Below are 55115 nucleotides of genomic sequence, written 5' to 3'. Positions count from 1 at the left end.
GCTGGCCTTCGGCCCGGCGGCCTGGACCGGCTTCGTCGCCGCGGCCCGCTCCGGCGCGCTCCGTTCCGACCCGGCCCCATGACCCCGCACCCCGCCACACCCACCCACCCCCACCCACCCCCTCCCCGCACGTTGATCATGGAGTTGGCGGGCGGTTGGATCTTCGAATCACCCGCCAACCCCATGATCAACGGGGAGCTTGGTCGCCACGACCACCGTTGTGCCGTGGGTGTGGAAGTCCCCAGCTCGCCGTGCGTTGGTCGGTCGGATCCACGCGTGCGCCGGTCCGGCGCCCCGTGGGGTGCCGGACCGGCGCGTTGCACCGTCAGCGGGCGCTGCGGCGGGCCTTGATCGCGCTGTCGACCAGGTCCCAGAGGGTCACGGCGGCGACGCCGACCGCGACGCCCCGGGCGACGACGTTCAGGTTGTCGCCGTCGCGCACCCACTCGATGCGCTGCACGAACTCGGGGTTGAACAGCCGGTCGGTGAGCAGCAGCCCGATCACCGGCACCGCGAACGCCAGGTCGAGCAGGGCGTTGACGCCGACCAGCCGCCAGGTCCAGCGGCGGGCCCGGTACTTCGCCACCTCCAGGCCGATGCTGGCCACCAGGACGGCGATCAGGAACGGCAGCCAGGACGTCCACAGTGCCTCATCGAGGATCGGCAGCCGGTCGCCGTCCGGGGTGAGGATCTGCGTCTGGACGTGCTGCCAGGCCAGGAAGCCGATGGTGAGCAGCAGCATGACCACCGAGGCGCAGGTCTCGGAGAGGGGTACGTCCCGGTCGGCGGGGGCGTCGGGAAGGTCGTCCACGGTCCAGCCGGGCAGGTCGAGCGGGGCGCCCACCCGTTCCAGCACTGCGAAGACCACGGTCACCCAGAACGCGATCTGCACGGCGGTCTGGAAGGCCGCGACGACTCCGGTGCCGACGGCGCCGCCGATGTTGTCGTCGACGGTTGCCTCCACCAGCGCCACGATCACGCCGACGAGGCCGGGGATGATGCTGAGCAGGGTGACCAGCAGCCGCTGCCACACCAGGAAGTAGGTCGGGCCGATGAGCTGGAGCCGGCGGTCGGCGTAGCGGGCGGCCAGCCGGGCGGGGTCGCCCAGTTCGGTGAGCACCTCCCGCTCCACCACGCCGGTGTCCCGCCCGTCGGCCGACCGGCCCTCGACCATGTCGTCGATGGAGGCGCGCAGCTCGGCGGCGATCTCGTCGCGACGGGCCACCGGCACCGAGCGCAGGGTCGCGGCGACGTAGCGGTCGGTCAGGGAGGTCATCGGTCCACTCCTTCGATGAGGCCGGTCACGGAGGTCTGTACGGCGGCGAGGTCGTCGAGCAGCCGGTCGAGCACCGTCTCACCCTCGGCGCTGACCCGGTAGAACTTGCGTGGCCGGCTCTCCTCGGTGTTCCACTCGCTGGTCAGCAGCCCCTGTTCCTCCAGCCGGCGCAGCAGCGGATAGAGCGTGTTGGCGTCGACCGGGAAGCCGTGCGCGGTGAGGCGTTGCAGCAGCGCGTAGCCGTAGTCGGGGCGGCGCAGCGCGACGAGGCTCGCCACCACGACCGTGCCGCGACGCAGCTCTTGCAGGTGTGTCCGCAGGATCTCCTCGCTGACCATGCGTCACACGATAGTGTGTGCCACACAGCATTGTCCAGAGCCATAACAATGTGACGCGGGGCGCCCGGAAGGACCGGACGCCCCGCGACGTCGACTCAGCAGCCGCAGCGCTCCCGGTAGGCGCGCTCCACGTAGGACGCCAGGCCGACCTCGAGGTAGCCGACGCCCTGCCGGATCGGGTGCCCGGTGAACAGCTCCACCCGCGAGCCCACCCGCACCAGGTACGCCCGGTCGGCACCGGCGTCGTTGTTGATCATCGAACCGCGTGGCCCGTAGATCCGCTCCAGGTCGGCGAAGAACATGCCGACCTGGGCGCCCGCCGGGGTGCGGGGCGGCGCGGTGGCGGTGCCCACCCCCACCAGCCGCCCGTCCCGGAAGGTCAGGATGAGCTTGCCCGCCCACTGCCCGGTCACCCCGGTGCGCACCAGGTCCGGGCCGTCGGACGCGACCCAGTCGATGAGCCCGGCCGCCTGGAGCCGGTCCAGCCGCGCGCCGATCCGGAACGGACCGGCCCCGCGCACGCTGATCAGCTCGGTCCCGGTGTCGGCGGTCTGCCCGGCGGCCGGCCGGGCGGGGGAGTGGGCGGCGGCCGGGGCGGACCCGGCCAGGGCCAGGACGGCCGCCACGACGACGTACGCGAGACGATGCATGGGAGATCTCCTTTTCGATCGGGTTGTCTGCCCTGTTGGTCTCCGCGCCGCCGGGAAAGGTTCGTCGGATCGCCGACATCCCGCCGGTCGCCGACCTTGCTCCCGCGTCGTGTGCGCCGTCTACTGTCCCCACGGCCCGGCCACGGGGGGTGACACGGTGACCACACCGACGCGGATCGGCGACCACCGGGTCGAGCGACTGCTCGGGGTGGGGTCCTTCGCCACGGTGTGGCTGGCCCGCGACCCGGTGCTGGACAGCCGGGTCGCGATCAAGGTGCTGGCCGAGAACTGGCACCACGACCTGCGGGTGCGGGAACGCTTCCTGGACGAGGCACGCCTGCTGCGCCGGATCGACCACGAACGGCTGGTCCGGGTGCACCGGGTGGGCGAACTGGCCGACGGCCGCCCGTACGCCGTGCTGGACTGGGCCGACGGCGGCAGCCTGCGCGACCGGCTGGCGGCCGGACCGCCGCCGGCGCCGGCCGCCGCCCTGGACCTGCTGGCCGAGATCGCCGCCGGGGTCGCGGTGCTGCACCGGCACCGGGTGGTGCACCGCGACCTGTCGCCGGGCAACATCCTCTTCCGGTCCGGGCCGGACGGCGAGCGGGTGCTGATCGCCGACCTGGGCCTGGCCAAGGCGCTCGCCGCCGCGTCCGGCCTCACCGCCCGCGCGGGCACCCCCGGCTACATGGCCCCCGAGCAGGACGATCCGCTCGCGGTGGTCGACCTGAGCGCCGACGTGTACGCCCTGGGCCGGCTCGGCCGACGACTCCTCGGCGCCCCGACGGTCACCGCCGGCGTACCCCCGGCGGTGGACGCGGTGCTGCGCCGGGCCACCGCCCGGCGTGCCGCCGACCGGTACCCGGACGCCACCGCCTTCCGCGCCGCCCTGGGCCGGGCCGCCGCCGTACCCTTCCCACCGGACCCCGCCCTCGGCGGGCGGTGGCGGCGCGGCATCGCGCGGGGCGTGCTCGTGCTCGCCGCGGCCGGGGCGCTGGCGGCGGACGCGGCGGCCGTGGTCACCAGCGCGACCAGCGGGCCGCTGCGGGTGGCGCTGCCGGCCGGCTGGCGGGCCGCCGGCAGCGGCTGGGCCGGCCGGTACGACGCGTCCGGCCGGCTCGAACCTGCCCTGGTGATCGCCCCCGACCCGCGCCGGTGGGCGGTGGAGGAGACCATGCCGGGCGCGTTCGTGGGTCTCACCACCGGCGCCGCCGGCCGAACCGATCCCGCCGCCTTCGTCGCCGCGCGCCGGCACGCCGACTGCGTGGCGGCGACGCCGAGGCGGGTGAGCCGGGCCGGCCTGGACTGGGTGGTGGCCCGGTTCGACTGCCCGCGGGGCCGGCCGGTGGTCGTGGAGGCCGCCGCGTCCGCCCCCGCCGGCCTGCTCTACGTGCAGGTGGTGCCCCCGGTCGACGCCGGTCCCGGCTTCGTGGACGCGCTGCTGGATGGGGTGCGGGCCGACCGGGCCCGGCGGGTCAGCGCACCACCACGACGACCGGGTACGTGACGCCGTTCTGCGGGATCCGGACCTCCACGGTGCCCGGCCGGACGAACCGGATGTCGACCACGCCCGCCTCGTAGTTGCTGACCACCAGGTCCTCCCGGTCCACCGTCACCTCGCCCGGCCCGATGCCCTGGATCCGCAGCACCCCGCCGGTGGCGAGGCAGAGCGACCGGAACAGCGCCAGTTCGGTCTCGGCCAGGACCAGGTCGTAGCGGACCGCGCCCAGGCAGGCTGCCGGCGGGGTGCCGGTGGGACGGCCGGTGGTGGGTGCGGTGCTCGGCCGGCCCGGCCGGGTCGGCGGCGGTGCGATGGGCCGGGTCGGCGCGGCGGCGGTGGTCGCGGCGGTGGTCGCGGCGACGGACGGCGGTGGCGACGGAGCCGGCGTGGGGTTCGGCGGCGACGTCGCCGGGCCGGCCGGCGAAGACGGTGCGGGCTGCCGCACCGGCAGGGGCGCGACCGGCTCCTCCCCGCAGCCGGCGAGCGGGGCGGCGGCGAGCGCGACGGCCAGCGCCAGCCCCACCACCCGGGGTGGTCGTCGCCCCCGGCGCCCGGTCCGGGACGGGCGGTCAGCGGTCGGCACCGGTCAACCGCGCCCGGACCTGCCGGCGGCCCTCGTGCAGCCGCGACTTGACCGTGCCCTCGGGTAGGTCGAGCAACTCGGCGATCTCCCGGTAGCCCAGCCCCAGCACGTCGCGCAGCGCCACCACCTCGGCCAGGTCGGCGCGGACCGCGTCGAGGGCGTCGAGCAGGTCCAGCCGGGTGCCGGCGACCACGCTGGTGCGGCGCGGGTCGGGCGGGTCCGGCAGCGGCACCCCGTCGGCCTCCACCCGCCAGCGCCGGCGCAGCACCCGGTAGGTCGATCGGGCGCGGTTGGCGGTCAGCCGGTACAGCCAGGTGCGGAACGACGAACGACCCTCGAACCCGGCGATGCCCCGGGCCACCGCCAGCAGCGCGTCCTGGCACGCCTCCTCGGCGTCCTCGCGGTGCGGCAGCACCCGGCCGCACATCCGCAGGACCTCCGGCCGCACCGCGGCCAGCAGCGCGTCGAGCGCGCCCCGGTCACCGCGCGCGGCGGAACGGGCCAGCTCGTCGATACCGTCCGGAAGGGGCATCAGGCCGTCCCCCGAGGTCGCCGGTGTGCCGTGGCTCCAGGCTACGGCCGCACCCACCCGGGCGCGGCGCGCGTGTCCGGCAGCCGACCGACGGGCCGGCCGATGGAGATCCACAACACCTGAGCCGAGCCTCCCGCGCGGCGGCTTCCCCCGGCCCCTCCGGCCGGCGATAGGGTGGGGCCCGACCATCGACGACCGACCCGGGGGGGCGCTCCGCATGGGCGATTCGTTCGCGCATCTGCACGTGCACACGGAGTACTCGATGCTCGACGGCGCGGCCCGGCTCAAGGACCTCTTCGCCGAGGTCAAGCGGCAGGGCATGCCGGCGGTGGCGATGACCGACCACGGCAACATGCATGGCGCGAACGACTTCTACAAGCAGGCGATGGCCGCCGGGGTCACCCCGATCCTGGGCATCGAGGCGTACGTGGCGCCGGAGTCCCGCTTCCACAAGTCCCGGGTGCGCTGGGGCCGGCCGGAGCAGAAGAGCGACGACGTCTCCGGCAGCGGCGGCTACACCCACAAGACGATCTGGGCGCGCAACAAGACCGGCCTGCACAACCTCTTCACGCTCACCTCCCGGGCCTACACCGACGGCTACTTCGTCAAGTGGCCCCGGATGGACACCGAACTGCTCGCGGAATACTCCGACGGCCTGATGGCCACCACCGGCTGCCCGTCCGGCGAGGTGCAGACCCGGTTGCGGCTCGGCCAGGACGCGCAGGCCATGGAGGCCGCCGGGAAATACCAGGAGATCTTCGGCAAGGAGAACTACTTCCTGGAGCTGATGGACCACGGCCTGGACATCGAGAAGCGGGTCCGCGACGGGCTGCTGGAGATCGGCCGCAAGCTGGGCATCCCGCCGGTGGTGACCAACGACTCGCACTACACCCACGAGGCCCAGTCCGAGGCGCACGACGTGCTGCTCTGCGTGCAGACCGGCAGCAACGTCGCCGACCCGAACCGGTTCAAGTTCGGCGGCAGCGGCTACTACATCAAGTCCGCCGACGAGATGCGCGCGGTCGACGGCTCCGACGTGTGGCTGGAGGGCTGCCGCAACACCCTGCTGGTCGCCGAGCGGGTCGACCCGACCGGGATGTTCCAGTTCCACAACCTGATGCCGCGCTTCCCGGTGCCCGACGGGGAGACCGAGGAGTCCTGGTTCCGCAAGGAGACGTTCGTCGGCCTGGCCCGGCGGTTCCCCGAGGGCATCCCCGAGGGCCACGTGGTGCAGGCCGAGTACGAGCTGGGCGTCATCATCCAGATGGGCTTCCCGTCCTACTTCCTCGTGGTCGCCGACTTCATCCAGTGGGCCAAGAACCAGGGCATCGCGGTGGGCCCGGGCCGTGGCTCGGCCGCCGGCTCGCTCGTCGCGTACGCCCTGGGCATCACCGACCTGGACCCGATCCCGCACGGGCTGATCTTCGAGCGGTTCCTCAACCCCGAGCGGGTCTCCATGCCGGACGTCGACATCGACTTCGACGAGCGCCGGCGGGGTGAGGTGATCAAGTACGTCACCGACAAGTGGGGCGAGGACAAGGTCGCGCAGATCGCGACCTTCGGCACGATCAAGGCGAAGGCGGCGATCAAGGACTCGGCCCGGGTGCTCGGCTACCCGTACGCCGTCGGCGACCGGATCACCAAGGCGATGCCCCCGGCGGTGATGGGCAAGGACATCCCGCTGACCGGCATCTTCGACCCGAAGCACCCCCGCTACGCCGAGGCCGGCGAGATCCGCGGGCTCTACGAATCCGACCCGGACGTGCGCAAGGTGATCGACACCGCCAAGGGCATCGAGGGCCTGATCCGGCAGACCGGCGTGCACGCCGCCGGTGTCATCATGTCCGCCGAGCCGATCATCGAGCACATCCCGCTGATGCGCCGGGACGCCGACGGCGCCATCATCACGCAGTTCGACTACCCGACCTGCGAGTCGCTCGGGCTGCTCAAGATGGACTTCCTCGGCCTGCGCAACCTGACCATCATCGACGACGCGCTGAAGAACATCGAGCTCAACCACGGCACCAAGGTCGACCTGCTGAAACTGCCGCTGGACGACAAGCCGACCTACGAACTGCTGGCCCGGGGCGACACGCTCGGTGTGTTCCAGCTCGACGGCGGGCCGATGCGGTCGCTGCTGCGGCTGATGAAGCCGGACAACTTCGAGGACATCTCGGCGGTGCTGGCGCTCTACCGGCCCGGCCCGATGGGTGCCAACTCGCACACCAACTACGCGCTGCGCAAGAACGGCCTCCAGGAGATCACGCCGATCCACCCGGAGCTGGAGAAGCCCCTGGAGGAGATCCTCGGCCCGACGTACGGCCTGATCGTCTACCAGGAGCAGGTGCAGCGCGCCGCGCAGAAGCTCGCCGGCTACAGCCTCGGCCAGGCCGACCTGCTGCGCCGGGCGATGGGCAAGAAGAAGAAGGAGGTCCTCGACAAGGAGTTCATCCCGTTCCGCGACGGCATGCGCGGCAACGGCTACTCCGACGAGGCCATCCAGACGCTCTGGGACATCCTGGTCCCGTTCGCCGACTACGCGTTCAACAAGGCGCACACCGCCGGGTACGGGCTGGTGTCGTACTGGACCGGTTACCTCAAGGCCAACTACCCGGCCGAGTACATGGCCGGGCTGCTCACCTCGGTCGGTGACGACAAGGACAAGATGGCGCTCTACCTGTCGGAGTGCCGGCGGATGGGCATCCAGGTGCTGCCGCCGGACGTGAACACCTCCGCCGGGCCGTTCACCCCGGTCGGCAAGGAGATCCGGTTCGGCCTCGGCGCGATCCGTAACGTCGGGGCGAACGTGGTGGCCGCGATCATGCGATGCCGCGAGGAGAAGGGCGAGTACGCCGACTTCTACGACTTCCTGTCCAAGGTGGACGCGGTGGTCTGCAACAAGAAGACCATCGAATCGCTGATCAAGGCCGGGGCGTTCGACTCGCTGAAGCACCCCCGTAAGGCGCTGCTCGCGGTGCACGCCGACGCGATCGACGCGTACGCCGACGTGAAGCGCAAGGAGGCCGTCGGTCAGTACGACCTCTTCGGCGCCGGCTTCGGCGAGGCGGAGACCGGGGGCAGCACCACGGTCATGCCGGTCATCACCGACGGCGAATGGGACAAGCGCGACAAGCTCGCCTTCGAACGCGAGATGCTCGGCCTGTACGTCTCCGACCACCCGCTGTTCGGCCTGGAGCACGTGCTCGGCGCGGCGGCCGACTGCACCATCGCGGCGCTGTCCGAGGAGGGCACCGTGCCCGACGGCGCGGTGGTCACCCTCGCCGGCATCCTCTCCGGTGTGCAACGCCGGGTCACCAAGCAGGGCCGGGCCTGGGCGTCGGCCACCCTGGAGGACCTGGCCGGCGGGGTGGAGACGCTGTTCTTCCCCAACACCTACGAGGTGATCGGGCAGTACATCGCCGAGGACGCGATCGTGGTGGTCAAGGGGCGGGTGGACCGGCGCGACGACACCCCGCGGATCATGGCGATGGACATGTCGATGCCGGACGTCACCAGCAACCCGGGCAGCAAGCCGATCACCCTGACCATCCCGGTGCACCGGTGCACGCCGCCGCTGGTGGAGCGGCTCAAGGAGACCCTGGTGCTGCACCCCGGCGACACCGAGGTGCACGTCAAGCTGCTCAACGGCGGCAAGGTCACCACGCTGCGTCTCGGCCCGTTCCGGGTCGCGGCCACCACCGCCCTGATGGGCGACCTGAAGAGCGTCCTCGGCCCGGCCAACGTGAGCTGACCCGTACCCGGGCCACGCCCGGTGTCGGCGGGCCGTCCTGAACGGCGATGCCGCCCCGGGCAGTCGGCCCGGCACCGGATGGTGTCGCTCGCGCCCTGTCGACCTGAGCAGTCAATGCCGTCAGCACGCCGCGACCGCCGGTGCCCCGGCGTGGTCTCCGGGCGCTACGGACCCGCCCGCACCGCTCGGTCCAAGGCAGCTGAGCGCACCTGTTGTGCGCCTCAGCGCCCGGACCTCCGTAGTGCCGGACCGACCTGGACCGGAGCCGCTCACCGAACGCGAACGCGACGTCGCCCAACTGGTCGGTCGCCACCGGCCGATCCAACGCCCCGTCTCGATCCTCCCGTCCCGAGATCCCCGCCGACCGCCAGGTAGCTACAGCGCCCGCTGGGTATCACGCCCGATGCAGCGCGGTACGCGGCAGATGAGCGCGCGGGTCACCCGTTGCAGGCACCATAGGTCCATGGATGTGGAACAGGTCGTCGGCTCCTTCGTGGTGGAGATCGGATTCCGCCAGGCATGGCCGTTCCTGGGACTCTGCGACAACCGACCAACACCCGCTCAGGAAGCACGGCTCTACATCGACGCTTCTTGGACTCTCGAGGTGGCCACTTCCGCCAAGGGCACAGCCGGCGACGACATCGCGTGGCTGACCGCAGCCATAGCTCTCAACGGCAGAACCATCGACACTGCGCGGGTGTACGACGACGGTTCACTGAGCCTGAGGACAGACACCGGGATCACCCTGGTCGTCTCAGGCGAACTGGAGCCAGACACCACCGGTGAGGCATGGCGACTCACCAGCTGGCACTCCCGGTGATCGAGTACCGCACTCTCCGCGGCAGAAGCGGATGCCGCGCAAGGCCCTGAAGTGCTCTCGCACACGTACGGCAGGATGGGGCTTCATGGGGATCACCGACCCGTGCGTGACCATCTCGGAACCAACCTTCGTGGCACGATTCTTTCTCGATCCTCATGACGACACCGTGCGGTGCGTCGCCAATGTCGATGTCGTCGTCGATCTTCCCGACGGCTCCAGGTGGGCGTTGACCATCTTCACCGTCGAGGAGGTCCGCCGCCTGCTTGCGAGATGGATGGAGACTGGGGACGTCGCGAACGGCAGCTACTTCTGGGTCATTGACCAGCTGATCGTTCCAGAACCGGGCGTACGAGCCATGACCACAGCGATCCGAGAACTCGTCCGCAGCGGGGAAATCACAAGCGTCGGCCTCCGATGCGAGGACTCGGACTGAAGTCGCCAGGGCGTGCCCGCCAGAGATTGACTCAGGATGGGTGTCATCGCACGGATGACGGCAGATGCGTGCGCTCGTCTGATTTTGCTTAGGGTTCGGGGATGGAGCCGACGGAGAATCAGGGCCCTTACCAGCCAAGGACGCCGCCGATGGCCGAGGACGATCCGGTTGTGCAGTGGCTGCTGCAGGGCGATCCGGCGATCCGCTGGCAGGTGCTACGCGACCTCGTCAACGCCTCGGAGACCGAGGTGGCGACCGAACGAGCGCGGGTGGAGCACGAGGGCTGGGGTGCTCGGCTGCTAGCGCTGCGGGCTCCAGATGGCCTGTGGGCGAACGGGGCCTGCTTTCCGGGTACCGCGGCGTTCGCAGCGGCCACTGCGCGGGCTCTGGCTGCCGGTGACCCACCGCCGCCTGTCCCGTCGCCCGACGCGGATCCCGTCGAGGCACCGACCGGCGGGTCGGGTGCCGAGCCGGGCCAGCCGTGGACCGCGACGTACCCAGTCCTGCTCGATCTGTGTCAGTTGGGCACACCTCCGGACAGTCCGGTGATGCAAGAGACCGCGCACCTGGTGGCCCGCAACTGCCGCTGGGAGTACGACGGGCTGCCGTTCTTCGCCGGCGAAGTGGACTGCTGCATCAACGCCGGAACGATCCTGATCGGTACCTACCTGGGCGTCGACGTCGATCCGGTGGTCAAGCGGCTTGTGGCCGACCAGATGCCGGATGGTGGCTGGAACTGCTGGGCCCAGACGCGCGCAGCGCCGGCATCTTTCGCAAGCACCCTGGACGTGATTGACGCTCTGCTGAGGTGGGAGCGCCATACTGGTGGATCTAAGGAGGTCCGCCGGGCTCGCTGGAACGGAGAGGAGTACCTGCTCCGACGCAACCTCTTGCGGTCGTTACGCACGGGCGAGGTGGTCAACCCGCAGTGGACGTTGTTCTCCTTCCCCCCCACGCTGGCATTACGACCTGCTCAAGGCCACCGACTACTTCGCCCGGCGCGGGGGTACTCCGGATCCGCGGCTGGCCGAGGCGATTGAACACGTCCGCGCCAAGCGCAGACCCGACGGGCGTTGGCTGCTCGAGAACACCCACCCCGGCGCGGTGCACTTCCGGTTCGAGGAACCCGACGGCACGCCTAGCCGGTGGAACACCTTGAGGACGCTGCGGGTGCTGCGCGGGTACGACGCGTTCACTCGCTGCGGTACCGCGAGCCAGGCGTCTTGACCACAGGCGGCGACATCCCGGCGACGGTGGCGGTTGAGTCGTTCCGTGGGAGTAACCACCAGCGGAGGAATGCGACTGCTACCAGGCAAGCGCGCACGACCGAGGGTTCCCCCCTCGACCCGCCCAACTCCCGAGCACCGCACCAGAGCCCTACGCGCAACTGCGCCGGACCTTCGCACGCGACGCACGCTCACCGGCACTCCCGCGGACGCTGACCGGGCGGGTGATCAGCGGCATGAGCGAGCATTCGGCCAGGGCTGGCCAGGCTTCCGCCGGGCAATCTAGGCTCCGGGCGCACGGATGCAACCACGAGGGATCCGCATCGGGCGATACGCAATTTACAGGCAGGGATGGGAGACGGGGCGGCGATGAGCGGTGAACAACGAATCGAACACGCCCGGCTGCTCTACGAACGAGCGGTTTTCGGCGGTGACGCCGACGCGCTGGGGATCGCCCAGCGGGAACTGGACGGGGTCGAGGCAGATCTCGCCCTGGCCCGTGGCCGGATCCTTCATGCACGGTTCCTTGAGGACGGTAACGAAGATCCACACGAGCTAGCGCTATTCGAGCGTGCGGCGCAGCTGTATCAACTGCTCGGCGACGTGCGCGGCGAGGCCGAGGCGCTGTTCTGGGTCGGCACCTTCCACCAGGTGGTCAGGCGTGACAATGACGGCGCGGTTCCGCCTCTCACGCGGTCGTACGAGCTGGCGGCGCAAGCCGGTGACAAGCTGACGCTGTCGTATGCGGTTCGGCACCTCGGCTTTGCGGATATGGCCGCCGGAGCAGGTAGTAGGGCGCGTGAGAAGTTGGAGGAATCTGTACGGCTTCGCCGGGAGATCGGGTTCTCAGCCGGCGTCGCCGCGGGTCTGCTTGCGCTGGCCTACCTGACCGCCGAAGAGGGGCAACGCGACGATGTGATGGCCCTGGTCGAGGAGGCGGGCGCGGTTGCGGAGGCCTGCGATGCACAGGGTGTTCTCCGGTGGGTGGAGGAGGCACGGATGCAGCTGTAGGCGTCCGCCGATCGTCTTGTGTCCCGGACAACGCACGCTCATCGGCAGATCCGCTCGTTGTCGTCGCTACGTTCCAGAGGCCGTGTAGGCGGCGAGGATGTAGTTGGGTGCCGGTCGAGGTTCTTGCGGGCTCGGTCGTAGCGCATGGTGGTGGTGCGCGGATCGGCGTGACGGGCGGCGATCTGCACGCCGCGCAGGCTCACGCCAGCGTCGAGCATGGCTGTGACGAAGGTGTGGCGCAGCACGTGCGGGTGCACCCTCGGCATCCGTATCCCTGCAGTGGCCGCCACCAGGTGCTTGAGTCGGCGGGCTGCCGCGTGTTGATCCATCCGCACCCCGAGGGTGTGGTGAACCGCCGGGCGGCTTGTGTCGTCCGGCTGCGCTCCAGGGGTGACGGAACTCTCGTCAGCAGACGACCTCTGGAGAGTGCGGGTGGCCGTGCCGGTACGGCCCCGCCCGGCTCAGGATGCTGGCGCGGTTGCGGGTTCTTCGCCTGGGGTGGTCGGCGGTTCTGCAATGCCGATGACGTTCCCGCCCATGGGCCGGATGCCGACCGACCACCCCAGCGCTGTGAGGACGTCCGTGAGGGTCTGAGCATCGCGGAACACCTTCACGATGCGGTACTGGCTGCCGTCATCGAGCCGACGCAGCACCGCCGGGGTCGGCTGATTCGCGAGGACTTCTTCGCTGTCGGCTACGGCGGGGCCGTCGTCGATGAAGACTGCTTTGCCGCCTGGTGCGAGCGCGGTGGCGACGGTGTTCCAGAAGTCAGGCAAGCGTGTCGGCGGGACATGGGAGAGCCAGAATGCGAAGAACATACATCACCGTGCGTCACCAACGGCGATGAACGCCAGCACGCCCGGAGCGGCAGATCCGTGCGTCAGCGCCAGGACACCGATCGATATGGCAAGATCCGGATATGAATGGCTTCGCTCGACCACTCGACGGCATGAATGCACTGGTTGTCGGAGGTGGGGGCGAAGGAATCGGGCGCGCGATCTCGCGTGCGTTCGCCGGGGCTGGCGCAGCTGTCGCCGTCGCCGACATCGATCCGGGCCGAGCGCGAGCTGCCGTCGAGGAGTTGACCGGATCGGGCGCCCGTGCTGTTCCCCTTGCTGGTGACGTACGGTCCCGGCCGGCGGTGGACGCATTTGTCGCCTCCACCGTCGCCGAGTTCGGCCGGCTCGACACACTCGTGACCGTCGTGGGCGGGCAGGTCGCGTTCGTGCCGGCGGTACGGCTGCACGAGATGAGCGACGACGACTGGGATCTGGCGTATGAGATGAACCTCGGCTATGTGGCGCGCGCGGCCCGCGCGGCGATCCGTGCCTTCCTGGCCCAGGGACAGGGCGGATCCATCGTGAGCATTGGTTCGGTCACCGGCGCCATGGCCGCGCCCATGCAGGCCGGCTACGGCGCGGCCAAAGCCGGCCTCGCGAGCCTCGCCAAGACCGTCGCTGCCGAGTACGCCGGCGACGGGATCCGCATGAACGTCGTGGCGTGCGGCGCCATCGCAACGGCGGTAGCAAATGCTGCGCAGCACGCCGACGAGGTGCCCGAGATTCCGATGCGCCGGCTCGGTGTCCCCAACGACGCCGCGGCGGCGGCTGTCTATCTGGCCTCGCCGCTTTCGTCCTACGTGACCGGGCAGAGCCTCGTCGTCGATGGGGGTGTCACGGTGCGAGGCCCGTTCTCCGCCTAACGCGGTCTCGCGCTTGGAACCGACAGCAGCCTGAACGCGGTCATGGCACCGAGCTTCCGGTATCCGGCATCCGTACATCGGCACGACCGGACATTCTCCGCTGGCGGTCGCCTACCCAGCGTGACGCCCGGTCGGCGACTGGATGAGGATGTCGAGTCGATGGGTGGCAGCGGGAAGATCAGCGATGTGCGCGACTGATCAGCGCCTGTTTGAGCGCGTTGAGTAGCCCGCGGCTGAAGGGGCGTGTTGTCTGAGGCACGTTTCGTACTCGCACCCGTTTTCCGCAGAGATGTTCGCACTGAAGATCGTCCGATCACCTTCCGGTGTTGGCATGGCATGGACACGCCGATGCTCCTAGCCGGAAGGTCCGCCAATGACTCCGCCGATCGTCCCCACGCCTGACAGCTAACCGAGGGCGAAGCGTCGTCGACAGTTCATCGGCCGGGCATCGTCCGCGGCAGGGATCAGCGGCTTTGCCGCGATGACGATGATGACGACGATGACGAACGAGCAGGGCGCCACGGCTCTGTTGGTGATCGCATCGGTCATCCTCACGCTCCACATTGTCATCACAGCCGTATTGACCGCTGTGGCGAGCCGGATCGCGTTACATGCCGTCAAGGACGGTCAAGATCCGATCCGGCTTATTCAGCTACTCATCTCCTTTCTACGAGCCATCAAGTGACGCATCCCCTGAAGTGGCCACATCGAGGTGCGACCTCCGTCATCGGCAAGGTCGCTGGGGGAACCAGCGTGTCCACGGACGCGCTCTTATCGGCCAGATCCGGATGCCGACGCCACCCGTGCGCCCCCGACCGCTGAGCCATTGACGACGTCAGCTCGAAAGCGTGCGATCCCGCCGCGCCCCGCCGTGCCCCGGTTCGGGCGCTACGGGCTCCGCAAGCGCGGCTGGCGCAGCGTGATCGGGCCGGCGGCGTGCCGGGCCGCAGCCAGGGGTGCGGGATTGGCCGTGCCCGGCGTCGGCGGGCACGGCTAGCGTCGGCGACATGGAACTGGACGAGGCGCGGAACCTGTGGCAGCCCCAGCCGGGCTGGCTGAACACGGCCACCTACGGGCTGCCGCCCGAGCCGGCCTGGGAGGCGTTGCAGACGGCGCTTGCCGACTGGCGGTTCGGGCGTGGGTCGTTCGAGGCGTGGGACGCGGCGACCGGGCGGTCCCGAAGCGCCTTCGCCCGGCTGATCGGGGTGCCGGTCGCCGACGTGACGGTCGGTGCCACCGCCTCCCAGCTACTCGCGCCGGTGGCGGCCGGGCTGCCGGACCACGCCACGGTGGTGGCGCCCGAGGTGGAGTTCACCTCGAACCTGTTCCCGTGGCTGGCCCAGGAACCGCGCGGGGTCCGGGTAAGGACCGTGCCGCTGGAGAAACTCGCGGACTCGATAGACGCCGACACGGATCTGGTGGCCTTCAGCCTGGTGCAGTCCTCCGACGGCACCGTCGCCGCGTACGACGAGGTCGTCGCGGCGGCCCGGGCCCACGGCGCCCTCGTCGCGGTGGACGCCACCCAGGCCTGCGGTTGGCTGCCCTTCGACGGCACCCGGGCGGACGTGGTGGTGGTCGGGGCGTACAAGTGGTTGATGGCGCCGCGCGGCGCGTCGTTCGCCTACCTGGCCCCGGCGCTGCGCGACCGGCTCCGCCCGGACGCCGCCAACTGGTACGCGGGCCGGGACCCGCACTCCTCCTACTACGGCCCGCCGCTGCGGCTGGCCGACGACGCCCGCCGGTTCGACATCTCCCCGGCCTGGTTCAGCTTCGTCGGCGCGGCGCCCGCGCTGGAACTGCTCGCCGACGTCGGGGTGCCGGCCGTCCACGACCACGACGTGGCGCTGGCCAACCGGTTCCTCACCGGGCTGGGCCGGCCGACGGGCAACAGCGCGATCGTCACCGTGGAGGTGCCCGACGCACAGCAGCGGCTGGAACGCGCCGGAGTGCGGGCGGCCGTCCGTGCCGGCCGGGTCCGGGCGTCGTTCCACCTCTACTCCACCGAGGCGGACGTCGATCTGGCGTTGAACGCGTTGACCTGAGACCTCCGCCCCGGCACGGCCACATGAATCCTCGCCAGGATATGGCTTCCATCGACATAGCTCGCTCTCCGGCGCGGCCGTAGGTTTCCTCCACGCGACGACCCTGTGACCGCCGTCACCGGCCGGTCCGTCGCGCGAGACCTGCGGAGGATGTGGCCATGGCCGGGCAACCGCTCCTGTCGGCTCGCGGGCTGACCCGCGACTTCCGGGGCTTCCGGGCGGTCGACGGCGTTGACCTGGATGTCGCGCCGGACAGTGTGCACGCGCTGGTCGGCCCCAACGGGGCCGGCAAGACGACGTTGTTCAACCTGCTCACCGGCTTCCTGCCGCCGAGCGCCGGGCGGATCGAGTTGGACGGCCGGGATGTCACCGGGCTGCCGCCGGAGCGGGTCGCCCGGCTGGGCGTGGCCCGCTCCTTCCAGATCACCAGCCTCTTTCCGCAGCTGAGCGCCCGGGAACACGTGGAGCTGGCGCTGGCCAGCCCGAGCGGGCTGGGCTGGCGGTTCTGGCGCTCGGCGAAGCTGATGCGCCGCTACACCGACCGGGCGGGCGAACTGCTCGACATGGTGGGGCTCGGCGAGTTGGCCGAGGCGCCCTCCGAGGCGCTCCCGTACGGCCGGAAGCGGGCCCTGGAGTTGGCCATCGCCCTCGCCCTGGACCCGAAGGTGCTGCTGCTCGACGAGCCCACCGCCGGCATGGGCCTGGAGGACGTGGACCGGACCGTCGAGCTGGTCGCCCGGGTCCGGCAGGGCCGGACCGTGGTGATGGTGGAGCACAACATGAGCGTGGTCGGCCGCCTCGCCGACACCGTCACCGTGCTCCAGGCCGGCCGGGTCCTCGTCGAGGGCCCGTACGAGCAGGTCCGCGCCGACGAGCGCGTGATCACCGCCTACCTGGGAGCGACCGATGCTGCGCATTGAGAACCTGTCCGCCTGGTACGGCGAGGCGCAGGTGCTGCGGGAGGTCAGCCTCGACGTGGCCGCCGGCGAGGTGGTGACCCTGGTCGGCCGCAACGGCGCCGGCAAGTCCACCCTGCTGCGCTGCGTGATGGGCCTGCACGCCGGGCAGCGCGGCACCGTCGAGTTGGACGGGCGAAACGTCGGCAAGCTGCCCGCGCACCGGCGGGCCCGCCTCGGGCTCGGCTGGGTACCCGACGACCGGGGCAGCTACGCCACCCTCAGCGTGACCGAGAACCTCACCCTCCCGCCGGCCGTCGGGCCGGACCCGTGGCCGCTGGCGCGGGTGTACGAGGCGTTCCCCGCCCTCTACGACCGGCGCGACTCGGCCGCCACCATGCTCTCCGGCGGCGAGCAGCAGATGCTCGCGCTGGCCCGGGTGCTGCGGATGGGCGCCCGGCTGCTGCTCTGCGACGAACCGACCGAGGGACTCTCGCCGCTGCTCGTGCAGCAGGTCGGTGAACTCCTGCGCGAGGCCAAGCGGCACGGCGTGACCGTGCTGCTGGTCGAGCAGAACCTGCACTTCGCCACCGGCGTCGCCGACCGGCACTACCTGCTGGCCGAGGGACGCGTCGCGGAGGCGATGGACAACTCCGAGGTGCGGTCACGGGAGCGCGAGCTGCTGTCGTACCTCGGCATCTGATTCTTCACGACCGACACCCGCGCGGCGCGCGCGGACGGAAGGACTGAGCATGCGTAGGACGGTGGGTGTGACCGCCGCGTCGGCGGCCATGGTGGTGCTGGTCGCCGGCTGCGGCGGCGGTGGTCCCCAGTCGGGTGGGGACGGGAAGCTGACCGGCGGGTCGATCGTGCTGGGTGTGCTCAACGACCAGTCCGGCGCCTACTCCGAGCTGTCGGGGCGCAACTCGGTCAAGGCGGTGGAGATGGCCATCGCCGACTTCAAGGCCAAGTACGGCGACAAGGCGATCGCCGAGGACATCACGGTGGAGACCGCCGACCACCAGAACAAGCCGGACGTGGCCAGCAGCAAGGCCCAGGAGATGTACGACCGCAAGAGCGTCGACATCATCCTGGACGTGCCGACCTCCTCGGCGGCGCTCAAGGTGGCCGACGTGGCGAAGGAGAAGAAGAAGCTCTACTTCAACATCGGCGCGGCCACCACCGACCTGACCGGCAAGAGCTGCAACAAGTACACCTTCCACTACGCGTACGACACGTACATGCTGGCCAACGGCACCGGGAAGACCACCACCGAGCAGGTCGGCAAGAACTGGTACATCCTGTACCCGAACTACGCCTTCGGGCAGGACATGGAGAAGAGCTTCTCCACCGCGATCACCGCCGCCGGCGGGAAGGTCGTCGGCTCCGACGGCGCGCCGTTCCCGAACACCAGCGGTGACTTCTCCACCTTCCTGCTCAAGGCGCCGACGCTGAACCCGAAGCCGGACGTGCTGGGCACCATGCAGGCCGGCGCGGAACTGGTCAACGTGGTCAAGCAGTACAACGAGTTCAAGCTGCGGGAGAAGGGCGTCGGGCTGGCGGTCGGCCTGATGTTCATCACCGACATCCATTCGCTCACCCCCGCCGCGCTGGCCGGCACCACGTACACCGACGCCTGGTACTGGAACTTCGACCAGCAGAACCGCGCGTTCGCCGATCGGTTCCAGTCCGAGACCGGCACCCGGCCGTCGTTCGCGCACGCGGCCAACTACTCCGCCGCCACCCAGTACCTGGAGGCCGTGCAGGCCGCCGGCACCGACGACGCCGACACGGTGGTGAAGGGGCTGGAGGGCAAGGAGGTCGACGACGTCTTCCTGCGCAATGGCAAGATCCGTGCCGAGGACCACCGGGTGATCCACGACGCCTACCTGGCCCAGGTCAAGCCGCAGTCCGAGGTCGCCGAGCCGTGGGACTACGTGAAGGTGCTCAAGACCATCCCGGCCGCGGAGGCGTTCCGGGCCCCGTCGCCGGACTGCAAGCTGTGACCGGATTCCTCCAGAACACGTTCAACGGGTTGGTGAGCGGGGCGTTCTACGCCCTGCTCGCCCTCGGGCTCGCGGTCATCTTCGGCATGCTGCGGGTGGTGAACTTCGCCCACGGCGCGTTCTACATGCTCGGCGCGTTCGGCGCGTACGTCCTGCTCACCGAGGCGGGCGTGCCGTTCTGGGCGGCGCTGGTGATCATGCCGGTGGGGCTGGCCCTGCTCGGCATGGCGCTGGAGCGGGCCTTCGTCCACCGGCTCACCCGGCTCGACCCGCTCTACAACTTCCTGCTCACCTTCGGCCTCACGCTGATCCTCCAGGACCTGGTGAAGCTCCGGTACGGCGTGCAGTCCAGCCCGTACGAGACCCCTTCCGCGCTCAACGGCTCGGTGGACTTCGGGCTCTTCGACTTCCCGACGTACCGGGTCTTCATCCTCGGGTTCGCGGTGGCCGTCTGCGTCGGCGTGTGGTGGGTGCTCACCCGTACCAGGGTCGGCATGGTGGTCCGCGCCTGCACCGAGCGGCCCGAGCTGACCCGGGCCTTCGGCATCGACGTCGGCCGTTGGGTCACCCCGGTGTTCGGCTTCGGCATCGGGCTGGCCGGGCTGGCCGGGGTGCTGGCCGCACCGATGCGGGCGGTGAACCCGCTGATGGGCGCCGACCTGATCATCGTGGTCTTCGCCGTCGTGGTGATCGGCGGGCTGGGCTCGATCTTCGGCTCGGTCGCCGCCGGCTTCGGCATCGGCCTGGTGCAGGCGTGGGGCGAGGCGTACCTCTCCGACTTCCCGATCATCTCCCAGACGATCGTCTTCATCGTGATGGCCGTCGTGCTGCTCTGGCGACCGGCCGGGCTGTTCGGCCGTGAGGAGGCACCGGCATGACCAGCACCGTGGACACGCCCGCCGAGGCGGCCCACCCGGCGCGCTCCGGCCTGGTGGCTGTCGCGCGGGCACCCGGCTGGGTCCGGTACGCGCTGCTCGCCGCCGGTCTCGTCGTCGCGCTCTGGCTGCCCAACGGCCTGTACCCGGCGGTGGCGGTGGACATCCTCTGCTGGGCGCTGTTCGCCGTCGCGGTGGACCTGCTGCTCGGCTTCACCGGGCTGATGTCCTTCGGGCACGCGGCGTTCTGGGGCGCGTCGGCGTACGTCACCGGGTTGGTGGCCATCCACGTCGGCCTGCCGTTCCCGCTGGCCGTGCTGGCCGGCGCGCTGGCGGCGGCGGTGCTCGCGGTGCCGATCGGCTACCTCGCGGTGAAGCGGACCGGCATCTACTTCGCGATGGTCACGCTGGCCTTCGCGCAGATGGTCTACTACATCGCCAACGAGTGGCGTTCGGTCACCCAGGGCGAGAACGGTCTCCAGGGCGTGCCCCGGTCGTTCTTCGGCCTGGACCTGACCGACGACTACTACTTCTACTACGCGATCCTGCCGATCGTGCTGCTCGGCCTCGCCGGGGCGTGGCGGGTGGTGCACTCCCCGTTCGGGCGGGTGCTGGTCGGCATCCGGGACAACCCGGCCCGGGCGCGGGCGCTCGGCTATCCGGTGCACCGCTACAAGCTGACCGTCTTCGTGCTCTCCGGATTCATCGCCGGACTCGGCGGCGGCCTGTTCGCCGTCGGCCACCGCTTCGTCTCGCTGGAGGTCCTGCACTGGACCACGTCGGGCAAGGCGGTCATCGTGGTGGTCCTCGGCGGCATCGGCACGCTCTGGGGCGGGGTGCTCGGCGCCGGCCTCGTGATCCGCCTGGAGGACTGGCTGTCGTTCTCCGGCTTCGAGGCGATCGGCCTGGTCACCGGTGGCATCTTCGTCCTCGTCGTGCTGCTCTTCCGGCGCGGCATCTGGGGCACCGCCTCCGCCCTCGCGCTGCGCTGGTGGGCGTCCCGCCGAAGGTAATCCCCACCGGGGCGCATCCGTAGCCCGTCCCCCCAGCGAACCCCCGGGTAGTGACCGTCTACCCGGGGGTACGTCTGGTGTTGACAGAAGGGGTTCCGGCCGAGGTCGTCGAGATCGTGCGCAAGCGCCTCTCGCTCGCCGCGGAGGACCTGGACGGCAACCGGATCGCCGCGCTGGTCACCGAGTTCGCCGACCAGTGGGGCGTGCCGGCACTGTGGGAACGCGTGTGCGCCCCGATGCTCGCCGCCCTGCCCGGCCACACCGCCACCGAGATCGCCGTCGAACGGGCGTTCTCCGAGGGCGTACGCGTCGGCCTCGACGTGCACCTGCGCCAACCGGTCCGGCCGCTGCCCACCGACGGCGTCCTGCTCGCCGGCGCCGAGCAGGAGACGCACTGCCTCGGGCTGCACGCCCTCGCCGCCGCGCTGCGCGAACGCGCCCGGGGCAGCCTGCTGCTCGGCCCCGCCCTGCCGTGGCCCGCGCTGGCCAGCGCCGCCCGCCGGGCCCGTCCGCACACCGTCGTGGTCTGGGCGCAGACGCCGGTCACCGGTCGCGCGTACCGCCTGGTGCGGTTCGCCCGGGACTTTCCGTCGGTCCGGGTGTACGGCGCCGGGCCCGGCTGGATCGAGCCCCTCGCCGCCCCGGCCGCCCGCCTGGCCACCCTCCCGGTGGCCGTCACCACCTGCCTGTCCCCACCCCGCCCCTGACCGCGCCCTCGTCGGTCGTTCCGCTGCCCACCGCCCACCCGCCCGCTGCCCGCTCCTCACGGCCCGCCCCCACGCCGCGCACCGCCCTCAAAGATCGGCGCAACTTCGGGGAAAGTGCTGTGTCGGGAGCGTCGGAGGCAGCAACATCCCCGAAGTTGCGCGGGTTGTAGGCCCGTCCGGGGCGAGCGGGGTGTGGCGGCGGTCACATCCGATACGGACCTGTTCCGTATCGTTATTGGACCGCCTAGGCTCGCACTGATTACGAGTCTGAGACGTTTCGGAATGCGAGCCTCGGGGGGCGACCATGCAACCGCACGAGAACACCGGGCACCCGAGGAGGTGGGCGATCCTGGGCGTGCTGGTGATCAGCCTCCTCGTGGTCGTCCTGGACAACACGATCCTCAACGTCGCCCTGCGGACGCTCGCCGACCCGGTGCACGGGCTCGGCGCCACCCAGGGCGAACTGGAGTGGTCGATCAACTCCTACACGCTGGTCTTCGCCGGGCTGCTGTTCACCTTCGGCGTTCTCGGTGACCGGGCCGGGCGCAAGCGCTTCCTGCTGATCGGTCTGGCACTGTTCGGGCTGGCGTCGCTGCTGTCGGCGTACGCGCAGAGCCCGGCGCAGCTCATCGCGGCCCGCGCGCTGATGGGTGTGGGAGGTGCGGCGATCATGCCGGTCACCCTCTCGATCATCTCCAACGTGTTCGACCCCCGGGAACGGGGCCGGGCCATCGGCGTGTGGGCCGGTGCGGTCGGCCTCGCCGTGGCGATCGGCCCGGTGCTGGGCGGGGCGCTGCTGGAGACCTTCTGGTGGGGTTCGGTCTTCCTGATCAACGTGCCGGTGGTGCTGGCCGGTCTGGTGCTGGTGACCCTGCTGGTGCCCGAGTCGCGGGACCCGCAGCCGGGCCGCGTCGACGTGCCGGGGGTGGTGCTGTCCGTGGTCGGCCTGGTCGCCCTGTCGTACGGCATCATCGACGGCGGTGAGCACGGCTTCGGCCGGCCGGTGGTGTGGGCGGCGATCGTCGGCGGCGTGGCGGTGCTGGCCTGGTTCGTCGTGCACGAGCGGCGCAGCGACCACCCGTCGCTGGACGTACGGCTGTTCCGGGTGCCCCGCTTCGCCGCGCCGGTGGCGATGATCGGGCTGGTCTTCTTCGCCGCCATGGGCGTGATGTTCTTCAGCTCGTTCTATCTGCAACTGGTCCGTGGTTACAGCCCGCTGGAGACCGGCCTGCTGTTCCTGCCGTTCGCGGTGGCGCAGCTCGCGTTCGCGCCGCGCAGCGCCGCGATGGTGCAGCGGTACGGCGGCAAGGCCGTCTCGGCGGTCGGCCTGGCGCTGACCACGGCGGCACTGGCCGTGTTCGCCGTGGTCGACGAGCGCACCGCGATCTGGGTGGTCCTGGTGGCCTTCTTCGTGCAGGGCGTCGGGATGGCGAACATCATGCCGCCGGCCATGGAGTCGATCATGTCGGCGGTGCCCCGGGAGAAGGCCGGGGTCGGCTCGGCGGTCAGCAACACCGTCCGGCAGGTGGCCGGCGCGCTCGGCGTGGCGGTGCTCGGTTCGGTGCTCGCCGCGAGCTACCGGGCCGACGTCGGTCCGGCCCTGCGCGACCTGCCCGCCGGGGCGCGGGAGGCGGCGGGGGAGTCGGTGTCCGGGGCGTACGCCGCCGCCGGGCAGCTCGGCCCGGCGGGCCCGCAGCTGATCGCGGTGGCCAACGACGCGTTCGTCTCGGCGATGCACACGGCGGCGGTCGTCGCGGCGGTGGTCGCCGGGCTGGGCATCCTGGTGGTGCTGCGCTGGATGCCCGGACGGACGCCGACCCCGGCGGCGGTCGCGCCGGCCGCCGAGCCGGAGTTGGCCGGGACCGCCTAGGTTCGGCGACAATGTCCGACATGACTTCCACCGCCGACGCTCCGCGGTCGCCCGGCCGACCGCGGAGCGTCCGCGCCGACGAGGCGATCGTCGACGCCACCCTGGACCTGCTCGCCGAGGGCAGCACGGTGGAGACGATCACCATCGAGGCCATCGCCGCCCGGGCGGGGGTGGGCAAGGCCACCATCTACCGCCGCTGGCCGAACAAGGTCGCGTTGCTGCGCGACGCGCTGCGTACGCTCAAGGGCACCCCGCCGGAGCCGGCCGGCCGCTCGGTCCGCGACGACCTGGTGCTGCTGGTCGGCGCGATCGGCCACCACGTCGACCCCCGGGCGGCGCGGATCATGCCCTGCCTGGTGCCGGAGGTCAACCGGAGTCCCGACCAGTACGAGCTCTACCAGGGCATCATCGAGCCGCGCCGGCAGATGATGCGCGAGGTGCTCCAGCGCGGCGTGCGCGCCGGCGAGCTGCGCGCCGACCTCGACGTCGAGCTGACCATGGCGATGCTGACCGGGCCGATGCTGGTGCAGCGGATGCTGCGCTGGCACCCGGACCTCGACGAGGCGACCATGCCGGAGCGGGTCGTCGACACGATCCTGGCCGGGCTGCGCCCCCGCGACTGAGCGGCCCGGCCGCCCCCGCGGCTGACCGGCCCGGCGCTCGGGCCGGCGGACTCAGCCCTCGGGGGTGCGCAGGCGGTGCAGGCGCAGCGCGAGCTGCACCTCCAGGGCCCGCTCCGGCTTCTGCCAGTCCGCGCCGAGCAGCTGCCCGACCCGCTCCAGTCGCTGGGTGACCGTGTTGACGTGCACGTGCAACTGCTCCGCGGCGCGGGCCAGGCTGCCACCCACCCCGAAGTACGCCTCCAGCGTCCGGACCAGCGCGGTGCCCCGCCGGGCGTCGTAGTCCACCACCGGGCCGACCGTCGCGGTGAGGAACCGGGCCACGTCGGCGTCCCCGCCCTCGCCCACCGCGCCCAGCAGCAGGCCGACGAAACCCAACTCGGCGGTGCTCGCCCCCTGACCGGAGCGGCCCAGCGCGCCCAGCGCGGTCAGGCACCGGTCCGCCTCGACGAACGTCGCCGCCAGCGCCGCCGGACCGGACGACGGGCCGCTCGCGCCGGCGGTGACCGGTCGACCGGTGATCCGGGACAGGTCCCGGGCCACCGCGCGGGCGCTGCCACCGGCGTCCCGGCCGGGCAGCATCAGCACCACCCGGCCGTCGCGGGCCGCGGCCAGGCCACCCCGGCCGGAGGCGTACGTGGTGGCCCACGACAGCACCCGGAGCCGGGCGGAACCGGTCGCGGCGATGGCGTCGTCGCCGACCGCCACCAGCACGTGCGGCGCGTCCAGGTCCACCCCGAGGCGGCGGGCCCGGCTGCGCAGCGCGTCGGTGTCCCGCAGCGGCCGGGCGATCAGGTCGTCCAGCAGCTCGCCGCGGACCCGCCCCTCGGCCTCGGCGACGGTACGCCGGAACAGCAGCAGCAGCGCCGTCACGAACGACGCCCGCTCCAGGATCCGCTGGTCCGCGTCGACCAGCTCGTCGTCGGGTCGCAGCACCAGCGCACCCAGGTTCTCCGCGCCGGCGACCACCGCGGCGTACCAGAGGTGGCCCCGGCGCACGCTGCGCCCCTCGGTACGCGACGCGGCCACCGCCTCCACGATGTCCACCCGCTCCGGCTCGTCGATCTCGCCGACCCGGGCCAGCAGCCGGCCCTCGGCGTCCAGCGCCAGCAGCGCCCCGCCGAGCACCTCGGTCACCGCGGCGGCCACGTCCTCCACCCCGCCGCCGCGCAGCACCAGCGCGGTCATCCGGTCGTGCGCCGCCGCCGCCCGCTCCACCGACGTGCTGTGCGCCCGGATGGTGGTGTTGGCGGCGGACAGCTCCTCCAGCGCCGCGCGGGTCTCGGCCAGCAGCCGGGCGGTGTCGATGGCCACCGCGGCGTGCGCGGCGAGGGAGACCAGCAGGGCCACCTCCTCGCGGACGAACGGCCGGGCCGAGCGGTTCGCCGCGTACAGCACCCCGATCGACGTGGAGCCCAGCCGCAGCGGCACCCCGAGGATCGCCACCAGACCCTCCTCGCCGACTCCGGCGTCGATCTCCCCGGTGTGGTGGAACCGGTCGTCCTCGGGGTAGTTCGCGGTCACGTACGGGGCACCGGACTGCGCCACCAGACCGCCGAGACCGGCGCCCATCGGCAGCCGCAGCCGCTGGAACCGGGCCGACACCGATCCGTCGGTGACCCGCATGTAGGTGTCGCCGCGGTCGGCGTCGTTGAGCGTCATGTAGGCCACGTCGGCGGAGAGCAGGGTGCGTGCCCGGTGCACGATCGCCCGCAGCACGTCGTCCACGTCGCGCAGCCCGGCCAGGTCGCTGACCGTGTCGTACAGGCCGGACAGCTCCGTCTCCCGGCGGCGGCGGCGCCCGAGCAGCGCGCGCACCCGCAGCGCCACCGTCTTCGCCTGCTCCAGTTCGGCCAGCCGGTCGGCGGACACGCCGGCCGCCCGGGCGGCCACCAGGGGACCCTCGAACTCCACCGCGGCCGCCTCGCGGGCGAGCAGTTCCAGGAACTCCACCGGCGACGACATGACCGACATTGTGCGGGATGCCACTAGTTGGCCGTCCAGCCCCCGTCGAGGGCGATCGAGGCGCCGGTGATGAACGCCGCCGGTGGTGAGCAGAGGTAGGCCAGCAGCTCCGCCACCTCCTCCGGCTCGATCAGGCGCTTGATCGCGGCCCGGGCCAGCATGATCTTCTCGACCACCTCGGTCTCCGGAATGCCGTGGGTGCTCGCCTGGTCGGCGATCTGGCTCTCCACCAGCGCGGTCCGCACGTACGCGGGGTTGATGCAGTTGGCGGTGACCCCGTGCGCGGCGCCCTCCAGGGCCACCACCTTGGACAGCCCCTCCAGGGCGTGCTTGGCCGACACGTAGGCCGCCTTGTAGGGCGAGGCGCGCAGCCCGTGCACCGAGGAGATGTTGACGATCCGGCCCCAGCCCTGCGCGTACATGTGCGGCAGCGCCCGGCGGATGATCAGGAACGGCGCCTCGACCATCACCCGGTGGATGTGGGCGAACCGCTCCGGGGCGAAGTCCTGCACCGGCGCCACGTGTTGCAGGCCGGCGTTGTTGACCACGATGTCCACGGCGGCGTCGATCCGGTCCACCGCCGCCGGATCGGCCAGGTCGACGCCCTCGGCTCGACCGTCGGCCTCGGCCGCCACCGCCTTCGCGGCCTCGGTGTTGCGGTCCACCACGATGACCTTCGCCCCGGCGGCGGCCAACCGCAGGGCACACGCCCGACCGATGCCACTGCCGCCCCCGGTCACCAGGGCGGTACGACCTGCGAGGTCGACGTGTACGACGTGGGGTACCGCCACGGGTTCTGCCGTCATGGCGCAAGAAGTTACGAGCTGTGTGGCCGGGCGCACATGGGGTGGCGACACATACTCCACCGGCGAGCTGTGTGGCCGCCACCCCCGTCGGCCCTCGGACCGGCGCTCCGGCGTGTCCCGGGCGACGGGCGCTCGGCGGCATCGGTAGGGTGTCGAACACACGTACTGCCGACGGGTGGGGAGGAGGCGGCGTGCGCGTGCTGGGCGTCGACCCGGGGCTGACCCGGTGCGGGGTCGGCGTGGTCGAGGGCGTGCCGGGTCGACCGTGCACGCTGGTCGCCTACTACGTCGTCTACACCGATCCCGCCGACGAGTTGCCGGTGCGCCTGCTGCACCTGGACCGGACCCTCACCGACCTGGTCGCCGAGCACCGGCCGGACAGCGTGGCCGTGGAGCGGGTGTTCAGTCAGCACAACGTGCGCACCGTGATGGGCACCGCCCAGGCGAGCGGGATCGCGGTGCTCGCCGGGGCCCGCGCCGGGCTGCCCGTGCAGACCTACACGCCGAGCGAGGTGAAGGCGGCGGTGACCGGTTCCGGTCAGGCGGACAAGAAGCAGATGACCAGCATGGTGACCCGGCTGCTCCGGTTGGCCGAGCCGCCCCGGCCGGCCGACGCCGCCGACGCCCTGGCCCTGGCCATCTGCCACGTGTGGCGCGGCGGCACGCGGAACAGGATGGCCGCCGCGGCGGACCGGGCGCGACGAGGAGGAGTCAGATGATCGCCAGCGTGCGCGGCGTGGTGACCGCGACCGGTCCCGACCACGCGGTGGTCGAGGTCGGCGGGGTGGGCCTGGCGGTGCAGTGCGCCCCGGGCACGCTGGCCGACCTACGGGTCGGCCAGCCGGCCCGGCTCGCCACCAGCCTGGTGGTCCGGGAGGACTCGCTCACCCTCTACGGCTTCGCCGACGACGACGCCAAGCAGCTCTTCGAGCTGTTGCAGACGGCCAGCGGGGTGGGTCCGCGGCTGGCCCAGGCGGTGCTGGCCGTGCACACCCCGGACGCGGTCCGCAAGGCCGTGTCCAACGCCGACATCGCGGCGCTGACCCGGGTTCCGGGGATCGGCAAGAAGGGCGCCGAACGCCTCGTCCTGGAGCTGCGGGACCGGATCGGCCCGGTGCCGGTGGGCGCCGACGGGGTGGCCGGGGTGACCACCGGCGCCTGGCCGGACCAGGTCCGTCAGGCCCTCGTCGGGCTGGGCTGGACGGCCGGGCAGGCCGACCAGGCGGTGGCCGCCGTGGCGGAGTCCGTCGACGGCGAGGTGCCGCCGGTGCCGGTGCTGCTCAAGCAGGCCATCCGACTGCTCGGCCGGACCCGATGAGCGTGGGCGGACCGGACGGCGGTCTGGTCTCGGCGTACGTCGCGGACGCCGAGCGGGACGCGGAGGCCAGCGTCCGGCCGAAGCGGCTGTCCGAGTTCATCGCCCAGGACCGGGTCCGCGACCAGCTCGACCTGTTGTTGCAGGGCGCGATGCGGCGTGGCTCCCCGCCGGACCACATCCTGCTGTCCGGACCGCCGGGTCTGGGCAAGACCAGTCTGGCCAACATCGTCGCGGCCGAGCTGGGCGCGGGGATCCGGGTGACCAGCGGTCCGGCGATCGAGCGGTCCGGTGACCTGGCCGCGATCCTGACCGGTCTCGCCGAGGGCGACGTGCTGTTCATCGACGAGATCCACCGGATCGCCAAGCCGGCGGAGGAGCTGCTCTACAGCGCGATGGAGGACTTCCGGGTCGACGTGGTCGTCGGCAAGGGGCCGGGGGCCACCGCCATCCCGCTGGACGTGGAGCCGTTCACGCTGGTCGGCGCCACCACCCGCTCCGGCCTGCTGACCGGGCCGATGCGGGACCGGTTCGGTTTCGTCGCGCACCTGGACTTTTACGTCCCGGCCGAGCTGGAGGTGCTGCTGCACCGGTCGGCCCGCATCCTCGGGGTGCCGATCACCGACGACGGGGCGCGGGAGATCGCCGGTCGCTCCCGGGGCACGCCCCGGATCGCCAACCGGCTGCTGCGCCGGGTGCGGGACTTCGCCGAGGTCCGGGCCGAGGGCGTGGTCACCCTGGAGACCGCCCGGGCGGCCCTGACGGTGTACGACGTGGACGCGCTCGGCCTGGACCGGCTGGACCGCGCGGTGCTGACCGCCCTGGTGGACTCGTTCCGGGGCGGTCCGGTGGGCCTGTCCACCCTCGCGGTGGCGGTGGGGGAGCAGCCGGACACGGTGGAGGAGGTCTGCGAGCCGTTCCTGGTGCGGGCCGGCCTGCTGGCCCGCACGCCCCGGGGGCGGGTGGCCACCGAGGCGGCCTGGCACCATCTGGGCCGTACGCCCCCGAATGGTACATTTGGCGCGGATGCCCCGCAGGTGCCCGATCTGTTCTCCACCGCGCCCGATCAGCCGTAATTCGAACGTGATCTGCACCGCATGCGGCGTTCACAGGTGTAGCGACTAGACTCGCGCCGGTCTGTACAGGATGTGAGAATCCGCCTCCGCTCCGGTGCCCCTCGTGCCGGCGGAGGCCAATGGGAAGGTCAACATCGTGCATTACGCACAAAATGCTGGCGGGGCCGGCGGTTTCACGCCCATCCTCATGATCGCGCTGCTCTTCGGCGTCATGTATTTCATGATGATCCGCCCCCAGCAGAAGCGGCGTCGGGAGGCCGAGGCGATGCAGTCCGCCCTCGGCGCTGGCGACGAGGTCGTCACCATCGGCGGGCTCTACGGCACGGTGACCGAGGTCGACGACGACACGGTCATGCTCGAGGTGGCCCCCGGCGTGCAGACCCGCTACGCCCGTCCCGCCATCGCCCGCGTCGTCACCCGGGCCGAGCGGGTCGAGGACCCGGTCACCGAGGACGCGGACACCGTCAAGGAGTGACCCGCCGATCGTGACCGGTCCCCCGGGATCCGGCCGGATCGACCGCCGGGGCAGCGGACGCGCCCGCAAAACTGGATAGTAGTGCCGACGCCGGGCGTCGGCACGCCGGCACGACCGTCGACGCCCCGTGCGCCGGCGCTGCTGGCGGTGCCCGCCCGCGCCGTCGGGTCTGGTAAACCGTCGGCCGGGGGACCGTCCGACCTCGCCGCTGTGGTAGCGGCGCGACCGTACAGGGAGACAGGACAGCCGTGGCACCACCTCAGGGACAGATGCGCCCCGGACGGCAGTTGGCCGTACTCGGGGCCGTCTTCGTCGTCCTATACCTTTTGGTGTTCTTCGCGGGCGGCGCCAGCGGTGGCTGGAAGGACCGGCTGGAGCCGCGCCTCGGCCTCGACCTGGTCGGCGGCACGCGGCTCACGCTGGAGGCGACCAACACCGTCGACGGCCGGGCCCCGAACTCCGAGAACCTTGAGGAGGCCCGCCGGATCATCGAGAGCCGGGTCAACGCCTTCGGCGTGGCCGAGGCCGAGGTGGTCACCGAGGGCGACCGGAACATCGTCGTCTCCCTGCCCGGCGAGAACCGCGACATCAGCGAGGTCGGCGAGGCCGCCGAGCTGCGGTTCCGCAAGGTCCTCAAGATCGCTGACGGCAGCGGTGCCGCGGCGAACCCGCCGCCGGCCTCCCCGGCGCCCTCCGGCAGTGCCTCCCCGGCGCCGTCCGGTGGCGCGACGCCGTCGGCCGGCGCGACCCCGTCGCCGAGGGTCAGCAGCAGCGTCGCCGCGACCGCGTCGCCGGCCGGCGGTCAGGGCGGCGCGGCGCCCGCGTCGCCCAGCCCCAGTGCCTCGCCGTCGGCGTCTTCGTCCGCCGCGGCGCCCACGCCGAGCGCCAGCGCCCCGCCGGTGACGGCGGGCATCGAGGAGCAGCGCAAGGCGGTCGAGGCCAAGGTCGGCCCGGCCGCCTGGGCCGCCGCCACCGCCCTGCAGGCCCCGGCCGACCTGACCGCCGACCCGTCGCTGGCCGAGAAGCTGAAGCCGTTCGCCGGGCTCACCGGCCGTGAGGTCGCGGTGCTGCCGGCGCAGATGCAGTTCAACGTCCCGCAGATCACCTGCGCCCAGCTCGACGACCGGCCGCCGGCGTCGATCTCCGCGGAGGACCAGCAGGTCGTCGCCTGCCAGGGCGGCGCCGGGAAATACCTGCTCGACCAGGCGAAGGTGCTCGGCACCGACGTGGACGACGCCAACGCGGTGCTCGACCAGACCAACCAGTGGGTGGTCAGCCTCGACTTCTCCGGCTCCGGCCAGGAGAAGTGGACCGGCCTGACCCGCGAGGCGTTCAACAACGAGGGTCAGGCGTGTGACGCCGCGGCGCTCGGCGACACCGGCAAGTGCCTGGTCGCCGTCGTGCTGGACAACGAGATCGTCTCCGCGCCGGAGATCCAGGGCGTGCTGACCGGCAACTCGCAGATCACCGGCAACTTCACCAACGCCGAGGCCAGCAAGCTCGCCGGCCAGCTCCGGTTCGGCGCGCTGCCGCTGACCTTCGAACCGGCCGAGTCGCAGAACGTCACCGCCAGCCTGGGCGCCAGCCACCTGCGGGCCGGTCTGATCGCCGCCGGCATCGGCATGCTGCTGGTCATCATCTACTCCTTCTTCTACTACCGGCTGCTGGGCTCGGTGATCTTCTTCAGCCTGATCCTGTCGGCGCTGCTGGTGTTCGGCGCGCTGGTCTTCCTCGGCCGGCAGATCGGCTTCACCCTGACCCTCGCCGGGATCGCCGGCATGATCGTGTCGCTCGGTGTGGCGGCGGACTCGTTCGTCATCTACTTCGAACGGCTCAAGGACGAGATCCAGGAGGGGCGCAGCCCGCGCAGCGCGGTCTCCCGCGCCTGGATCCGGGCCCGTCGGACGATCATCTCGGCCAACGCCATCACCATCATGTCGGCGGTGGTGCTCTACATCGTCTCGGTCGGCACGGTGAAGGGCTTCGCCTTCGCGCTCGGCCTGGCGACCGTGCTCGACCTGGTCGTGGTGTTCCTGTTCCGGCACCCGATCATGACCATGTTCGCCCGCACCCGGGCGTTCCTGTCCCCCCGGGTCAGCGGCCTGGGCCGGGTCCTGCCGCCTCGTGGCGTCGAACCGGCGAAGCCCCGCAACCCGCGCGTCAAGGAGGCCTGAGATGGCTGGAAGTGGTCTGGCTAGCCGCCTCTACCGGGGCGAGGCCGGTCTGGACGTCGTCGGCCGGCGGAAGCTGTGGTTCACCGTGGCCGGGGTGCTGGTCCTGCTGGCCCTGGCGAGCTTCCTGATCCGAGGGTTCAACCCCGGCATCGAGTTCGCCGGCGGCAACGTGCTGCGGGTGCCGGCCAGCGTCGGCACCCTGGAGGAGGTTGAGTCCCGAACCGACACGATCCTCGCCGAGCAGGGCGACGAGGCCAGGGTGGTCACCGCCCAGCAGGTCGGCGGCGGCGGCACCGGTGAAGAGTTCTACGAGCTGAAGACCACCCAGCTCGGCCCGGAGCAGGACACGGCCGCGCGCACCGCGCTGGCCCAGTCGTTCGGGATCAACGTCGACCAGATCTCCGGTGACCGGGTCAGCAAGGCATGGGGCGACCAGGTGACGTCCCGGGCGCTGCTCGGCCTGGTCATCTTCCTGGCCGTCGTGTCGATCTACCTGGTGCTGCGGTTCGAGTGGCAGATGGCCGTCGCGGCCATCGCGTCGCTGCTGATGAACCTGGTCCTCACCGCCGGCATCTACTCGGCGGTCGGGCTGGAGGTCACCCCGTCGACCGTGATCGGATTCCTCACCATCCTGGGCTTCGCGCTCTACGACGTGGTGGTGGTCTTCGACAAGGTGCAGGAGAACACCCGGGGGATCACCGCCAACAACAACCAGACGTACGGCGAGGCCGCGAACCTGGCGCTGAACCAGAGCCTGATGCGGTCGTTCAACACCTCGGTCGTCGCGCTGCTCCCGGTCGGCTCGATCCTGTTCATCGGCGCCTTCCTGCTCGGCGCGGGCACCCTCAAGGACCTCGGTCTGGTGCTCTTCGTCGGCATGGCGGTGGCCTTCCTGACCTCGATCCTGCTGGCCACCCCGCTGCTGGTGATGATGAAGAACCGCGACCCGCGGATCCAGGCGCACCGCAAGCGGATCGCGGCGCGGCGCAGCGCCATCGCCCGGGGCGAGACGCCCGGCCGGCCGGCCGCGCGGGCGGCCACCGGGGAGACCGAGGCCGAGCCGGTGGACGCGGAGCCCGCCGCGCTCGCCGGAGCCGCGCCCAAGGTGGGTGCCCGACCCGCCGCCAAGCGGTCCTCCGGGGCCCGGGGCGGGCGGCCGGCCGGTGGCAGCGGCAACCGTCCGGGCGGCGCCAAGCGGCGCTGACCACCCGGGCGACCCGGTAGGAACCGAGCGAACGGCGTCCTTCATGCTGTGCGAGCAGCATGAAGGACGCCGTCGTCGTGGAAGGGATGCGGAACTGCCGTGACGGAGACCCACAGCACCGGAGTACGCGGGGACAGCGGCCCCGAGGTCGCGCGACTGGTGGCCAGCCGGGTGCTGGACGTGCCCGACTTCCCCAAGCCCGGCGTGCTGTTCAAGGACCTGATGCCGCTGTTCGCCGACGGGCCGGTGTTCCGCGAGGTGATCGACGGGATCATCGGGTACCACGGGCGTGACTCGTTCGACACGGTGGTCGGCATCGAGGCCCGTGGGTTCGTCCTCGCCGCCGCCATCGCGTACGCGACGGGGTTGGGCGTGGTGCCGGTGCGCAAGGCCGGGAAGCTGCCCCGGGCGGCGTACTCGGCCTCCTACGCCCTGGAGTACGGCGAGGCGACCCTGGAGGTGCACCAGGACGCGTTCACCGCCGGGCACCGGGTGCTGGTGGTGGACGACGTGCTGGCCACCGGCGGCACCGCCGAGGCGACGCTGGATCTGGTCGAGCGGGCGGGCGGCACCGTGGCCGGATTCACCGTGCTGATGGAGTTGGGCTTCCTCGGCGGCCGGGCGCGGCTGGCGCCGCGTCCGGTGCATGCCCTGCTGACCGTTTGACCCCGGGACCGTCGGGCGGAGGCGGTGCGGGCCGTCCGGCGGAGCGGCGGGGCACCGTGCGTACGGGTAGCATTGCCCTTTGCTGACCGGGTGGGTGACCTCCCGGCGGCGCGGAAGGACCCGGTCCGGGGGCCGGCGCGGAACACGCCGGCCCGGCGGCCGGTTGTACAGCAGCGTCGGCCGCACGGCCGGCGCCACCCGGCGATCGGTGAGGAGGCCGGTGTCCCACGATGTCGTCCCTCCGGTGGAGGGCAAGGGCACGGTGTACCCGACAGGCGACGCGGACGGCTCGGCGACCGATCGGAACGTGGACGCGGCCGGCCGGGCGACGGTGGCCGGCAACGGCTCCGGCGAGCCCGGTGGTGTGGCGCCCAGCGTCACCCGCACGGTCGGCGGCGTTCCGGACGGTGCCGACGAGGTGTCCGGCGACCTCTCCATCGACCCGTCGCCGAGCGGTGGGTTCGCGCTGTCCAACGCGCCCACCGGCCGTCGGGTCCGGGCGCGGCTGGCGCGGTTCAACGCCCCCTGGCAGACGTCGCAGGTCAGTGAGGTCCTCGAACCCCTGATCTCGACCCACCGGGACGCCCACCCCAAGGCCGACGCGCGGCTGCTCCAGCGGGCCTTCGACACGGCGGCCCGCTGGCACTCCGGGCAGTACCGCAAGTCCGGCGACCCCTACATCACCCACCCGCTCGCGGTGGCCACCATCCTGGGCAACCTGGGCATGGACACCACCACGCTGGTCGCCGCGCTGCTGCACGACACCATCGAGGACACCGAATACTCGCTGGACCAGATGCGCGCCGACTTCGGTGGCGAGGTCGCCCTGCTGGTCGACGGCGTGACGAAGCTGGACAAGGTCAAGCTGGGTGACGCGGCGAAGGCCGAGACGATCCGCAAGATGGTCGTGGCGATGGCCAAGGACCCCCGGGTCCTGGTGATCAAGCTGGCCGACCGGCTGCACAACATGCGCACCCTCACCTTCCTGCCCCGCCCGAAGCAGGAGCAGAAGGCGAAGGAGACGCTGGAGATCCTGGCCCCGCTGGCCCACCGGCTGGGCATGAACACGATCAAGTGGGAGTTGGAGGACCTCGCCTTCGGCACGCTGTTCCCGAAGCGCTACGAGGAGATCAACCGGCTGATCGGGGAGCACCAGCCGCAGCGCGAGGCGCTGCTGCGCCAGGTGACCCAGAAGGTGCAGACGGACCTCAAGGCCGCCAAGATCAAGGCGGAGACGACCGGCCGGCCGAAGCACCTCTACTCGATCTACCAGAAGATGATCGTGCGGGGCCGCGACTTCAACGACATCTACGACCTGGTGGGTGTGCGGATCCTGGTCGACACGGTGCGCGACTGCTACGCGGCGCTGGGCGTGATCCATGCCAACTGGCAGCCGGTGCCGGGCCGGTTCAAGGACTACATCGCGATGCCCAAGTTCAACATGTACCAGTCGTTGCACACGACGGTCATCGGGCCCACCGGCAAGCCGGTGGAGATGCAGATCCGCACCTACGCGATGCACCGGACCGCCGAGTTCGGCATCGCCGCGCACTGGAAGTACAAGGAGCACAAGGGCACCCAGATCGTCGGCCCGCCCGCGCACATCGACGAGATGACCTGGCTGCGGCAGCTGCTGGACTGGCAGCGGGAGGCGGCCGACCCGAGCGAGTTCCTCGACGCGCTGCGCTTCGACCTGTCCAGCCAGGAGGTGTACGTCTTCACCCCCAAGGGTGACGTCATCCCGCTGCCGACCGGGTCGACGCCGGTGGACTTCGCGTACGCGGTGCACACCGAGGTCGGGCACAAGTGCATCGGGGCGCGGGTCAACGGCAAGCTGGTGCCGCTGGAGTCCACGCTGTCCAACGGCGACGTGATCGAGATCTTCACCTCGAAGTCCGAGACGGCCGGCCCGACGCAGGACTGGCTGGGTTTCGTCAAGAGCCCGCGGGCGCGGACGAAGATCCGGCAGTACTTCAACAAGGAGCGCCGCGAGGAGGCGATCGAGGAGGGCAAGGACGCGATCGTCAAGGCGATGCGCAAGCAGGGCATGCCGTTGCAGCGGATGCTGACCTCGGACAACCTGATGGCCATCGCCCGCGACCTGCACCTGGCCGACGTGGCGTCGCTCTACGCGGCGGTCGGCGACAGTCAGGTCTCCGCGCAGTCGGTGGTGCAGAAGCTGATGGCCACCTACGGCGGCGAGGAGGGCGCGGCGGAGGACATCGCCGAGACCGCCGTGGCCACCCGGCCGCCGCGCAGCCGGCAGAGCAGCGCCGATCCGGGCGTGGTGGTCCGGGGCGTCAGTGACGTCTGGATCAAGCTGGCCCGGTGCTGCACCCCGGTCCCACCGGACTCGGTGTTCGGGTTCGTCACCCGCTCCGGCGGGGTGAGCGTGCACCGCGACGACTGCGCCAACGCCGAGGACCTGCGCGCCCAGGACGAGCGGGTGGTGGAGGTGAGCTGGAAACTGACCTCGGCCTCCACGTTCCTGGTCGCCATCCAGGTCGAGGCCCTGGACCGGCACAAGCTGCTGGCCGACGTCACCCGGGTGCTCTCCGAGGAGCGGGTCAACATCCTGTCCGCCACCGTCACCACCACCCGGGACCGGGTGGCGGTGAGCCGGTTCAGCTTCGAGATGGCCGACCCGAAACACCTGGGGCACCTGCTGGCCACCGTCCGCAAGGTCGACGGCGTCTTCGACGCCTACCGGGTCACCTCCGGCGCCTGACCGACCGACCCCGGGCCGCGCACCGGCGGCCCGGGCGAGCCCGGTCGACCGCCGCGATCACGGTGGCGGCGACGGGCTGGTGGCCCTTGCCCCCACCTAGTACGTTGTGCACGGTGTGCCGGGAAGCCTGGTCGGCGGTCCTTGACCGACGCCGCCCCGGAGGCCACCGTGCAGCCACCCGCGATCCGCACCGAACACCTCAGCAAGCGCTACGGGCGACTGCTCGCCCTCGACGACCTGGACCTCACCGTCACCGCTGGTGAGGTCTTCGGTTTCCTCGGGCCCAACGGGGCCGGCAAGTCCACCACCATCCGGTTGCTGCTCGGGATGGCCCGCCCGACGGCGGGCCGGGCGCGGATCTTCGACACCGACGCCGGCGATGTGGCGCGGGCCCACCGGCTGCTGGCGTACGTGCCCGCGGACGTGGCGCTCTGGCCGCACCTGACCGGCGCGGAGACCCTCGACCTGCTCGCCGCCACCGGCCCCGGCGTCGACCGCGCCTACCGCGACGAACTCGTCCGGCGGTTCGACCTCGACCTGTCCAAGCCGGGCCGGGCGTACTCCACCGGCAACCGGCAGAAGGTGGCGCTGGTCGCGGCCTTCGCCACCCGGGCCCCGCTGCTCGTGCTCGACGAGCCCACCAGTGGGCTGGACCCGCTGATGGAACGCGAGTTCCGTCGCGCGGTCGCCGAGGCCCGCGACGACGGACGCACCGTCTTCCTCTCCTCCCACCAACTCGCCGAGGTGGAGGCCGTGTGTGACCGGGTGGCAATCCTGCGCGCCGGCCGGCTGGTCGACGTCGCCACGGTGCCCGACCTGCGCCGGCTGCACCGCGCCGAGGTGCTGGTGCGCCACACCGGAGACGGGCCCGACCTCGGCGGCGTCGCCGGGGTCGAGGACGTCGCGCGCGAGGGTGAATCCATGCTGCGGTTCACCTTCACCGGGCCGCCCGGGCCGGCCCTGCGGGCCCTGGCGGCGGCCGAGGTCACCGCTCTGACCGTGCGGGAGCCCACGCTGGAGGAGATCTTCCTCGACTACTACGGTCAGGCCGACCGGTGACCCCCGGGTACGCGACTCCGGTGGTGAACCACGCCCGCGAGGCCGGGCACGCGGTGGGCCGGCTCGCCCTGCGTCAGGTCCGTCGCGGCGCGTTGATCGTGCTCGCCGTGGCGAGCGGCATGTCCGCCCTGGTCGCGGTCACCTACCAGCGCACCGTCTCGGACGCCCTGGACGCCGCCGCGCTGGCCGCCCTGGCCGAGAACCCGGCGGTCCGGACCCTGTTCGGTGAGCCGGTCGCCCTGGACACCCCGGGCGGCTTCGCCGTCTGGCGGACCGGCACCGTGCTCGCCGTCCTGGTGTCGGTGTGGGGTCTGCTCGCGGCCACCCGGATCACCCGTGGCGAGGAGGAGGGGGGCCGGTGGGACCTCGTGCTCGCCGGCCCGCTCGGACTCCCGGCCGTGGTCCGCCGGCACCTCGCCGTCCTGCTGGCCGCCATGGCGGTCGTCGCGACCGGGGTGACCGGGGCGCTCCTCGCCGCCGGCACGCCGCCGGTCGGTGCGGTCCTGCACGGCGCCGGCATCGCTCTGGCCGGCATGTTCGCCGTGGCGGTGGCGACCCTCGCCGCCCAGGTGTTCCCCACCCGGTCCGGCGCCAGTGGCGCCGCCACGGCGGTGCTCGGCCTCGCCCTGCTGGCCCGGATGGTCGGTGACGGGGTGCCCGCCCTGGGATGGTTGCGGTGGTTGTCGCCGTACGGTCTGCTCGCCCTGAGCCGGCCCTACCACGACGACTGGCCGGCGCCGCTGGCGGTGCTGGCCGTGGCGGTGGTCGCGGTGGCCGCCGCCGCGTCGGCTCTCGCCGGCCGGCGGGACGCGCACGGCGGGCTGCTGGTGGCGTCCGCCGGGCGACGGCCACGACGATGGCTGCTCGGCTCGGTCGAGGCCTTCGCGGTACGACGGCTGCTGCGTCCCCTCGCCGGCTGGTCGGCCGGCGTCGCCGCGTACTTCTTGCTGATCGGCGTGCTCGCCACCGAGATGACCGCCTTCCTGGCCGACAATCCGCGCTTCGCCACGCTCGCCGCCGATGCCGGCTTCGCGGGTCTCGGCAGCGTCCGGGGTTACGCGGCGGCGTTGTTCGCGTTGCTCGCGGTGCCGGTCGGCGCCTTCGCCGCGCTGCGCGTGGCGGCGTTCGCGGCGGCCGAGAACGACCGCCGATTGACCGCGCTGCACGCCCAGCCGGTCACCCGGGTCCGGTTGGTCGGCGCCGAGGTCGCCGCCACCCTCGCCGGCGTGGCGGTGCTCCTCGCCGTCGCCGGTGTCGCCACCTGGTGCGGTGCCGCCATCGTCGACGCGGACCTCCCGCTGACCGCGGCCCTGGCCGGCACCGGGAACGTCGCGCCGATCGTGGTGCTCTGCCTGGGCGCGGGGATCCTCGCCCTGGGATGGACCCCCCGTGCGGTGCTGGCGGTCGGTGTGCTGCCCGGCGCGGGCGGTTTCCTGCTCCAGGTGGTCGCGGACAGCACCGGCGCGCCGCCCTGGGTGGGTGGACTCTCGCCCTTCCGGCATCTCGCCGCGGTACCGGACGTCGACCCGAACATCCCCGCCTGCGTGGTCATGACCGTCCTGGCGGTGCTCGTCGGGGTGGCCGGCGTGGCCCGCTACCGGCGGCGCGACCTCGCCGGCTGACCGCACCGGCCAGCACGACGACGCGCCCGCCGGAACCCGGCGGGCGCGTCGTCGTACGGGTGCGGGTCAGCCCTGCGGCGGGCTCATGGTGAGGTCCTCGATGACGACCTCCTTCTTCGGGTGACCACCACCGGCCTGCTGTGCGAAGGCCTTGTCGTCGCCGGCCGCGGCGACCTGCTTCACGATGTCCATGCCGCCGGTCACGGTGCCCAGGACGGTGTAGTTCGGGTCCAGCGGCGAGTCACCGTAGACGATGAAGAACTGGCTGCCGGTGCTGCCCGGCTGGCCCGAGTTGGCCATCGCGATCACGCCCTCCGGGTACGGGGGACGCTGGTCGGTGGGGAGGTTCTCCTCGGTCAGCCGGTAGCTCGGGCCGCCGGTGCCGTCGGTCTCCCGCCACCCCTTGCCGGTCGCGCTCGGGTCGCCGCACTGGAGCACCTTGATGCCCTCGGTGACGAGCCGGTGGCACTTGCTGTTGTCGAAGAAGTTCTTCTCCGCCAGGTGCGTGAAGCTGGCCGCGGTGCACGGCACCTTGGACCGGTCGACCTTGGCGGTGATCGGCCCCAGGTTGGTGTCGATGGTCAGCGTCTGGGTGCCGCTGTTCGGCTGCTGGTTCTTCGGCAGCCCGACATCCTTGATCTGCGGGGGCCGCTGGTCGGCGGGGACCTCGGTGAACGCGCACTGGGCCGCACCCTGTGGAGCCCCGGCGGTGTCGGTCGGCTCGTCGTCGCCGAGCGCGGACACCAGCCAGACGGTACCGGCGACCACGAGCACCAGGACCGCCGCGGCCCCGATGATCGCCTGGGTCTGCCGTCGCTTGCGGGCCTTGGCGGACCGCTCGGCCATCTCCTTCTCGAGCCGGGCGCGGGCCGCCGCGCGCTGCCGCTCTCTGTCGGACGTCACGCCTGGATCCTCCTGGGCTTCTCGGGCGCTTCAGCGCCGCAGCTTCTCGGGCGCCTCGGCGCCGCGACCTCTCGGGCGGGGTGGGTGCCGCGGCTTCTCGCGGCCGGTGCCGCGCACGACGGGGTGGAGCGTCCGGTCAGCCGGCGCTCGGGCTGGCCGCCGGGGTGCCCGACGCCGACGGCGCGGGAGTCGGCGTGGGCGCGGCGGCCGGTTCGGTGACGGTCAGGCTCTGCACGACCACGTCGTCGTCCTTGGGCTTGACCTTGGCGCCGCTGCCATTGTCCACGGTCGGCAGGGCCCCGATCTTCTCGACCGTGGCCAGCCCGCCGGTGACCCGCCCGATGACCGAGTACTTCGGGTCGGCGGTGGTGAAGTCCTTGAAGAAGACCAGGAACTGGCTGCCGCTGGCGCCCGGCGGGGTGGAGACCATCGCCACCGTGCCCTTCGGGTACGTCGGGGGAGCCCCGGGTGCCGGGCTCGCCGACGGGGCCGGCTCGGGCACGTTCTCGTCGTAGAACGAGTAGGTCGGTCCGCCCAGGCCGGTGCCGCTGGGGTCGCCGCAGCGGATCGCGCCCTCGGTGGTGATCTCGTGGCACTTGGTGTTGTCGTAGAACGACCGGCTGGCCAGGTGCCCAATGCTCGCCGCGCCGCACGGCGCGGACGCCAGGTCCAGCTCGGCGACGATCGGCTCGCCCTGGTTGGTGACGACGGTCATCGTCCGGGTGCCCTCGGTGGGCAGGCCGGTGGTGGCCGGCATCCCGACGTCGCGGAGGTTGGTGTTCGCGGTGGCGTCCTGCGGGGTCCAGAGGCAGACCTCGTCGGCGGTGTTCTGCTCCGGCTCGGAGTCGAACGCACCCAGCGCCCAGGCCGAACCGACCACGACGAGCGCGAGGACGACCGCCGCGCCGACACCGGCCTGGATCTGCCGGCGGCGCTTGGCCGCGGCGGCCCGCCGGACGAGCTGCCGGTCGAGCTTGGCCCGCGCGAGTTTGCGCTGCCGGTCCCTGCTGGAAGCCACCGGTGCTCCCCTTTCCTCTACGCTGGTCCGTGGCGGTCGGGCGCCGCGCGCCCGCGCAACTGGCAGGTGCGCCACGCCACACGCCCGCCAGAGTGTACGACCACGGCCTGTGGATGTGGTGTACGAGGTCCGGGCTGCGGCTATCGGAGCGTGTCACTGTCCTTTGCCCGGTCCGGGTGCGACGGGGTCGCCGAAAGCGCCTCGCGCCGCCGGTTAGGCTCTCGGGCAGGGACGCGGACCTCGACGGAAGGGGAGCGGACGTGCTCGTGGCCGGCTTTCCCGCGGACGTCTTCGGCACCAACTGCTACGTGGTCGCCGCCGCGCCGGGGGAGCAGTGCGTGGTGGTCGACCCCGGCATCGGGGTGCTCGACCGGCTGGACGCGCTGCTGGCCGAGCACCGGCTGCACCCGGCCGCCGTGCTGCTCACGCACGGCCACCTCGACCACACGTTCTCGGTCGCGCCGGTCTGCGGCGCCCGGGGCATCACCGCGTACGTGCACCCCGGCGACCGGGAGATGCTGGCCGACCCGGCCAAGGGGCTGTCGGCGGACCTCACCGCGCTGTTCGGCGGTCGGCTGCCCTACACCGAGCCCGACGACGTCGCCGAGCTGACCGACGGCGCCACCCTGCGGCTCGCCGGGTTGGAGATCACCGTCGACCACGCACCGGGCCATACCGGCGGGTCGGTGCTGTTCCGGCTGCCGGCCGAGGGCTCGTCGTGGGACGCGGAGCAGCTCTGCCTCTCCGGTGACGTGCTCTTCGCCGGTTCCATCGGGCGCACCGACCTGCCGGGCGGCAGCCTTCCGATGATGCTGACCAGCCTGCGGGACAAGATCCTTCCGCTCGCCGACGACACCGTCGTCCTGCCCGGCCACGGCCTCGCGACCACCATCGGCCGCGAGCGCGCGACGAACCCTTACCTCGTCGAGGTGGCGGACGGCGCGCGACCGGCGGCACCCACCCGCGGCCTGTAGACCGGCCGCACCACGACCTCCCCGCGCGGCCCCGCGCGGTGCCCAAGGAGTACGCCATGAGCAAGCCCACGCCCATCTCCGGCTTCCCGGAGTGGACGCCCGCGCAGCGGATGATCGAGCAGTACGTGCTGGACCGGATCCGCGGCACCTTCGAGCTGTACGGCTTCGCCCCGCTGGAGACCCGCGCGGTGGAGCCGTTGGACCAGCTGCTGCGCAAGGGGGAGACCTCGAAGGAGGTCTACCTGATCCGCCGGTTGCAGGCCGACCCGGACACCTCCCCGGCCGGTGACGACCAGCTCGGCCTGCACTTCGACCTGACCGTGCCGTTCGCCCGGTACGTGCTGGAGAACGCCGGGAAGCTCCAGTTCCCGTTCCGGCGCTACCAGATCCAGAAGGTGTGGCGGGGCGAGCGTCCGCAGGAGGGCCGTTACCGGGAGTTCGTCCAGGCCGACATCGACATCGTCGACCGGGACACCCTGCCCGCGCACTACGAGGCGGAGATGCCGCTGGTGATCGGCGACGCGCTGCGGTCGCTGCCGATCCCGCCGGTGACGATCCAGCTCAACAACCGCAAGATCTGCGAGGGCTTCTACCGGGGGATCGGCCTGACCGACCCGGCGGCGGCGCTGCGCGCGGTGGACAAGCTGGACAAGATCGGGCCGGCGAAGGTCGCCGAGCTGCTCGCCGAGACGGCCGGCGCGAGCGAGGCGCAGGCGAAGGCGTGCCTGGCGCTGGCCGAGATCTCCGCGCCGGACGCGTCGTTCGCCGACGCGGTCCGTGCCCTCGGGGTGACCGACCCGATGCTCGACGAGGGCGTCGAGGAACTGGTCCGGGTGATGGACGCCGCCGCCGCGCACTCGCCGGGGCTGTGCGTGGCGGACCTGCGCATCGCGCGCGGCCTGGACTACTACACCGGCACGGTGTACGAGACGCAGCTTGCCGGCTACGAGCGGTTCGGCTCGATCTGCTCCGGCGGCCGGTACGACGACCTGGCCAGCTCCGGTTCCGTCCGCTTCCCCGGGGTGGGCATCTCGATCGGGGTGACCCGGCTGCTCGGCCTGCTCTTCGGCGCCGGCGCGCTGTCGGTGTCCCGGGACGTGCCGACCTGCGTCCTGGTCGCGGTCACCAACTCCGAGGAGCGGGCGGCCAGCAACGCCGTCGCCGACGCCCTGCGGTCGAGGGGCGTGCCCACCGAGGTGTCGCCGAGCGCGGCCAAGTTCGGCAAGCAGATCCGCTACGCCGAGCGACGCGGCATCCCGTACGTCTGGTTCCCGGGCGCCGACGGTGACCAGGTGAAGGACATCCGCTCCGGTGAGCAGGTCGCCGCCGCGGCGGGGGAGTGGACCCCGCCGCGCGCCGACCTGAAGCCGCTGGTGAGCTGACGCCGGCACGCCGCGGCGGGACGCTACTGGCGCGTACGGGCGATCGGACCTACGGTGGCGTAAGTTACGCCACCGTAGGGAGATCGTCGTGACCGCACTGAGCCAGACCGCGCTGCTGACCGAACTCGAACCGGTCGTGGCGAAGAACCTCGACCGGCACCTGTCCGTGGCGAAGGAGTGGTTCCCGCACGAGTACGTGCCGTGGAGCGAGGGACGCACCTTCGACGGGCCGCTCGGCGGGCAGCCGTGGTCCCCGCAGGACTCGACCGTGCCCGAGGTGGCCCGCACCGCGCTGATCGTCAACCTGCTCACCGAGGACAACCTGCCCTCGTACCACCACGAGATCGCGACCCTCTTCGGCCGGGACGGCGCCTGGGGGACCTGGGTGCACCGGTGGACCGCCGAGGAGGGCCGGCACGGCACGGCGATCCGCGACTACCTGACGGTGACCCGGGCGGTGGACCCGGTGGCGCTGGAGCGGGCCCGGATGACCCACATGTCGGCCGGCTACCAGAACGTCCACGACGACGAGGTGCTGCACTCCCTGGCGTACGTCTCGTTCCAGGAGCTGGCCACCCGCATCTCGCACCGCAACACCGGCCGGGTCACCGGCGATCCGGCCTGCGAGGCGCTGCTCGCCCGGGTCGCGGCCGACGAGAACCTGCACATGGTGTTCTACCGCAACCTGCTCGCCGCCGCGTTCGACCTGGCGCCGAGCCAGGCGATGCGCGCGGTCGCCGACGTGCTCGCCGACTTCCAGATGCCCGGCGCCGGCATCGACGGTTTCGCCCGCAAGTCCGTGGCGATCGCCCTGGCCGGCATCTACGACCTTCGCCAGCACCGCGACGAGGTGGTGGTGCCAGTGCTGCGGCAGTGGGACGTGTTCACCGTGACCGGGCTGGACGGCGACGGCGAGGCCGCCCGCGACGAGATCGCCGGGCACCTCGACGACCTGGAGCGGCACGCCTCCCGGTTCGAGGAGAAGCGCGACGCCCGGGCCGCCCGCCTGGCCACCCGGGCCTGACCCGCGGCTGTCCGGGGCACCCCGGGCGCGGCCGCCGCTGGCTCTCTCTGACGCCGACCGCACCCGGGGCGGCTCAACCCCCACCCCACCCCTCCCGGCCCCCCGTTCCGCCCCCGGCCCCGCGATCGATCGTGCGCTTTCCGTCCCGACGGACGCCGCACGCGGTGCGAATCGGCGACCGGAACCGCAGGATCGCGAGGGTGGGGGTGGGCCGGGGCTAGGCGGGGGATTCCAGCGGGAAGAGCAGGCAGGTGCTGGTGGCGTGAGCGACCAGCCGGTTCTTCGTGTCGGTGAGGCGGGCCTCGGCCAGCGCGGTGCGTCGGCCCCGTTGCAGCACGGTGCCCTCGCAGCGCAGCACGCCGGATTCCACGGTGACCGGACGCAGGAACTTCACGTTGAGGTCCAGCGAGGTGTAGCCGACGCCGGCCGGCAGGGTGGTGTGCACCGCGCAGGCGGCGGCGGTGTCCAGCAGGGTGGAGAGGACACCGCCGTGGACGGTGCCGAGCGGGTTGTAGTGGAACTCCTGGGGCACCAGTTCGACGGCGACACGGCCCTCGTCGGCCTCCATCCGCGCGATGTCCACCAGGTGCATGATCGGCGGTGCGGCCAACTCGCCGGCGATCATCGCCCGCATCAGGTCCAGCCCGTTACGGCGTCCCAGGTGGGCGGCGTTGATGCCGGGATCCGACCAGGAGAAGGTGCGGCTGCGCGCCGGATCCTGCGTCTGTGTCATGGACTCAGCCTGCACGGCGTTGCTGAGTCTGTCAATAAGACCTAGCCTGGCGGGATGAGGCCCGCGGCACTGGACTGGTCGATCGAGAACTGCACGATCGCGCGCGCGATGGAGGTTCTCGGCGAGAGGTGGACCCTGGTGGTGCTGCGCGAGGTCTTCAGCGGCGTCCGCCGCTTCGACGACATGCGGGTCCGCACCGGCATTCCCCGGCAGGTGCTCACCAACCGGCTGGCCGGCCTCGTCGAGCAGGGGGTGCTGCGCCGCGAGCCGTACCGGGAGCCGGGCAGTCGCGTCCGGCACGAGTACCGGCTGACCGCCAAGGGCCTCGACCTCTGGCCGGTGCTGGTCGCCGTGCTCGGCTGGGGTGACCGCCACCTCGCCGATCCGGAGGGCTCGCCGCTCACCGTCACCCACCGCGACTGCGGGGCCGAGGTTCGCGCCGAGTTGCGCTGCGCCGGCGGGCACGAGGTCGCCGACCCGCGCGACGTGCTGCCGCGGCCGGGTCCGGGCGCGCGCCGCCGGGCCGACTGACCCACCACCCCCGGGGCGTACGCCTCCGGCGGACCGCCGATCCCGGCGGGGCGCGTCCGCCGCACCACGGCGCAATGCATCGAAGACTGTCCATGTAATGTCACCCTGCGTTGTGACGGTGGGCGTCGGCTCATGTATCCACAGTGTTGCATGGATGTGACGGATCAAGCTCGGGTCAATTCGGACGAACCTAGGGCTTGCCTAGGATCTTAAGGATGTGAATACTTCACTTCACCCGGCCGGTTCCCCCAGCTCCGCCGGGTTACCCCCGGCCTCCGCCAGCTCCGGCGCGGGCCATAGCCCCCTCTTCCCGGAGGTTGTTACATGCGACCCACGAGGTCCACGTTCCGCCGCGCCGCCACCCTCGTCGCGGCCGGAACCCTGGTCGCCGGTGGCCTCATCGGCGCCCCGGCCCAGGCGGCACCCGCCGCCTCACCGGACGCCGCGGCCACCCTCGCCGAGCGCCTCGGTGACCGGGCCGCCGGCGCCTACGCCGGCGCCAACGGCAAGATGGTCGTCGCGGTCACCGACGCCCTCGCCGCCCGCCAGGTCGCCGCCGCCGGCGCCACCCCGAAGATCGTCAAGCGGGGCGCCGCCGAGCTGAACCGCGCCACCGCCGACCTGGAGCGCACGGCGAAGATCGCCGGCACCGCCTGGTGGACCGACCCGGCCACCAACCAGGTCGTCGTCTCCGTCGACAGCACCGTCACCGGCGCCAAGCTGGAGCGGGTCAAGGCCGCCGCCGCCCGCGCCGGCGGTGCGGTCCGCATCGAGGCCGAGGCCGGCGTGCTGAGCACCCGCATCTCCGGTGGCCAGGCGATCTACGCCCAGGGTGGCGGTCGCTGCTCGCTGGGCTTCAACGTCCGGGCCGGCAGCACCTACTACTTCATCACCGCCGGGCACTGCACCAACATCGCGGCGAACTGGTACTCCAACTCGGGCCAGACCGCGCTGCTGGGCAGCCGGAGCGGCACCAGCTTCCCGGGCAACGACTACGGCATCGTGCGCTACAGCAACCAGAGCACCGTGCAGCCGGGCAACGTCTCCCTCTACAACGGCAGCTTCCGGGACATCACCGGCTCCGGCAACGCTTACGTCGGCCAGTCGGTGCAGCGCTCCGGCAGCACCACCGGCCTGCGCAGCGGCTCGGTCACCGCGCTCAACGCCACGGTGAACTACGCCGAGGGTTCGGTCTCCGGCCTGATCCGCACCAACGTCTGCGCCGAGCCGGGCGACAGCGGCGGCTCGCTGTTCAGCGGCGGCACCGCCCTGGGCCTGACCTCGGGCGGCAGCGGCAACTGCCGCACCGGCGGCACCACGTTCTTCCAGCCGGTCACCGAGGTGCTGAGCCGTTACGGCGTGGCGGTCTACTGATCCGCACGCACCACTGATCCACCCGCACCAAGGCGGGCCGTCGGGACACCGGCGGCCCGCCTTGGTGCGGGTAAGGAAGGGCCCCCCGTTAACGCCTGGTGTAGAGCAGGGGACCCCTGTTAACGCCGGACAGGCGTCGGAGCAGAGTCAGCGCCACCACCAGCGGGCAGAGCGCCTCGGCTCCGGCGGCCACCCGTTCGGACAGCCCGATCCGCGGGCCGCCGGTCGCCAGCTCCACCACGAACCACCCGACGGCCAGCAGCAGCAGCGCCGTGGCGGTCGTACCCTGGCGCGGGGTCAGGCCGGCGGCCGGGCCGGGCCCGCGGTCCCGGCGCGCGGCGAGCGCCGGCCAGAGCGCCAGGGCGCCGAACGCGACCGCGGCGGCCAGCCCGTGCGGCGTCGAGGAGCCCCGCTCGGCGGGCAGCGGAAACGCCGCGACCGCGACCGTGGCGACCCCGCCGAGGGCCAGCAGCGCCCGCCCGGCCGGGCGCAGCGACCGCAGTCCGGCGGCGGTCACGCAGTGGCACAGGCCGAGGCCGAGCAGGGCCACCGTCATGATCCACCGGTCGGTGGCGTCGCGCGCGGCGAGCGCGCTGATCGTGCCCGAGACCTGGTCGAAACCGCCGGGCTGCCGGGCCGCGGCGAGCGTCCAGCCGCCGATCAGCAGCACCGGCGCGGCGGTCGCGGAGAGCAGGGCCCATCGGGGTACGCGCACCCGGCACACCGTACGCGCTCTCCCCGAGCGGGTGCCCGGGTGTTAACAGGGGACCCCTGCTCTACCGGAGGCGTTAGGAAGGGGCCCTTCCTTACCTGACAGAATGCGGGTGGAGACAGACGTGGCAGCAGATGAGGAGACGCAAGTCGTGATCCGTACCCATGACGCCGGCAACCTGCGCGCGACGGACGCCGGCACCACGGTGACGCTCGCCGGGTGGGTGGCCCGCCGGCGCGACCACGGCGGTGTCATCTTCGTCGACCTGCGCGACGGCTCCGGCGTCGTGCAGGTCGTCTTCCGCGAGGAGGACGCGCACGCGCTGCGCAACGAGTTCTGCGTGAAGGTCGTCGGTGAGGTGACCCGCCGTCCCGAGGGCAACGAGAACCCGGAGCTGCCGACCGGCGAGATCGAGGTGACCGCCACCGCGCTGGAGGTGCTGTCCGAGGCCGCCCCGCTGCCGTTGCCGGTCGACGACCAGGTCGAGGCCGGCGACGACATCCGGCTGCGCTACCGCTACCTGGACCTGCGCCGCAGCGGCCCGGCGAAGGCGCTGCGGCTGCGCTCGCGGGCCAACCAGCTCGCCCGCACGGTGCTGCACGAGCGGGACTTCCTGGAAATCGAGACCCCGACGCTGACCCGGTCCACGCCGGAGGGCGCGCGGGACTTCCTGGTGCCGGTCCGGCTCCAGCCCGGCAGCTGGTACGCGCTGCCGCAGTCGCCGCAGCTGTTCAAGCAGCTGCTGATGGTCGGCGGCATGGAGCGGTACTACCAGATCGCCCGCTGCTACCGCGACGAGGACTTCCGTGCCGACCGGCAGCCGGAGTTCACCCAGCTCGACATCGAGATGTCCTTCGTCACCGAGGACGACGTGATCGACCTGGGCGAGGCGATCGTCGCGGCGCTGTGGAAGGACCTGGCCGGGCACCAGATCTCCCGGCCCATCCCGCGGATCACCTGGCACGACGCGATGGCCCGGTACGGCTCCGACAAGCCGGACCTGCGCTACGGCGTGGAGCTGACCGAGCTGACCGACTACCTGCGCGGCACCGAGTTCCGGGTGTTCGCCGGGGCGATCGACGCGGGCGGCTACGTCGGCGCGGTGGTGATGCCCGGTGGCGCGTCGCAGACCCGCAAGGAGCTGGACGGCTGGCAGGACTGGGCCAAGGCGCGCGGCGCGAAGGGCCTGGCCTACGTGGTGCTGGACGCCGAGACCGGCGCGCCGCGCGGCCCGGTGGCGAAGAACCTGTCCGAGGCGCACCTGGCCGGCCTGGCCGACGCGGTCGGCGCGAAGCCGGGCGACGCGGTGTTCTTCGCCGCCGGCACGAACCCGCGGGAGGCGCAGGAACTGCTCGGCGCGGCCCGCATCGAGATCGCCAAGCGGGCGAAGCTGGTCGACGAGAGCGCCTGGGCGTTCTGCTGGGTGGTCGACGCACCCATGTTCGAGAAGACCGACGAGGGCGGCTGGACCGCGGTGCACCACCCGTTCACCTCGCCGAACGCCGACTGGGTGGACCGGTTCGAGGAGGCCCCGGACCGCGCGCTGGCTTACGCGTACGACATCGTCTGCAACGGCAACGAGATCGGCGGCGGATCCATCCGTATCCACCGGGGCGACGTGCAGAAGCGGGTCTTCGACCTGCTCGGCATCACCCCGGAGGAGGCGCAGGACAAGTTCGGGTTCCTGCTGGAGGCGTTCAAGTACGGTGCCCCGCCGCACGGCGGCATCGCGTTCGGCTGGGACCGGGTCTGCATGCTGCTCGCCGGCGCGGACTCGATCCGCGAGGTCATCGCGTTCCCGAAGACCCGCGGCGGCTTCGACCCACTGACCGGCGCGCCGACGCCGATCACCGCCCAGCAGCGCACCGAGGCCGGCATCGACGCCAAGCCCAAGCCCCAGGCGCCGGCCCACGCCGGCACCGCCGGCCCCGCCGCCCCCGTCGCCGACCCGGTCTGACCGCCCCTCCCTCCGCAGTTGATCATGGGGTTGGCGGGTCCCGGCTCGCCGTGTCGCCCCGCTAACCTCATGATCGACAGGGGAAAGGGGTAGGGGTGAGGCTGCTCGTGGTGGGGGCCAGCGGGTTTCTGGGGCGGGAGGTCTGTCGGCAGGGGATCGCCGGCGGGCGTGCGGTGGTGGGGACCGTGCACACCGGATCGGTCGGGGTGCCGGGTGTTCTCGTGCGGCGGCTCGACGTGACGGACCGGTCCGCGGTGCGCGAGCTTTTCGTCGCGGTGCGCCCCGACGCGGTCGTGGCCACCCCCTACCGGTACGACGACTGGGCGGTCACCGCCGACGGGGCGGCGCACGTCGCGTACGCCGCCGCCGAGGTGGGGGCCCGGCTGGTGCACCTGTCCAGCGACGCCCTGCACGCCGGGCGGCCGACGCCCTACTCCGACGACGAGCCGCCGACGCCGGTCTTCCCGTACGGCGCGGCGAAGGCGGCGGCGGAGACGGCGGTGCGGGCGCTCGATCCGGGAGCCGCGCTGGTGCGTACCTCGCTGATCGTGGGGGAGGGCAGCAAGCAGATCCAGCTCTGCCGGGACGCCCTGGCCGGCCGGGTGGCGCTGTTCACCGACGAGCTGCGCTGCCCGGTGGACGTCGCCGACCTGGCCGCCGCCGTGCTGGAACTGGTCGACAACGGCTACGCCGGGCCGCTCAACGTGGCCGGTCCGGACGCGGTCAGCCGGGCCGAGCTGGGCGTCCTGGTGGCCCGCCGGGACGGGCTGGACCCGGCGGGCCTGCGCACCACCACCGGTGCGGCGTGCGGGCAGCGCCGTCCGACCGACGTACGCCTGGACTCCACCCGCGCCGCCGGTCTGCTCCGTACCCGGCTGCGCGGCGTCGCCGAACTCCTGGCCTGACCCCGCCGACAGCACGGCGACTCCTGCACACTTTCTATGCACAACTATTGTGCATAGAAAGTGTGCAGAGATATTGTGCATTCATGGAGAACCAGCCCGCCCGGCGCCCGGAGGCACGAGAGGTCCACCTGGACGGCGCTCAGGTACGTGTCCTGGCCCACCCGCTGCGGATGCGCCTGCTCGGCGCGCTGCGGCTGGACGGCCCGGCCACCGCCACCACGCTGGCCGGGAAGCTGGACACCAACACCGGCGCCACCAGTTACCACCTGCGCCAGCTCGCCGACGCCGGGCTGGTGGCCGAGGCCCCGGACCTCGGCAGCGGCCGGCAGCGCTGGTGGCGGGCCGCCCACGAGATCAGCCACTTCGAGCCCACCGACTTCGACGACGACCCGGACGCCCGCGCCGCCGTCGAGTGGATCATGGCTCACCAGGTCCGTTACCTGGTCGAGGCGGCGCAACGTTGGCGGGCGGTCTCCGCCGATGAGGACCGGGCGTGGCGGGACGCCGCCGGCATGGGCGACCTGGTGCTGGCCCTGGACCCGCCCCGGCTGCGGGCGCTCAACGACGAACTGTGGGCGGTGGTGATGCGCTACCGCGACGAGGTCGCGCCACCGGCCCCGGACACCCGCGACGTGCACGTCTTCCTGGCCGCCTTCCCCCGGGTGGAGCAGTGATGAGCACCCTGAGCGTCACCCAGGTCCGGCGGCGCTTCCTGATCCTGCACGGCCTGCGCTGGCTGCCGGTCGGACTGGTCATCCCGGTGACCGTCCTGCTGATGCAGGAGCGCGGCCTGTCGCTGACCCAGATCGGCCTGGCCACCGCCGCCCAGGGCCTGCTCGTCCTGGCGCTGGAACTGCCCACCGGCGGCCTGGCCGACGCGCTCGGCCGACGGCCCCTGCTGGTGGTCGCCGCGCTGGTCAACCTGGTCTCCCTCGGAATGCTGGTGGTCGCGGACACCTTCGCGCTGCTGGTCGCGGTCTGGGCGTTGCAGGGCGTATACCGGGCGCTGGACAGCGGCCCCCTGGAGGCCTGGTACGTCGACACCACCCTCGCCGCTGACCCGGACGCCGCGTACGAGAAGGGGCTCGGTCAGAGCGGCACGGTCCTCGGCCTGTGCATCGCCGCGGGCGCCCTGCTCAGCGGTGGCCTGGTCGCGCTCGGGCCGGTCGGACCGTTCAGCGCCCTCACCACGCCGGTCGTCGCGGCGGTGGCGTTGCAACTGGTCTCCCTGGTGGCACTGGTGACCCTGCTGGTGGAGATCCGGCCCGCCGCCGGTCCGGAAGCGTTGCGGTCCTCGCTTGCCCGAGCGCCGCGCATGGTGGGCCAGGCGTTGGGGTTGTTGCGCCGGTCCCGGGTGCTGGCCGCCCTGGTGGTGGTCGAGCTGTTCTGGGGCTTCGGCATGATCGCCTTCGAGACGTTGCTGCCGGTCCGCCTCGCCGACGTCGTCGGCGACGCCGACCGGGCGGCGTCACTGCTCGGACCGGCCAGCACGGTGGCCTGGCTCGCCTCGGCCGGCGGCGCGGCGCTGGTGCCGCTGCTCACCCGCCGGCTCGGCCCGGCGGCCGGCGCGGCGCTGCTGCACGTGGTGCAGGGCGCCACCGTGGTCGGGATGGCGCTGCTCGCCGGCCCGATCGGGGTGCTGATCGCCTACTTCCTCTGCTACGCCGTGCACGGCGCGGCCAACCCGGTCTACAAGGGGCTGGTGCACCGCCAGGTCGACGGCCCGCACCGCACCAGCGTCCTGTCACTGGTCTCGATGGTGGCCATGCCGTCGGGCGCCGCGGGCGGCGTCGCGCTCGGCGCGGTGGCCGACCGGGCGAGCGTGGGCACCGCGATGCTGGCCGGCGCGGTCGCCCTGGCCCTGGCCGCCCCGATGTACCTGCCCGCCTGGCGGGCAGGTCGCCGGTCAGCCCAGCCGGACCGAGGTGCGGGCGAGGGCGTGGGTGTAGCCGAGGCGCCGGTACAGCCGGATCGCACCGACGTTGACGGTGTAGACGCCGAGCGCCACGGTGTCGTACCGGGCGAGCAGCGCCCGGGTCATCCCGGCGGTGAGGGCCGCGCCCAGGCCTCGTCCCCGGTGCTCCGGCGCGACGGTCAGCCCGGCGAGGAAGCCGATGTCGCCCCGGCTGCGGTCGGCGCCGCAGGCCACCAGCCGGTCGCCGGCCCGGATGCCGTACCAGTCGACGACCCGGGGATCGCCCGGCCGTGACGTGCTGGTCGGGAACGACGCGTCGACCAGCGCGGTCAGCGCCGGGTGGTCCGCGGCGGTGAGGCGGACCACCCGCTCCTGCGCCGGCTGCTCCGGTGGGGGCGCGGTGGTCCAGAGGAAGTCCCACTCGTCGCGCGTGGCCACCGGGAGCCCGGCCGGTGTCGCCGGGTCCAGGCGCGGTAGGTGCAACCACTGGCCCGGGCCGAGGACACCACGGTCCACCAGGTCGGCGACGATCTCCACCGCCGGCCCGGGCGCGCCGATCGCGCCGCCGGCCGGACCCGGCCCGTGCGGCAGCAGCCAGCCGACCGCGCCGTCCCGGCGCCAGCCACGCAGCCGGCCGGCGGGCCACAGGGCGTTCCGCACGTACGGGTGGTGACCGGCTGCCGCCAGGATGGCGTCCCGCCCCTCCAGGGGCTCCACCAGCGTGATCATCCGGTCAGCCTAGGAACGCCGGGCGCGGGCGTGCCGGCCGGGGCACCGGATCCACCGTGGAGATTGACGGACGGACCGTTTGGGTACATCCCGGCCGACCTACTGGTAACCCCCACCGGAGGAACGACATGCTCGCCATTCTCGCGGCGATCGTTTTCGGCTTCGCCCTGCTCATCGACCTGCTGGACACCAACTTCGGCGCGCCCGACCTGTTCAACGTGCACACCCTGCTGATGCTCGGCCTGCTGCTGCTGTCGCTCTACCTGGCCGGGGTCGGCAGCGGCCCGCGCGGCGGCGGGGGCGGTCGCTGGTACCGCGGCCGGCGTCCGGGCCGGGGCTGACCGGATCCGATCACTGACGGCCCGGGCGGTGGCGCTGCTTCCGGCGACACCGCTCGGGCCCGGTACTGTTCCCGTGATGGAGTCCGACGCCCTCTTCACCCTCGGTGAACCCGCCGGTGCGCCGCCCGCACCCACGGGCGCCGCCGGCGTGGACGGCTTCACTCCGGTCGACGCCGGCTCGCCGCTGGCGGTCCGGATGCGTCCGGCCAGCCTCGACGAGCTGGTCGGTCAGGGGCACCTGCTGGCACCGGGCGCCCCGCTGCGGCAGCTCGTCTCCGGCGCCGTCCCCATGTCGGTCATCCTCTGGGGGCCGCCGGGCAGCGGCAAGACCACCATCGCGCACCTGGTGGCCGGCGCCACCGACCGGCGGTTCGTCGCCATGTCGGCGCTCTCCGCCGGGGTCAAGGACGTCCGCGCGGTGATCGAGACGGCCCGCCGCCAGCGCCGCTCCGGCGGGCCGCAGACGGTGCTGTTCATCGACGAGGTGCACCGGTTCAGCAAGACCCAGCAGGACTCGCTGCTCGCCGCCGTCGAGGACCGCACGGTCACCCTGCTCGCGGCGACCACCGAGAACCCGTACTTCTCGGTCATCTCGCCGCTGCTGTCCCGGTGCGTGCTGCTCACCCTGCAACCGCTGGACGACGAGGCGGTACGCGGCCTGTTGCGCCGCGCGGTCGCCGACCGGCGTGGCCTGGCCGGCGCGCTCACCCTCGAAGCGGCGGCCGAGGACCACCTGGTCCGGCTCGCCGCCGGCGACGTCCGCAAGGCGCTCACCGCGCTGGAGGCGGCGGCCGCCTCGGCCACCGCCCTCGGCGCCGGCCGGATCGACCTCGCCACCGCCGAGCAGGCGGTGGACACCGCCGCCGTCCGCTACGACCGTGACGGCGACGCCCACTACGACGTGACCAGCGCCTTCATCAAGAGCCTGCGGGGCTCGGACGTGGACGCCGCCCTGCACTGGCTGGCCCGGATGCTGGTCGCCGGCGAGGACGCCCGGTTCATCGCCCGCCGCCTGGTCATCTTCGCCAGCGAGGACGTCGGCATGGCCGACCCGGGCGCGCTCGGCGTGGCCACCGCCGCCGCGCACGCGGTGGAGTACGTCGGCCTGCCCGAGGCGCAGCTCAACCTGGCCCAGGCGGTGATCCACCTGGCCACCGCGCCGAAGTCCAACTCGGCCACCACCGCCATCGGGGCGGCCATCGCCGACGTCCGGGCCGGCCGGGGCGGGTCGGTGCCGCGCGGGCTGCGCGACGCGCACTACTCCGGCGCCAGGGGGCTCGGGCACGGCGCCGGCTACCGCTATCCGCACGACGACCAGCGCGGCGTGGTCACCCAGCAGTACGTGCCCGACGACCTGGTCGGCACCGACTACTACCGGCCCAGCCAGCACGGCGCGGAGCGGTCGGTGGCCACCCGGCTGCCGCTGCTGCGCCGCATCGTGCGGGGGCTGCCCGCGCCGGCCGTCCGCCCTCCGGCGCCGGTGGGCGCGAACGGGAGCGCCGGTGGCGACCACCGCCCGGGGGGTACGGGCGACGACGGGGTGCACGAGAGCGGCGACGACGCCGCCGGGGAGGGTCATCAGCAGTGAGATCGCGTGGTGGGGAGCGACCCGAGGACGGTCCCGACGAGCGGCGTGACTCCCGCCCCAAGGGCCGCCGCTGGGGACGGGGCAAGG

50 protein-coding genes and 2 pseudogenes are annotated in these 55115 nt (G+C 72.4%); 38 read left to right on the top strand and 14 right to left on the bottom strand.

All coding sequences use genetic code 11. The annotated features are described in order from the left end of the window. Nucleotides 1-325 precede the first annotated feature (325 nt). The 3 genes from D7223_RS27365 to D7223_RS27355 all read right to left on the bottom strand — a co-directional run bounded on the left by D7223_RS27365 (nt 326) and on the right by D7223_RS27355 (nt 2264). Nucleotides 326-1276 carry an HAAS signaling domain-containing protein gene (locus D7223_RS27365; RefSeq protein ID WP_120731545.1) on the bottom strand — a complete coding sequence of 317 codons (951 nt, stop codon included), beginning with the start codon at nt 1274-1276 and terminating at the stop codon, nt 326-328. Continuing rightward, nucleotides 1273-1614 (bottom strand): PadR family transcriptional regulator, encoded by a 342-nt coding sequence (locus D7223_RS27360; protein WP_120731542.1) that lies wholly within the window; start codon nt 1612-1614, stop codon nt 1273-1275. The genes D7223_RS27365 and D7223_RS27360 overlap by 4 nt, the downstream gene beginning before the upstream one ends. Nucleotides 1615-1709: 95 nt before the next feature. Beyond that, on the bottom strand, nt 1710-2264 hold the full coding sequence (locus tag D7223_RS27355; RefSeq protein ID WP_120731540.1) for a hypothetical protein: 555 nt from the start codon (nt 2262-2264) through the stop codon (nt 1710-1712). Nucleotides 2265-2421: 157 nt separating this feature from the next. Here D7223_RS27355 and D7223_RS27350 point away from each other — a divergent pair, with 157 nt between their 5' ends. Beyond that, a complete protein-coding gene (locus tag D7223_RS27350) occupies nt 2422-3771 on the top strand; it encodes a serine/threonine-protein kinase (protein ID WP_120731538.1) in 1350 nt (449 codons plus the stop codon). Here the strand turns inward: D7223_RS27350 and D7223_RS27345 are convergent. Next, nucleotides 3740-4348 carry a hypothetical protein gene (locus D7223_RS27345; protein WP_238162251.1) on the bottom strand — a complete coding sequence of 203 codons (609 nt, stop codon included), beginning with the start codon at nt 4346-4348 and terminating at the stop codon, nt 3740-3742. The genes D7223_RS27350 and D7223_RS27345 overlap by 32 nt on opposite strands. Further along, nucleotides 4335-4880, bottom strand: a complete 546-nt coding sequence (locus D7223_RS27340; protein ID WP_120731534.1) for an RNA polymerase sigma factor — start codon at nt 4878-4880, stop codon at nt 4335-4337. Before D7223_RS27340 ends, D7223_RS27345 begins: the two co-directional genes overlap by 14 nt. A 217-nt stretch (nt 4881-5097) precedes the next feature. On the opposite strand from D7223_RS27340, the gene dnaE reads away from it, so the two are divergent. The 5 genes from dnaE to D7223_RS27315 all read left to right on the top strand — a co-directional run bounded on the left by dnaE (nt 5098) and on the right by D7223_RS27315 (nt 12121). Then, nucleotides 5098-8631: a DNA polymerase III subunit alpha gene (gene dnaE / locus D7223_RS27335; RefSeq protein ID WP_120731532.1), complete on the top strand. Its 3534-nt coding sequence runs from the start codon at nt 5098-5100 to the stop codon at nt 8629-8631. A gap of 463 nt (nt 8632-9094) precedes the next feature. Next, nucleotides 9095-9451 (top strand): DUF6188 family protein, encoded by a 357-nt coding sequence (locus D7223_RS27330; protein ID WP_147252546.1) that lies wholly within the window; start codon nt 9095-9097, stop codon nt 9449-9451. Between the two features lie 85 nt (nt 9452-9536). Continuing rightward, nucleotides 9537-9884, top strand: coding sequence for a hypothetical protein (locus D7223_RS27325; RefSeq protein WP_120731528.1), 348 nt, complete (start codon nt 9537-9539; stop codon nt 9882-9884). A 149-nt stretch (nt 9885-10033) separates the two neighbouring features. Beyond that, nucleotides 10034-10924 (top strand): hypothetical protein, encoded by an 891-nt coding sequence (locus D7223_RS27320; RefSeq protein WP_202864706.1) that lies wholly within the window; start codon nt 10034-10036, stop codon nt 10922-10924. Nucleotides 10925-11479: 555 nt separating this feature from the next. Beyond that, nucleotides 11480-12121: a tetratricopeptide repeat protein gene (locus D7223_RS27315; protein ID WP_120731585.1), complete on the top strand. Its 642-nt coding sequence runs from the start codon at nt 11480-11482 to the stop codon at nt 12119-12121. Nucleotides 12122-12159: 38 nt separating this feature from the next. Here D7223_RS27315 and D7223_RS27310 read toward each other — a convergent pair whose 3' ends face one another. Both D7223_RS27310 and D7223_RS27305 read right to left on the bottom strand, forming a co-directional pair. Beyond that, on the bottom strand, nt 12160-12450 hold the full coding sequence (locus D7223_RS27310) for a tyrosine-type recombinase/integrase (protein WP_202864705.1): 291 nt from the start codon (nt 12448-12450) through the stop codon (nt 12160-12162). 132 nt (nt 12451-12582) lie between these two features. Continuing rightward, nucleotides 12583-12939, bottom strand: coding sequence for a hypothetical protein (locus D7223_RS27305; RefSeq protein ID WP_202864704.1), 357 nt, complete (start codon nt 12937-12939; stop codon nt 12583-12585). 131 nt (nt 12940-13070) lie between these two features. On the opposite strand from D7223_RS27305, the gene D7223_RS27300 reads away from it, so the two are divergent. From D7223_RS27300 to D7223_RS27250, 11 genes are all read left to right on the top strand, one after another. Then, the gene (locus D7223_RS27300; protein WP_120731526.1) at nt 13071-13823 is read left to right on the top strand and encodes an SDR family NAD(P)-dependent oxidoreductase; all 753 of its coding nucleotides are present in this window, start codon (nt 13071-13073) and stop codon (nt 13821-13823) included. Nucleotides 13824-14322: 499 nt separating this feature from the next. Further along, nucleotides 14323-14508: a hypothetical protein gene (locus D7223_RS27295; RefSeq protein ID WP_147252545.1), complete on the top strand. Its 186-nt coding sequence runs from the start codon at nt 14323-14325 to the stop codon at nt 14506-14508. Between the two features lie 322 nt (nt 14509-14830). Further along, entirely contained in the window at nt 14831-15865 is a 1035-nt protein-coding gene (locus tag D7223_RS27290; RefSeq protein WP_120731522.1) for an aminotransferase class V-fold PLP-dependent enzyme, read from the top strand. 158 nt (nt 15866-16023) lie between these two features. After that, on the top strand, nt 16024-16785 hold the full coding sequence (locus D7223_RS27285; RefSeq protein WP_120731520.1) for an ABC transporter ATP-binding protein: 762 nt from the start codon (nt 16024-16026) through the stop codon (nt 16783-16785). After that, complete coding sequence (locus tag D7223_RS27280) at nt 16772-17464, top strand: ABC transporter ATP-binding protein (RefSeq protein ID WP_120731519.1); 693 nt, start codon at nt 16772-16774, stop codon at nt 17462-17464. Before D7223_RS27285 ends, D7223_RS27280 begins: the two co-directional genes overlap by 14 nt. Before the next feature lie 49 nt (nt 17465-17513). Next, nucleotides 17514-18767, top strand: a complete 1254-nt coding sequence (locus D7223_RS27275) for an ABC transporter substrate-binding protein (protein WP_186832235.1) — start codon at nt 17514-17516, stop codon at nt 18765-18767. Continuing rightward, nucleotides 18764-19645, top strand: coding sequence for a branched-chain amino acid ABC transporter permease (locus D7223_RS27270; RefSeq protein ID WP_120731515.1), 882 nt, complete (start codon nt 18764-18766; stop codon nt 19643-19645). The genes D7223_RS27275 and D7223_RS27270 overlap by 4 nt, the downstream gene beginning before the upstream one ends. Beyond that, complete coding sequence (locus tag D7223_RS27265; protein ID WP_120731512.1) at nt 19642-20655, top strand: branched-chain amino acid ABC transporter permease; 1014 nt, start codon at nt 19642-19644, stop codon at nt 20653-20655. The genes D7223_RS27270 and D7223_RS27265 overlap by 4 nt, the downstream gene beginning before the upstream one ends. A gap of 50 nt (nt 20656-20705) precedes the next feature. Continuing rightward, nucleotides 20706-21362, top strand: coding sequence for a transcriptional regulator (locus D7223_RS27260; protein ID WP_120731510.1), 657 nt, complete (start codon nt 20706-20708; stop codon nt 21360-21362). 304 nt (nt 21363-21666) lie between these two features. Continuing rightward, nucleotides 21667-23232 (top strand): MFS transporter, encoded by a 1566-nt coding sequence (locus D7223_RS27255; RefSeq protein ID WP_120731508.1) that lies wholly within the window; start codon nt 21667-21669, stop codon nt 23230-23232. Between the two features lie 11 nt (nt 23233-23243). Further along, the gene (locus tag D7223_RS27250; protein WP_120731506.1) at nt 23244-23855 is read left to right on the top strand and encodes a TetR/AcrR family transcriptional regulator; all 612 of its coding nucleotides are present in this window, start codon (nt 23244-23246) and stop codon (nt 23853-23855) included. Between the two features lie 51 nt (nt 23856-23906). Here D7223_RS27250 and D7223_RS27245 read toward each other — a convergent pair whose 3' ends face one another. Together D7223_RS27245 and D7223_RS27240 are read right to left on the bottom strand one after the other, a co-directional pair. Beyond that, nucleotides 23907-25826, bottom strand: a complete 1920-nt coding sequence (locus D7223_RS27245; protein WP_120731504.1) for a helix-turn-helix domain-containing protein — start codon at nt 25824-25826, stop codon at nt 23907-23909. Between the two features lie 14 nt (nt 25827-25840). Continuing rightward, a complete protein-coding gene (locus D7223_RS27240; RefSeq protein WP_120731502.1) occupies nt 25841-26623 on the bottom strand; it encodes a 3-hydroxybutyrate dehydrogenase in 783 nt (260 codons plus the stop codon). 191 nt (nt 26624-26814) lie between these two features. On the opposite strand from D7223_RS27240, the gene ruvC reads away from it, so the two are divergent. The 10 genes and pseudogenes from ruvC to D7223_RS27185 all read left to right on the top strand — a co-directional run bounded on the left by ruvC (nt 26815) and on the right by D7223_RS27185 (nt 38942). After that, nucleotides 26815-27342, top strand: a complete 528-nt coding sequence (gene ruvC, locus D7223_RS27235; RefSeq protein WP_120731491.1) for a crossover junction endodeoxyribonuclease RuvC — start codon at nt 26815-26817, stop codon at nt 27340-27342. After that, nucleotides 27339-27941, top strand: coding sequence for a Holliday junction branch migration protein RuvA (gene ruvA, locus D7223_RS27230; protein ID WP_120731489.1), 603 nt, complete (start codon nt 27339-27341; stop codon nt 27939-27941). Before ruvC ends, ruvA begins: the two co-directional genes overlap by 4 nt. After that, nucleotides 27938-29014 (top strand): Holliday junction branch migration DNA helicase RuvB, encoded by a 1077-nt coding sequence (ruvB, locus tag D7223_RS27225; RefSeq protein WP_120731487.1) that lies wholly within the window; start codon nt 27938-27940, stop codon nt 29012-29014. The genes ruvA and ruvB overlap by 4 nt, the downstream gene beginning before the upstream one ends. Before the next feature lie 136 nt (nt 29015-29150). Beyond that, a complete protein-coding gene (gene yajC, locus D7223_RS27215) occupies nt 29151-29489 on the top strand; it encodes a preprotein translocase subunit YajC (protein ID WP_120731583.1) in 339 nt (112 codons plus the stop codon). A 248-nt stretch (nt 29490-29737) separates the two neighbouring features. After that, the gene (secD, locus tag D7223_RS27210) at nt 29738-31663 is read left to right on the top strand and encodes a protein translocase subunit SecD (protein ID WP_120731483.1); all 1926 of its coding nucleotides are present in this window, start codon (nt 29738-29740) and stop codon (nt 31661-31663) included. Between the two features lies 1 nt (nt 31664). Next, the gene (gene secF, locus D7223_RS27205) at nt 31665-32867 is read left to right on the top strand and encodes a protein translocase subunit SecF (protein ID WP_120731481.1); all 1203 of its coding nucleotides are present in this window, start codon (nt 31665-31667) and stop codon (nt 32865-32867) included. A 99-nt stretch (nt 32868-32966) separates the two neighbouring features. Next, on the top strand, nt 32967-33533 hold the full coding sequence (locus D7223_RS27200) for an adenine phosphoribosyltransferase (RefSeq protein WP_120731479.1): 567 nt from the start codon (nt 32967-32969) through the stop codon (nt 33531-33533). 448 nt (nt 33534-33981) lie between these two features. After that, nucleotides 33982-36261: pseudogene (locus tag D7223_RS27195) on the top strand (RelA/SpoT family protein); the annotation flags it as partial. Nucleotides 36262-36402: 141 nt separating this feature from the next. Next, nucleotides 36403-37320: an ABC transporter ATP-binding protein gene (locus tag D7223_RS27190; RefSeq protein WP_238162249.1), complete on the top strand. Its 918-nt coding sequence runs from the start codon at nt 36403-36405 to the stop codon at nt 37318-37320. After that, nucleotides 37317-38942 carry an ABC transporter permease gene (locus D7223_RS27185; RefSeq protein ID WP_120731475.1) on the top strand — a complete coding sequence of 542 codons (1626 nt, stop codon included), beginning with the start codon at nt 37317-37319 and terminating at the stop codon, nt 38940-38942. The genes D7223_RS27190 and D7223_RS27185 overlap by 4 nt, the downstream gene beginning before the upstream one ends. A gap of 66 nt (nt 38943-39008) precedes the next feature. Here D7223_RS27185 and D7223_RS27180 read toward each other — a convergent pair whose 3' ends face one another. Beyond that, a complete protein-coding gene (locus tag D7223_RS27180; protein ID WP_120731473.1) occupies nt 39009-39845 on the bottom strand; it encodes a peptidylprolyl isomerase in 837 nt (278 codons plus the stop codon). A 136-nt stretch (nt 39846-39981) separates the two neighbouring features. Continuing rightward, complete coding sequence (locus D7223_RS27175) at nt 39982-40863, bottom strand: peptidylprolyl isomerase (protein WP_120731472.1); 882 nt, start codon at nt 40861-40863, stop codon at nt 39982-39984. 260 nt (nt 40864-41123) lie between these two features. Between D7223_RS27175 and D7223_RS27170 the strand changes: the two genes are divergently transcribed. The 3 genes from D7223_RS27170 (at nt 41124) to D7223_RS27160 (ending at nt 44243) form a co-directional block, all read left to right on the top strand. After that, nucleotides 41124-41837 carry an MBL fold metallo-hydrolase gene (locus D7223_RS27170; protein ID WP_120731470.1) on the top strand — a complete coding sequence of 238 codons (714 nt, stop codon included), beginning with the start codon at nt 41124-41126 and terminating at the stop codon, nt 41835-41837. A gap of 56 nt (nt 41838-41893) precedes the next feature. Continuing rightward, nucleotides 41894-43219: a histidine--tRNA ligase gene (gene hisS / locus D7223_RS27165; protein ID WP_120731468.1), complete on the top strand. Its 1326-nt coding sequence runs from the start codon at nt 41894-41896 to the stop codon at nt 43217-43219. An 88-nt stretch (nt 43220-43307) separates the two neighbouring features. Continuing rightward, the gene (locus D7223_RS27160) at nt 43308-44243 is read left to right on the top strand and encodes an acyl-ACP desaturase (protein WP_120731466.1); all 936 of its coding nucleotides are present in this window, start codon (nt 43308-43310) and stop codon (nt 44241-44243) included. A gap of 217 nt (nt 44244-44460) precedes the next feature. Here the strand turns inward: D7223_RS27160 and D7223_RS27155 are convergent, their stop codons facing one another. After that, nucleotides 44461-44976, bottom strand: a complete 516-nt coding sequence (locus D7223_RS27155; RefSeq protein WP_120731464.1) for a PaaI family thioesterase — start codon at nt 44974-44976, stop codon at nt 44461-44463. A 54-nt stretch (nt 44977-45030) separates the two neighbouring features. Here D7223_RS27155 and D7223_RS27150 point away from each other — a divergent pair, with 54 nt between their 5' ends. Both D7223_RS27150 and D7223_RS27145 read left to right on the top strand, forming a co-directional pair. Next, nucleotides 45031-45507 carry a winged helix-turn-helix transcriptional regulator gene (locus D7223_RS27150; protein WP_120731462.1) on the top strand — a complete coding sequence of 159 codons (477 nt, stop codon included), beginning with the start codon at nt 45031-45033 and terminating at the stop codon, nt 45505-45507. Nucleotides 45508-45831: 324 nt separating this feature from the next. Then, nucleotides 45832-46881, top strand: coding sequence for a S1 family peptidase (locus D7223_RS27145; protein WP_120731460.1), 1050 nt, complete (start codon nt 45832-45834; stop codon nt 46879-46881). 88 nt (nt 46882-46969) lie between these two features. Here D7223_RS27145 and D7223_RS27140 read toward each other — a convergent pair whose 3' ends face one another. Further along, nucleotides 46970-47596 (bottom strand): DUF998 domain-containing protein, encoded by a 627-nt coding sequence (locus D7223_RS27140; protein ID WP_158610938.1) that lies wholly within the window; start codon nt 47594-47596, stop codon nt 46970-46972. A 148-nt stretch (nt 47597-47744) separates the two neighbouring features. On the opposite strand from D7223_RS27140, the gene aspS reads away from it, so the two are divergent. The 4 genes and pseudogenes from aspS to D7223_RS27120 all read left to right on the top strand — a co-directional run. Continuing rightward, a complete protein-coding gene (gene aspS / locus D7223_RS27135; RefSeq protein WP_120731456.1) occupies nt 47745-49550 on the top strand; it encodes an aspartate--tRNA ligase in 1806 nt (601 codons plus the stop codon). A gap of 95 nt (nt 49551-49645) precedes the next feature. After that, nucleotides 49646-50455 carry an SDR family oxidoreductase gene (locus tag D7223_RS27130; RefSeq protein WP_120731454.1) on the top strand — a complete coding sequence of 270 codons (810 nt, stop codon included), beginning with the start codon at nt 49646-49648 and terminating at the stop codon, nt 50453-50455. 83 nt (nt 50456-50538) lie between these two features. Continuing rightward, on the top strand, nt 50539-51129 hold the full coding sequence (locus D7223_RS27125) for an ArsR/SmtB family transcription factor (RefSeq protein WP_120731452.1): 591 nt from the start codon (nt 50539-50541) through the stop codon (nt 51127-51129). Next, a pseudogene (locus D7223_RS27120) lies at nt 51129-52427 on the top strand (MFS transporter); the annotation flags it as partial. The gene D7223_RS27125 and the pseudogene D7223_RS27120, both read left to right, overlap by 1 nt. On the opposite strand, the gene D7223_RS27115 reads toward D7223_RS27120, so the two are convergent. Further along, on the bottom strand, nt 52362-53099 hold the full coding sequence (locus D7223_RS27115; protein WP_120731450.1) for a GNAT family N-acetyltransferase: 738 nt from the start codon (nt 53097-53099) through the stop codon (nt 52362-52364). The pseudogene D7223_RS27120 and the gene D7223_RS27115 overlap by 66 nt on opposite strands. Before the next feature lie 128 nt (nt 53100-53227). Here D7223_RS27115 and D7223_RS27110 point away from each other — a divergent pair, with 128 nt between their 5' ends. Together D7223_RS27110 and D7223_RS27105 are read left to right on the top strand one after the other, a co-directional pair. Continuing rightward, a complete protein-coding gene (locus D7223_RS27110; protein ID WP_120731448.1) occupies nt 53228-53440 on the top strand; it encodes a hypothetical protein in 213 nt (70 codons plus the stop codon). Nucleotides 53441-53516: 76 nt separating this feature from the next. Then, entirely contained in the window at nt 53517-55028 is a 1512-nt protein-coding gene (locus D7223_RS27105; RefSeq protein WP_120731446.1) for a replication-associated recombination protein A, read from the top strand. The last annotated feature ends 87 nt before the right edge of the window (nt 55029-55115 follow it).

This window comes from Micromonospora endolithica (genome assembly GCF_003626595.1).
GTDB classification, from domain to species: Bacteria; Actinomycetota; Actinomycetes; order Mycobacteriales; family Micromonosporaceae; genus Micromonospora; species Micromonospora endolithica.
Note: the sequence above shows the minus strand (reverse complement) of the source record. Positions and strands in the feature narration are given on the sequence as shown.

Coding starts and splice junctions, on each gene's coding strand:
- D7223_RS27365 (WP_120731545.1), bottom strand. CDS start 1,276: ATGACCTCCCTGACCGACCGCTACGTCGCCGCGACCCTGCGCTCGGTG.
- D7223_RS27360 (WP_120731542.1), bottom strand. CDS start 1,614: ATGGTCAGCGAGGAGATCCTGCGGACACACCTGCAAGAGCTGCGTCGC.
- D7223_RS27355 (WP_120731540.1), bottom strand. CDS start 2,264: ATGCATCGTCTCGCGTACGTCGTCGTGGCGGCCGTCCTGGCCCTGGCC.
- D7223_RS27340 (WP_120731534.1), bottom strand. CDS start 4,880: ATGCCCCTTCCGGACGGTATCGACGAGCTGGCCCGTTCCGCCGCGCGC.
- dnaE (WP_120731532.1), top strand. CDS start 5,098: ATGGGCGATTCGTTCGCGCATCTGCACGTGCACACGGAGTACTCGATG.
- D7223_RS27330 (WP_147252546.1), top strand. CDS start 9,095: ATGGATGTGGAACAGGTCGTCGGCTCCTTCGTGGTGGAGATCGGATTC.
- D7223_RS27325 (WP_120731528.1), top strand. CDS start 9,537: ATGGGGATCACCGACCCGTGCGTGACCATCTCGGAACCAACCTTCGTG.
- D7223_RS27320 (WP_202864706.1), top strand. CDS start 10,034: ATGGCCGAGGACGATCCGGTTGTGCAGTGGCTGCTGCAGGGCGATCCG.
- D7223_RS27315 (WP_120731585.1), top strand. CDS start 11,480: ATGAGCGGTGAACAACGAATCGAACACGCCCGGCTGCTCTACGAACGA.
- D7223_RS27310 (WP_202864705.1), bottom strand. CDS start 12,450: ATGGATCAACACGCGGCAGCCCGCCGACTCAAGCACCTGGTGGCGGCC.
- D7223_RS27305 (WP_202864704.1), bottom strand. CDS start 12,939: ATGTTCTTCGCATTCTGGCTCTCCCATGTCCCGCCGACACGCTTGCCT.
- D7223_RS27300 (WP_120731526.1), top strand. CDS start 13,071: ATGAATGCACTGGTTGTCGGAGGTGGGGGCGAAGGAATCGGGCGCGCG.
- D7223_RS27295 (WP_147252545.1), top strand. CDS start 14,323: ATGACGAACGAGCAGGGCGCCACGGCTCTGTTGGTGATCGCATCGGTC.
- D7223_RS27290 (WP_120731522.1), top strand. CDS start 14,831: ATGGAACTGGACGAGGCGCGGAACCTGTGGCAGCCCCAGCCGGGCTGG.
- D7223_RS27285 (WP_120731520.1), top strand. CDS start 16,024: ATGGCCGGGCAACCGCTCCTGTCGGCTCGCGGGCTGACCCGCGACTTC.
- D7223_RS27280 (WP_120731519.1), top strand. CDS start 16,772: ATGCTGCGCATTGAGAACCTGTCCGCCTGGTACGGCGAGGCGCAGGTG.
- D7223_RS27275 (WP_186832235.1), top strand. CDS start 17,514: ATGCGTAGGACGGTGGGTGTGACCGCCGCGTCGGCGGCCATGGTGGTG.
- D7223_RS27265 (WP_120731512.1), top strand. CDS start 19,642: ATGACCAGCACCGTGGACACGCCCGCCGAGGCGGCCCACCCGGCGCGC.
- D7223_RS27255 (WP_120731508.1), top strand. CDS start 21,667: ATGCAACCGCACGAGAACACCGGGCACCCGAGGAGGTGGGCGATCCTG.
- D7223_RS27250 (WP_120731506.1), top strand. CDS start 23,244: ATGTCCGACATGACTTCCACCGCCGACGCTCCGCGGTCGCCCGGCCGA.
- D7223_RS27245 (WP_120731504.1), bottom strand. CDS start 25,826: ATGTCGGTCATGTCGTCGCCGGTGGAGTTCCTGGAACTGCTCGCCCGC.
- D7223_RS27240 (WP_120731502.1), bottom strand. CDS start 26,623: ATGACGGCAGAACCCGTGGCGGTACCCCACGTCGTACACGTCGACCTC.
- ruvA (WP_120731489.1), top strand. CDS start 27,339: ATGATCGCCAGCGTGCGCGGCGTGGTGACCGCGACCGGTCCCGACCAC.
- ruvB (WP_120731487.1), top strand. CDS start 27,938: ATGAGCGTGGGCGGACCGGACGGCGGTCTGGTCTCGGCGTACGTCGCG.
- secF (WP_120731481.1), top strand. CDS start 31,665: ATGGCTGGAAGTGGTCTGGCTAGCCGCCTCTACCGGGGCGAGGCCGGT.
- hisS (WP_120731468.1), top strand. CDS start 41,894: ATGAGCAAGCCCACGCCCATCTCCGGCTTCCCGGAGTGGACGCCCGCG.
- D7223_RS27155 (WP_120731464.1), bottom strand. CDS start 44,976: ATGACACAGACGCAGGATCCGGCGCGCAGCCGCACCTTCTCCTGGTCG.
- D7223_RS27150 (WP_120731462.1), top strand. CDS start 45,031: ATGAGGCCCGCGGCACTGGACTGGTCGATCGAGAACTGCACGATCGCG.
- D7223_RS27145 (WP_120731460.1), top strand. CDS start 45,832: ATGCGACCCACGAGGTCCACGTTCCGCCGCGCCGCCACCCTCGTCGCG.
- D7223_RS27125 (WP_120731452.1), top strand. CDS start 50,539: ATGGAGAACCAGCCCGCCCGGCGCCCGGAGGCACGAGAGGTCCACCTG.
- D7223_RS27115 (WP_120731450.1), bottom strand. CDS start 53,099: ATGATCACGCTGGTGGAGCCCCTGGAGGGGCGGGACGCCATCCTGGCG.
- D7223_RS27110 (WP_120731448.1), top strand. CDS start 53,228: ATGCTCGCCATTCTCGCGGCGATCGTTTTCGGCTTCGCCCTGCTCATC.
- D7223_RS27105 (WP_120731446.1), top strand. CDS start 53,517: ATGGAGTCCGACGCCCTCTTCACCCTCGGTGAACCCGCCGGTGCGCCG.